This window comes from Salibacterium halotolerans (assembly GCF_900115625.1).
GTDB lineage: Bacteria > Bacillota > Bacilli > Bacillales > Marinococcaceae > Salibacterium > Salibacterium halotolerans.
The window spans coordinates 1-48,848 of sequence record NZ_FOXD01000023.1 but is presented as its reverse complement, the minus strand read 5'-3'; the positions used below and the strand labels follow the sequence as shown (position 1 = coordinate 48,848).

Sequence of the window (48,848 nt, the reverse complement as noted above, 5' to 3'; positions counted from 1 at the left end):
CAGCTGTATAAGCTGGCTTTAAAAATACGTAAAAAACCATGGTCACCATCTGAAGATGGCGTCCATGGCTTTTTAGTTAAGGGCTTTTGATACAGCCCCGTTTTTATAAATAGAATCTGATAAGTTAGAATGCTCCATACCAAGATATTTACATACATACCTCTCATGGTGCCTGTCACAATTAATAAAGGGACTCCAGATTGATAACTGAAGTCCCCCTATTTGTAAAGATTTTATTGTAGCAGCTGAAGAACCTGCTGCGGCTGTTGGTTGGCTTGGGCGAGCATGGACTGGGACGCCTGCGCAAGTGTGCTAGCGCGGGTCTGTTCCATCATTTCTTTCGCCATGTCAACGTCACGGATGCGGGATTCCGCAGATGACAGATTTTCAGATGATGTTTCCAAGTTATTAATGGTATGATCCAAACGGTTTTGGAATGAACCTAAGTTGGAACGCTGCGATGACACTTGTTCGATCGCACTGCTTATTGTTTCAATGGCCTTCGAAGCACTTTCTGATGAGGTTAGATCCAGAGCTGCTTCGACCGTGTTATTGTTCGTACCATTTGTCACATTGTTGGATTCACTGAAACCTTCTTCACCAGCTTCACCAGTTAATCCAAGAGCGTTGGCACGCATGTCATTCACTTCAATTGTCATGGACTGACCATTGTTAGCTCCTACTTGGAAAGTGGCCTGGAATGCTTCCTGTTTACCACCATCGGTAACAGAAATATTATTTCCGTCCACGCCGCCTTCTTTCGCTTCAATAGCTAACTCGCTAGCGCTGCCACCTTCTTTAACATTTACTCCTTCCAGTTCAGAGCCTAATTGAGAAGAAATATTGTCAACAAGGGATTCACTTCGGTTGCTAGCGCCTATAGCATTGGAAATATTCACACCAGTAGCGTCGCCGTTATATTCTCCTTCATTAGCATTGTAAAATTCAACCTGCTGGCCGTTTATTGTCATACCTGTGCCAGCTAAGTCTTTTACAGCAGAATCTGAAGTCACACCGCTGAAGTCAATAGATGTTGAAGCGCTTTGAGCAGCTGTCGTTGAACCTGTTTCATTTTGAGTTACTGTTTGAGCTAGTGAGGTTCCTGTTCCCTGTGTTACAGTTGAATCTGCTATGCTGCCATTACCTGCCTGGCCTTCAAAATCGCCACCTTTGACAGCAGAAACGGTAATATCAGATCCAGAACCACTAACTTCATAGTTACCTTTTAAAACTTCATTTGAATCAATAACTTTTTGAAGAGCATCTCTAGCTCCTGCAGCTGTGTTATCAGTACTAGGGGTACCAGATACATCAACGCTTGCACTATTGGATTGAACATTATAACCCGTACCAGCTTCTACATCTGAATTTGAATCATTGGCTTCAAAATTTACGGTTAAGTCTTGTCCACCCAAATTAATCGATATGGAAGCATTCTCACTTGCCGCGCCGGTAATTGTAGTAGTCTTTGAAGCTTCAGTTGTTTGCTTGGCAGCTCCATTTTGTAAAGTTACATCATCTACCAATCCAGTCTTGTCTAAGTTGGATTGTCCATCGCCTTTCAGCAGACTTTGCGTATTGAATTCTGTAGTGTTTCCAATACGGTTGATTTCTGATGTCAGCTGATTAACTTCTTTCTGAATTTCTCCACGGTCTGTTTCCGTGTTGGTGTCGTTGGATGCCTGCACAGCAAGCTCACGTGTACGCTGCAGGATGCTGTGCGTTTCGCTCAATGCACCTTCTGCTGTTTGAATCATCGAAATAGCATCCTGGGAGTTGCGGCTTGCCTGGTCCAAACCGCGGATCTGCCCGCGCATTTTTTCGGAAATGGCAAGACCGGCTGCGTCATCAGCAGCACTGTTGATACGCTGTCCGGAAGACAGCTTTTCCATGGAATCCTGCATGTCACTGCGGTTTTGGCTCATCTGATTGTAAGTATTCAGCGCCGGAATATTACTGTTAATAATCATAAAATAGTTCCTCCTTGAGTGTGTTTTTACGTTCTGCTGCCACGTCCGTGTGGCGGAAACGTCCGCTTGGGTGCTCGGAAGTCCTGTCGGCCGCCAGGGTCTTCTGCGCCCTTACATCCCTTATATCGGCATCTGTTCTCTGTATTTAAGTATATTTTTCATTTTTTGTGATGTTCTTTTTGAAAAGAAGTTTTCTTTTCTGTCTGTACGTCTTTACTATAATATTGCAAAATTGTTAGAAAACGATGGATTTTTCTGTAAGGGTGTGGTTATATAGGAGATACAGATTCGCACCATGATTTTGCACCCATTTTGAGGATAGGGGTTGTGCATGATGACACGTATGCTTGAGTTCAGGAATACGTATAGTGTAACGAGGAATACAGTAGGGCTGGTTGCGATGCGGGATGGGGACGTGAGGACAAGAATCTATGAGACGGGCGGTTCTGTATTCAGTGCGCAGCCGGTGACGTCCATTATAGAGGAAGCGTGCCTGGAGGGGGGATCATCACTGGCAGGACGGCTGACATATGTGAAGAATAAACTCGGATTTAAGTACCGGAGGCCGGTTCCGGTCAATGAGAAGTCTTCCATTTATGCGTTTCCTCTGCCGGGCGGCCGCGAAGGGGAAAACAGCTGGTTCTTCTATTCCCATGTTCTCCGTGTGGAAATGGACAAGTATGACCAGGGGACATATCTTGTATTCCGGAATGGAGAACGTGTGAAAGTGAACGCCTCCCTGTATCATGCGAAGCAGCAGATTCTGAAAACAGGCCGCTGCCAGACGATGGTGGAGACACGGGAGATGCAGGTTTAACATTTTAGGAAATACGGATCCAGTCTTTTTCTATCGCCCGCTTAATCGTGTGGGTGCGGTCGTTTGCACCCATCTTTCTCGTCAAATGGCTCACGTGGTTATTCACGGTGGCGACAGCGAGAAAGCTTTCTTCGGCGATACGCCGGTTGCTTTTACCTTCGATAATCTTTTCAAAAATGCGAAGTTCCGCATCCGATAAAATGGTGCGGATTTTTTCAATATTCAAATGAAGTTCGCGGATGGTTTCCTCCCGCTCTTCATGAAGCTCCCGGTATTTCTTCACGAGAAACGGTTGGAACCATGGATCGATATAGACAGGGAAATTATATGATTCCAAAAAGTGCCTGAACCACTGGGTTTCCTGCCGGTCGGACGCCAAGACTATCGATATATCATAAGGAAGCAGCTGCTTCACCAACTCTGTTTTTTCCGACGGTAGATTGATCCCGAGACGAAAGTAGGTTTCTGCCGCCTGCAGTTCATGGACCTTTTCATACAATGTCTTTTCATTGCAGGCCGTATGATAGATGGTGTTTCTTTTCAGTCCATCTGACAGCGCACTCATTAAAGATGACGCTTCTGCTTCGATCAATGGCTTGTCCAACTGTGCTGCAGCCTTTTTTACACGGCTGGAGCCATCAAGATCGAGAAAAAGCGTTGGAAGTTTCGCCGCTCCATAATCGTTCTTATGCACGGTTCTGACCATTCCTTCATTCCCCCTGATTATTATCCTGACTGGATGGGAGTGTTCATTTCTGCCTGCATGTCGAAAGATGGCAGTTATATCTCCTTGTAAGTAAATATTACCTTCTACAGGGGTTTGGCGCAAGGAACGACAGTACCTTTCTTCCTTTGTCAGAGCCTTTTTGGAACAAATATATCCTACCTTCGGCCTGCACAGAACAACATTCGATGATTTTCTACTTTTTCAGCTGCTGGGATAGAGCTTCCAGAATTGACAAATTATCGTCGCCGGCGGCTTCGTTGTTTTCTTCCTGAATGGAAAGGTATACTTCGCGGCGGTGAATGTCCACGTGGGATGGAGCGTTAATGCCGAGCTTGACCTGGTCGCCTTCCACAGCGATAACTTTGATCTCAATGTCTTCCCCGATCTGGATGGACTCATTTGGTTTCCGCGTTAATACGAGCATATCAGCGGGCCCCTTTCTCTTCCGCCTGGCTGTCCTGCGGGAAAATGAAATGCTTTCGTTCGTACGGGGATTCGCTCAAGATATGCTGCTTCCCTTTCTGCACCTTCATATTCAACAGAATCGGGGCCTGCAGGTTGGCGGTTGTTTCGGAAAAAGGCTCCTCCAGTGTCAGCATGACAAAGAGAGCTACGTCTTTCTCTTCTTCAATCTCCAGCTGTTCGATAACCGAATCCGGTACTTCCACCTGATAGTCATCAAAAAACTGAAAAGGATCGGTCATCACAAAGGCAAGCTGCGGGGTGTGGATGGACTGCAAAATAAAAAACACCTCATCGCTCGTGAAGGGGAGAAGCACAAAGGCTGTCTCGTCTTCAAATGCGGGGAGGCCCTGTTCAAAACGCAGGATACTGTTTTCTTCAATGCGGATCTCTCCGAAATATTTCGTCTGGATATTCAAGGCTGCCTCTCCTTTTAACAATTATGATTCCAGCGTTTTTCTTTTATGCTGCGGGTGTTACAGAAAATGCCGGAACGCTAAAGCAGATCATGCTGCTCTTTCCGAAACCGGCATATTCATCATTCGTTCAACTTTATGATGTTTTAGCGTAGAAAATCCAGCAGCGTCGGCTGAATAATTCGTGCACTCGCAGAAAGGGCGGCTTTATGCACACTCTCCTGCGTTGTCAAATTCATAATCACTTTTGCCATATCGGCATCTTCATTTTCCGACATAATTTCTTTCGCCGTTACTTCCTGCTGGCCAAGCCTGCTTTCAATCATTTCCACCCGGTTTTGGCGGGCTCCTACCTCGGCCCGTTCATTCACCATGTCATTGATATGGGAGTCAACGTCGTCTAGATATTCACCGATATCTTCCCCGGATTTTGAATCATCACGAAGATCTTCTTCCAAATTACTCAAGGTATTAAATAATCCATTTCCGAATGTATTCTTCGGATTGGAGTTAGCTTTGATCTTCACTCCATCCATCAGTTCCATTTCTACTTCGCCATCACCAAAGTTCGTATTTCCATTATCATCAACAGGAGCTGTCTGGGTGTTGGTACCGTTAAAGATGTACTTCCCGTTCATTTTTGTATTAGCCATATCGCCGATGTGATTACGTAGTTGAGCTACCTCTTCCGCAATATTCTCGCGCTGTCCCTCTTCGTATGTGTCGTTAGCCGCCTGTGTAGTTAATTCACGGACACGCTGCAGAGCTTCTGTCGACTTATCCAAAGCGGAATCCGTTGAATTCATCCAGTTTTTCATTTCCCCGACGTTACGCTGAAACTGCTGGATCTGATTCGTTTCTCCGCGGTACCGGATACCGCTCATTGCAATAACCGGATCCTGAGAGGCTTTCGTTATTTTCTTGCCTGTCGAAAGCTGCTCCTGCAGGATACCCAGCCGTTCATTACTCTGCTGCAGATTTTGAAGCGAATTCTGTGTCAGCATAGATTGTGTTACCCGCATGGCGTTCACCTTCCTTTACCACGGTATTAGATTCCAACGCGTCCCATGTTATTGATAATCCGGTCGAGCATTTCATCGACGGCCGTTATATTCCGTGCCGCGGCGTTGTAGGCCTGCTGAAACTGGATCATATTTGTCATTTCTTCGTCGAGCGACACACTGCTCACTTCCATACGGCGGCTGTCGACATTGTCGCGGAGCGTGGCGCTGTTATCCATCATCTGTTTCGCTTCAGAGGTCTCCACTCCGTATTCTCCGATCAGCGACTGATATTCTTCGTCAAAGTGGTCCGATTTGATATTCGAAAGCTCGGTCGCATTCGAACCATCGCCGGCGTTACCATCTAATGAGGCAGCTATTTTATCAGGATTCTCCTTAATGTCCTCAGCCACAGATATGGTAGCTGCCTCAGGTGTTCCTGAAACGGTAAAGAAATTTCCTCCATCATCTCCATTTAAGTCTGTTCCCTTTTCATGCTGAGTGTTAAAGTTTGAAGCAAAGTTATAAGCTAATTCATTTAACTTACTCATCAAATCCGGGTACGTGCCGCTCAGGTCTTCTCCTGCAGCGTTTTTACCATCATGCATCTCAAGCATCCCGGCAAGCGAGCCGGGGGATTTTTTGATATCAATATCGGCTGTTGAGCCGGACCCGGATTCCCAACTCAACTGCACATTCCCCATTCTGCCGTTGTCTTCACCGCTGGTATTTGTTTCTGTGTTATCACTTCCACTTTCAATGTCTATCGTGCGGTGATCCAGATTGTTTCCATCAATCAATTTAATATCATTACCGTCACCATCCGTCATCCGCTCTCCCTCACCATTAAGAAGGTAAACATTGACTTTACCTTCCGCAGCGGAATTGGCAAGGCCTTCAGGCTCGAGGTTCTCGACTTCAATATTCATCCGCTTGGACAAATCATCAAGCAGTCGGTCGCGCTCATCGTACAGATCGTTTGGAATCTGCCCGTTCGGTTCGACACTGCCGATTTGTTTGTTTACGCTGTTGATATTGCTGAGAATGGAATTAATTTCTTTTTCGTTTGTACCGATTTGATTGGCCAGATCCGCTTTATTGGATGAGAGCTTGTCTGACATGTAATTAAACGAATCCGCCAGCGCAATGCCCCGTTCTTTCACGACGGCACGGGCCCCGGAGTCTTCGGGGTTGGCTGATAAATCCTGAAGCGCGTCGTAAAACTGGTTCATTTTACTGGACAGCCCCTGGTCCGACGGCTCATTCAGCAGCCCTTCCATCCGCTCAAGAGAAGAGTGACGTGCTTCCCAGTACCCGGACTGGGCGTTTTCGCCGCGGAACTGCTGATCGAGATATCCTTCGCGGATACGCTGCACAAAGTCCGCCTGCACCCCGGTTCCGATCTGACCCGGGATTTCCGGCGCGTTCCTTGCGGCGGCGGGATACGGTTCCGTCTGTCCGAAGTTGACGCGCTGGCGGCTGTACCCTTCTGTATTGGCATTGGAAATATTGTGGCCGGTCGTATGCAGGGCTGCCTGCTGGGTTCTCATTCCGCGGAGTGCTGTCTCTAATCCATGAAAAGTCGACGTCATGCTCTCTCCTCCTGTTTTGGGTTAATGTTAGGCTTTGGAATCAAAAATGGAAAAACCGTCTCTCGTTTTCCGTTTCTGTTCATCCGGGTGGCTGTAGTGCACCGCTTCCGGATCCGGCTGGATCATATCAAGGGTCATCTGCACGAACTGGCGTGAATCCTCCACCATCTGCCGGTTCAGGGCTTCTTTGCTGCGCAGGGCTGCCATTTCCTGCAGAAGACCCTCCTGAAGCTGCAGGATGGCGTCATGGTGGTCTTCCGGCAGATAATGAAGAAGAACACTGACGGTTCCTTCCGTTTCACCGGCTTCCCGGCTTTCCAGATAGGAAGCTACTGCCTCCTGCCGCTCTTTTTCCGTCTGTTCTATCGCGCGGATCTGCCGGCTTTCCTCTTTCAGAAGCTCGGACAGTCCCTTCGTCTGATTCGTCTTAATCAGTTCCGTTTTCCGGGCGGAAATGGTATTCAATTCTTTGTGCTGCTGCACAAGACGGGCCATCGTCTCAAAAATGGCTTTCACGGACATAACCTACCCCGCTTTCTATCCAGAACAGACACCGATTATTTACCGGACCAGAAATCAAGAAATTTCTGTGCGGACTCCTGGGCATCGAACTTGTAATTTCCGGAGCGCACTTCGTTTTTCAGTTCCTCGATCCGATCACTGCGCGCCGTTTCAATATCGCCGCTTTGCTGCATCTGTTTGGCCTGGCTTGATATTTCCAGTTTGTCTTTTTCCTGCTGTTGTGTTTCCGGTCTCACCTGCGGCTTGGCATCGGTATTTTTCTGATAAGGGTTGTTGACCGATCCGAGTGGATTAATATTCAACACGCTCACCTCCCTGTATCGTTTCATCTATAATAAATAAGCGGAATTCTCTCCTGTATCATTTATTATATCGGATACATGGCGCCGGGTTTAACCGGTACAAATGTCTCAATTCATGCGGTTGTCCATGGAATAATAGGTTTGATGGCGTTTTCTTTCTTCTTCCGCTTTTTTTTCGCGTTCTCTTTCCTGTTCCTGTGCCTGCAGACCGCTGTCGATACTTTTTTTGCAGGAGGCGCATAGGCGCCCTTCCCGGATAGGACTTCCGCACGACTCGCACGCATACGCGAGATTCGGGAACCGGCTCAGGTGAAGACGTCCTTCTTTAATAAAACGAGTAATGTCTTCCTCCGGTACTCCGGTGCCTTCCACGACTTCATTCATTTTGGCCTGCCGGTTCTCGCGTTTGCGGATAAACGTATATACTTTCTGAAACATATCTTCGACTTCTTTGTGGCATTTATTACATACCGGGCGCAGGGATTTGACGAACAATTCCCCGCAGCGCGGACAGTTTTCCAGGCTCTGCATGTCACGTCCTCCTTTTCGCTATCCTCTTATTAATGTAATGGAACATACGTCGGCCGCGCCGTTTTCAATAAGAGGTAAGGCTGCTTTTCTAAGTGTCGATCCTGTAGTATAAATATCGTCATATAGGACGAAATGTTTACCTTCAACGTCTTTTTTATCCACCTTAAGTGTAAAAGGACGTGATGCAGAGGACATGCGCTCGGCTCTTGATTTTTTGCTTTGCTTTTCTTCGTGGGTGGTGCGGATCAGAATGTCGGCGGGTGCAGGGGTGCGCCGGAGGGAAAAGCCGGGGGCGGCCGTAAAGGAGGCGAGAATGGCTGCCTGGTTGAAACCGCGCTCCTGCAGGCGCTCCCGGCTGAGAGGAAGCGGAACCGGCACGGCTCCCGCGGCATGGGTAAGATAAAGCTGCCGGATCCGGCTGCGGAACGATTCGGCAAGCACCGCGTCGCCCCTGTATTTCCAAAGCGCTGTCCACTCCTTCATTACGTCATCGTATGGAAACAGGGATACGTTACGGCGCAAGGTTCCCTTCCAGTGCGGGTCAGTTTCCCAGCGCTCACAGTCCACGCACCGGCCGATATGTTCCAGCGGCCGTCCGCACATCTCACATACCGGTTCCTGAATCGGTGTGAAAAGCAATTGGCACGATTGGCACAATCCGGAGTCTTCAGGCCATAGTAATGTTTTCCAGCTTGCGGCAGAAACGTCGGCATTCCCACAGTACAGGCATTCTGTCATATCAATACTCCACCTCTTCTTTATTCATCGTTACAATGTGGCGCCTGGCAGCGGCCATTGCCTCTGTTTTTCCGGCATGAAAAAAGACGACATCCCCATCCGGGTGCCCCTCGCTTCTGCCGGCTCTTCCGGAAATCTGAACGAGGGCACTTTCGGTAAAAATGGCAGCTTCCGCCCCAAGGACGGCAACGTCGACGTTCTCGATTGTCACACCGCGCTCCATAATCGTGGTGGTCACAAGAATAGGGACAGATCCTTCGCGGAAGCGGCGGACGTTGTCATGGCGGTCTTCGTCAGTGCTGTGTACGCCTTCGATGGACGGTTCTATTTCTTTTAATATGGTTGTCACCTGCTCCAGTACGGTAATAGAGGGAACGAATAAAAAGGCAGGTTCGCGGTCATTCAGCCGCTTGCAGCACCATTTCTCCACGACTGCAGGAAGGCGGCCTTTCTGAAGCTGCCGTTTCCACGCGGCAGCCCACTGAAAACGGGGAACCGGCAGAGGCCAGCCCGTGATAACGGCGGGGAATGCGTACGCATGGGAGCTGTTTCTTTGTGACCTGACGTTTAAGAGAAGACGGCGGAGTTGCTGTCAGCCGGATCAAAGCGGCATCCGGACGCGCCGCCTTGGTGACGGCGTATACGAGCGATTCATCCGCCGAGTAGGGAAAAGCGTCTACCTCGTCAATGATAACCGTGTCAAACGCATCCGTGAATCTCATCGCCTGATGCGTGGTGGACAGGATGAGTTGAGCGGGTTTCTGCTTATCTTCGCTACTGCCGTACAGGGCGGCAGCAGCGACATTGGGGAACGCAGCCTGAAGCCTTGGGGCAAGCTCAAGAACGACATCGGTGCGTGGGGCTGCGATAAGGATTCTGCTGCCGAGATCAAGCGCCCGTGCGATGCCTTCAAAAAGCACCTCCGTTTTGCCTGCGCCGCATACTGCCCAGACGAGCAATTCAGATTTATTTTCCACGGCCTGCACGACTGCTCTGGAGGCTCTCTGCTGGCCGGGGGAAAGTGTTCCCTGCCACTGAAGTACCGGTTCTTCCGCTTTGGAATAGACAGGTGTCGCTGTCCAGGAATAAAGAATCGAGCAGGCACAGATTCTTCCCATCTGCACGCAGTGGCGGCAGTACGCGCAATCTCTGCCGCAGCGGGCGCACGACACTACACCGAACCGGTTCCGGCGGCTGTTTCCGCAGCGCCGGCAGCGGTATCCCGTCTTCCGGGGCAGGAGGCCGGGACGCGCTTGTATCCAGCCTGTAATGAGTAGTTCGTTCAGGGTACGTGAGTCGATATCCATTTCTTCCTGAAGCAGTTCTTTTCCACTTCCCTGTTCGTGTACATAGTGAAATGGTGCCGGGAGAGCTGTATCGGGCGGAGAGGAGGGGGACAGAAGAGGAAGACGGCTGATCACGTCCGGTCCGGCAGTAATCTTCATCGATTCGTCCACCAAGGATTCGGGCAGACAGACGGGTGCCGGACGGCCGGGAACAACCGCATGTACAACGTTCATCGGCATCTTCCTTTATGATTGGGATAAAAGACGGGATCCGGCAGGCAGTCTGCACCAGCCGATGCCGAGGCCGCCTTCTCCCAGATGGGTACCAATGACGGGACCGAACCAGCCGGTATCCACCTCGACATTTGGATAAGTATCAGCCAGCTGCCGGCGCAAGGTTTCCGCTTTTTCCGGACGGTTGGCATGAATGACCGTCGCACGAACCGGTTCTCCGAGCCTGGCATCTTCATCAAACAGCTGCAGGACACGGTTCCACGCTTTTTTCTCGGTCCGTACTTTTTCAAAAGGAACGATCAGCCGGTTGTCAAAATGGAGGATAGGCTTAATCTGAAGCAGACTGCCGACGAGAGCCTGTGCTCCGTTCAGGCGTCCTCCGCGGTGGAGGTGGTTCAGATCATCCACGATGAAATACGCGCGTGTCCGCTGTTTCATTTCATCGAGCCGTTCCAGAATGGTTTCCGGATGTTCCCCGCTGCAGGCCATCGCCGACGCTTCCAGCGCAAAGTAGCCCTGCGGCATGCAGCTGATTTCGGAATCAAACACATACACGTCCAGCCCTTCGACTTCCCCGCCAGCCGCGGCCGCGGTCTGATACGTACCGCTGATGCCGCTGGAAAGCGTGATGACGATAACCGCGTCGTATTGTCCGGCCAGTTTTTCAAACGTTTCGATGAACAGTCCGGGCGGGGGCTGTGAAGTCGTCGGCATGCTGGAAGCCGTTCTCAGTTTCTCATAAAAAGCGTCCGTGGAAATCTCTGCTTCTTCCTGAAAAGCCTGTCCATCGAAAATGACGTGGAGCGGAAGTACCGTTATGCCGGCTTTCTCTGCTTCTTCTTTCGGCAGGTATGCCGTGCTGTCTGTCACAATAGCCGTGGAAGTCATAGCCCAATCCTTTCTTTCTCTTGTCGAAAGCGGTGTTACCTTACTTTCACCCAGCCTTTTTTAATCGACTCCACAACAGCCTGGGTGCGGTCGTTGACGTTCATTTTCTGAAGAATGTTGCTGACGTGGTTTTTGACGGTTTTTTCGCTGATATAGAGGGTTTCCCCGATCATGCGGTTGCTGTAACCGTCCGTCATCAACTGTAGGACTTCACACTCACGGCGCGTAAGAATGTGGAGCGGCTTGCGGTATTCGACTTCTTTATAGCCGATTTCCGCCGCAGGGGCTTCCACATCAACATCGCCGTAGGCAAGGCGCCGGTATTCCTTAATCAGGTTATGGGTGACTTTCGGATGGATATAAGCACCGCCGCGACCGACCACTTTCACTGCTTCAATCAGGGCGTCGGCGTCCATTTCCTTCAGCAGGTACCCTGCCGCCCCTGTTTTCAGGACGTGGGTAACATAGGATTCATCATCATGAATGGAAAGAATCAGGACTTTCACATCCGGGTACTTTTCAATCAGATCACGTGTGGCTTCCACGCCGTTTGTCCCCGGCATATTCACATCCATAAGAACGACGTCTGGATCATTCTCTTCAACGATAGAAATAACTTCGTCACCGTCATCGCCTTCTGCGATCACTTCGAAGTTCTTTTCCATATCAAGAATCCGTTTCACCCCTTCTCTGAATAGCTGGTGGTCATCTATAAGTACTAATCGAATTGTCTGTTCTTCGTGTTCCTGCATGGATTGTTTCATCCTTTCCTGTTTTCGTCTCTTCTGTTTTTATTTCTGTTCCTTTTATGCGGAATCACTGCCCTGTCCGGTCGAACCGTCTAACGTCACATGGAGCATGATGACGGTTCCTTTACCGGGAGCGGAGTCAATCGTCAATTCCCCGCCAAGGGCGTTAATACGCTCCCTCATTCCCATCAATCCGAACGAGTTATCTTTCGCAGCGGATGGATCAAAGCCTTTCCCATCATCCTTTATGACGATAGAAACGGTTGAACGTTTCATCTCGATTTTTACCTGGACGTCGGACGGAGCTGCATGCTTGTAAGCGTTCTGAACAGCCTCCTGCACGATTCGGAACAACCCGACTTCCAGATTGGGGGAAAGCCGCACGTCATCCTTCCCGAGAGAAGTGAACCGCACATTCATGTTCGTACTTTCTTCCAGGTTACTTAAATACTTATTTAATGTGGGAACCAGGCCGAGATCATCGAGCGCCATCGGCCGCAGATCGTAAATGATCCGCCGGACTTCACCAAGGCTGGACTTGATCATCGTCCGCAGATCCTGAATTTCTTCCATTGCCTTGTCCACACCCTGCTCGCTTTTCACCCGTTCAACAAGTTCAGAACGCAGGAGGACATTGGCAATCATCTGGGCCGGCCCGTCATGAATTTCACGGGCTACACGTTTTCTTTCTTCTTCCTGTGCTTCTATAATCTTTAAGCCGAATTGCTGTTTTTCTTTAGCATCTTCGATCATTTCCCCTGCTTCTTTGAGGTCACCGGCCAGAAAATTGTACACAACCGTCACCTGGCTGACAAGCGTTTCCGCCCGCTCCAGCGTCCCTTCGAGCTGGACGAGACGGCGCTCGATCGTATCACGGCGTTCGCGCAGCTGCTTTTCTTCCTGCTCGAGCACCGCAAGATTCACCTGCAGTTCATTGGCGCGCTCATAGGCTTTTTTTACATCTTCATTCGTGTAATCTTGAAAATGGCGGCTGACTTCGGCGAGACGGTTCCTTGCAAAACGGGCCTGCATTTCTGTTCTCTCCGTCTTATCTATCACCGATGCCACGTTTTCACGTACTTCATTCAATTCTTTTTGAAGGGATTCATATTCTTTTCTCGACTTTTCGCTGATTTCAAAAATCTGTTCCTTGCTGTCACCAACGGTGCTGAGCATTTGGCCGATAATTTCATCCAGTGAAAGCTTTGTTGACAATAGTGTCACCACACTTCTACTGTTTAACAGAACGTCACCGTCCGTTATGATTATTTTAGCACACTCAGAAGGACCTATAACCTTTTTTCAGGAAAAAATCAAACGTCAGCATATTTTACGTTAATATGAGAAAGTTCTTTCTCTCTCTACAGGATATCATGTCTGAGGCTTTCATAGTTTTACAATATGATTATAGTATAATTACACCAAAAGGAGGAATCTTCAATCATGCTGGATACCTATTATACCGTAAAACAACGTGGAACAAATGAAATAACCATTAATAAGTCCCGTTTCATTGCCCACATCGCTCGTGTTACAACCGAAGAAGAGGCGCAGGGATTCATTGATGAAGTAAAAAAAGAACATGCCGGCGCCACCCATAACTGTTCGGCTTACCTTGCGGGAGAGAACGATGACATACAGAAAGCGCACGATGACGGTGAACCGTCCCGCACCGCCGGCGTTCCTATGCTGGAAGTATTGAAAAAAAGAGGGCTGAAAGATACCTGCGTCGTTGTGACAAGGTATTTCGGCGGAGTTAAACTTGGCGCAGGCGGGCTGATCAGAGCTTACGGACAGGCAGTAAGTGCCGGTCTTGAAGCTGTCGGTATTGTGAAACGAACGAGGATGAAAGTGATGGGGACTTCTGTGGACTATACTCTGCTCGGCAGACTCGAAAACGACATCCGTCAGTCCTCCTATCTATTAAGGGATATTTCTTATGAAGACATTGTCACCTTTTACGTGTATGTCCCTGCCGGGGAGGAAGAATCATTCACTTCATGGATAACAAACATAACAAATGGACAAGCCGGGATATATGAAATTGAGGAAACACACCTTGAAGAAGATGCAGCCGTATAAATGAATGCTTTTTTTCGACATAAACCGTCATTATTTCCCCGGAAATAATTTTTTATTCACAGCTTGTAACCTCACCGATGTTTCTGCCGTCTTATGACTAAAAGGCATACAATGCCCTTTTCTTTGGAAAAATATTATATTTACGAACGACGCGCAGTTATGTAAAATGATGGAGTCTGGACATCCGGGAATTTACGTGAGTGAAGGAGAATACTATGGCAGATAAAGACCAAAATACAAGAGTAGGGCGCCGTAAACGGAAGAAACGCCCTGTCTTAAAGACGTTTATGATTCTTGGGCTGATCTCCTTTGTGCTTGTCGGCGCAATGGTCGGCTATTTTGCCTGGAAGTTTACAACGGTGGCGGCCGATACCCAGGATGAATTGGAACGCGGAGGCAAATCAGAGAAACGCGAAGTTGCAGTGGATCCGAACCAGGACAATGTTTCCGTATTGTTTATGGGCGTTGATGACCGCGACGGTGAGCTCCAGGGACGCACCGACGCTATGATTCTTGCCACGTTCAACCGCGAACAAGGATCGGTGAAAATGACCAGTATCCCGCGTGATTCTCTCGTGGATATCCCGGGCCACGGCGAAGACAAAATTACGCACGCCAATGCATACGGCGGCACGGATCTTGCGGTTAAAACCGTGGAAAACATGTTGAATCTGCCGGTCGATTATTACGTGAAGCTGAACTTCCAGGCGTTCATTGAAATCATCAACGCGCTGAACGGTGTGAAAGTCGACGTGCCGTTTGCTTTCACGGAACAGGACAGCGAAGGCAATGATGGCGCTATTTCCCTTGATGAAGGTACGCAGATGCTGAACGGCGAAGAAGCTCTCGCCTTTGCCCGTATGAGGAAACAGGATCCGCGCGGCGACATCGGGCGGGGAGATCGTCAGGAACAGATTATTTCCGCCTTGATCAAACGGAGTGCTTCCATCGGTTCCATCCACAACTACGATGATGTGATGGAGAGCGTGAAGGATCACATGAAGATGAACTTTACCGTCAGCGATCTCGTTTCTTTCCATAAATACGCCGGTTCCGTCAATGACATTGAACGACTGCAGCTTAAAGGCTCTGACGTGAGATACGACGGCGTCTATTATTACCAGCTCCTTCCGGACGTCACGGAGCAGGTATCACAGGAACTGCGAAACCACCTTGAACTGGATGAACAATCGTCCGGAGAAAGTGAGCAGAATCAAAATGCCTCCTCCTCCGAGGCGCAGACCGAAGCTGAATCCCCGTAATTGGGGGTTCAGCTTTTTTTGTTTCGGGGCGGCGGCAGCATGTGGTGTGTCGTGCTGCATTTCTCTATCGATTCTCCGGATTTGTCTATCGATTCTGCTGTTTCCCGATCGATTCTCGGGGATTTTTGTATTTTCTCTATCGATTCCCGGCATTTCTGTATTGATTCTCTGGATTTCTGTATCGATTCTGCTCAAACACGGCTCAGATCATACATCCGCCCTTTGTTTTTGCGGTTATGCGGCACATTCAGGGATCGAAGCAGCCGTAGTGTCAACTGAATAAAGGAAAGATCGAGGAAATCGCGGCACTGTTCGGTGGTCAGGAAGGGGCTGATCAGTGCTCTGTAGTCCCGCAGTGCTTGCAGCGAAGCATCTTTCCCGCGGCAGCCACAGGAACGGCAGCACCAGAAACCGTTTTTCATTTTCCGCATCCATCCGTTCGGGCATTCGAGGCACTGCACTCCTTTTTGAATATCATCCGGAGTCAGCTCAAATTCCTGCAGAATGTCGACCATTTTCGGCCGGCACAGCTGAATCAACTTATCCGCTGTCGTCTGTATGCCGGCAAACGGCAGCGTCGGCTTTTCCTGTTCCTTTTTGTAGGTTGTGATTTCAAATGGAAGCTGGGCGGCGTGTATGACATTGGTGGATGAAGCTTGAATAATCGTCGAGGGAAAACTGATAACGACAAGAGGATAAATGGGTGGAAGCACGAGGGAGTGGTCGCTCAGCCACTCTTCCAGTTGCAGCTTGTGCCGGCGTACCTGGAGACGCGGGTCTAAAAACCCCTCCTCCTCTCCATGCAGCCGCCGGGTCATTTGATAACGATAGTCGTCAAAATGAAGCGTGCCAGCTATATTTTTCACTTCAATAATCAGGGAAAAATAAGGGGTAAGAAGAAGGGTGTCCATCTGGAAATGAGACGTGCGCCCAAGGAGGCGGAGGTCATGAAGAATGAGGTGCGGAGCTTCGATAAAAGACAGGTGGTAATCAATCGCTTTTTCCCCGCGGTATCCTGCGCGGCAGCGGAGTGCTCTCTGCTTGATCTGCTCTTTTCCCGGTTGCAGATCCGGCAGACGGCGCTGCAGTATATCAAGCTTCTCCAGCATCTCCGGTTTGGTGCGGTGTTTTTTAATCATGGCATCGTCTCCTTATGTACGTCCTTTCTATAATTCGACGGATTTTCTTCTTCCCCTTCTTTTTTCTTCGATCAATTCCATTTTTTCGCTGGCGATTCTCCGGGATTTTCGAATTTTCCCTATCGATTCGTGGGATTTCCGCTTCAATACCCGGCACCATCACATCGATGCCCACAAAAAAAGCCCCCTGCCGGATGCAGGGAGCAGATAATTAAGGCCGTTTCGGCAGATTGAATTTGTTCATGAGACGCATGACCGGCCGGTACTGGGTGTTGACGAGTCCGACGAACTCGGCCATCAGCTCGATTGCAATAAGAAGAAGCATCATGATCACAAGCGACACCCACAGCGTCGAGATGGTGAACATCACGGCGGACATGCCGAAAAACAAACTCATCGCGTAAATAATCATGACGGTCTGCCTGTGGGTGTAACCGAGCCGCAGCAGGCAGTGATGAAGGTGCGACTTATCCGGTGCCGACAGCGGCTGTTTGTTGACCACCCGGCGTATAATCGCAAAAAAGGTATCCGAGATCGGTACCGCAAGTATAATGACCGGCACAACGAGTGAGAATATGGTTACATTTTTAAAGCCTAACAGCGATATGACACCGATCATGAACCCGAGGAAAAGAGCTCCGCTGTCCCCCATGAAAATCTTGGCGGGATTAAAGTTGTGCACAAGAAATCCAAGTGTTCCGCCGAGCAGCGCAATCCCGAGAGCCACGATGAAGATGTCTCCCTGTATAATGGAGAGCACCGAAACGGTCGCCAGAACGATGGAAGAGACACCGGCAGCCAGCCCGTCGAGCCCGTCTATTAAATTTATCGCGTTCGTAATACCGATAATCCAGAGCAGTGTAAGCGGAATGCTGAACCAGCCCAGGTACAGCCGGCCGTCAAACGGAAGGTTGATAAAATCAATCTGAACTCCTCCCAGAATAACAATGACCGCTGCGGCAATCTGACCAAGCAGCTTCCATTTCGCGGACAACTCTGTAAGGTCATCGAGAAATCCTGTGATGAAAATGATGGTTCCCGCCGTCAGAATATACGGCATATATGCGTTCTCCGGCTGCAGAATGAGCAGTCCGGCAAGAAAGGCTGCATAAATCGACAGCCCGCCCAGACGAGCCATCGCTCCCTTGTGAACTTTGCGGTGATTCGGCTGATCCGTGGCTCCGATTTTAAAAGCCAGTTTCCTGACCACCGGAGTCAAAATGAGCGAAAGCAGAAAACAAGTGGTCAGCGCCAGTCCAGTTATCATTTTGAACCTCCTCCATTACCGTTACCTATTCTGCGATGTTTTATGTATGATGCATATGGCAGGGCGGAAATTAAAGATTCCCACCTTATTTTTTAATTCAAAAAACGCATTCCACCGAATTATATCATATTTTGCATAAAACAGTACCATTTCTTTTTAAAATTCTTTATTTTGTTCTCCAATATGTTAGACGTGGTTCCTGCGCTTCAGGTTGCATTATATTTTTAGTTCGGAAGAAATCTTTTTTCTTCCGCTTAATATTGGTATAATTTTCTCCAGCACATGTTTTCATATTTTACGACATTTTTCCTGTGTTATGGATTTTCGTATTTTCATAGATACATGGGAAAAGAAGGAGGCGATGATACAATGAAACGTTATTTTCTCGCAGGAGCGGCAAGCTCTATTCTGGCCGTCGGCGCGATTGTCACTACTCCGGCTCTTGCTGAATCCGAGCCTGTACTCGCAAGTGTAGACTGGGTGGTTTCACAGATTGAGCCGCTGGAAGAACGGATTAACGCCCTGGAAGAACGCATCGGGGAACTGGAAAACGATGTGGAAGAGCTGCAGCAGCAGGAAGAAAACTAGGTATTATCTCTTTTGAATCTGTACATAGAAGGAAGGATCTTTTAGATGTATAAAAAAATAACCGCAGCCCTTCTGTCGGTTCCGATCGCCGCGTTCGCTGCGTCGGCGGCCGACGCGGCGGAACCGCAGAATTTGTACAACGAACCGATGACGATCAAACTCGTCCCCTCTTCCAACTTTGACGTCGAGATTCACGGTTCCTACCAGCTCGTCAATCAGGCTACGGGTGAAACCGTGGAGATGGACAATGATATGCAGTTCCGGCACGGAGAAGACAATGTAACCGTGAAAGTTTCGGATGATGACAGTGTCATGCACACATCGCCGGAAGGTTTTATTCTGCAGGAAGACGGCGTGTCCGACAGTAATTATGTTGAAATCAGTTCCGTCAAACGCGCCGGGGCCTCTTTCCAGACCACGGCGTACCAGGGATCATTTGTTGTCGATCCTGAGGCTGAACGAAGTCCCGAAGACGCAGCGGACAAGGAGCAGAACCGCAGTGACAGTTCAAACCCTGACACGGTGGGGCGTCTCCAGTTGTTCAACGTGCTGGATATGGAAGATTACCTGAAAGGGGTCGTACCCAGTGAGGTGTCCGCATCATGGCCTATGGCAGTGTTGAAAGCACAGGCGGTAGCGGCCCGGAACTACGCGAAAGTGCAGATGAGCAGCAACGAGTTTCTGTACGACACGACCACTCATCAGGTATATAAAGGCCTCTCCGGAGACGCAAGCCGCACCAACCAGGCGATACGCGCAACAGAGGGCGTCTTTCTTGAGCATAACGGCACCCTGATCAATGCGTATTTCCACGCAAGTTCCGGCGGTCATACCGATGACAGTGAAAATGTCTGGGCCAACGAAGTGCCTTACATCCGCGGAGTGGATGACCCGTACGACACCCACAGTTCCAATCCTTATACAGAATGGACAAAGGAAATAAGTCAGAATGCCGTGAGCGAAGCTGTCTTTCCGGAAAGCGGCTGGGTATTGTCGGATCTTGAAATTACCGCTGAAAGTGAAGCCGGCCGCGTGCAGCAGATGCGTGCTGTCGGGGTGAATGAACAAACCGGCGAAACGCAGGAAAAAATGCTGCCGCAAGGTTCGGATTCCGCCGATTCCATCCGCTGGGATCTCGGCGCCACGCTGCGCAGTACGAAGTTTGATTTGTCCAAAGATACAAACAGTGTGACGGTAAAAACGGCAGACGGCTCGGAACAGTCCTATGACTCCGCCGCCGGCATGGATATCCGTCAGTCCGACGGTTCTGATCAGACGGTTGCGTATGACACGGTTGCCGTTCAGACCGGATCCGGAGTCGAATACCTGCAGGCCGCCGCCTCCTCCTATACGTTTACCGGCAGCGGCTACGGCCACGGCCTCGGCATGAGCCAGTGGGGCGCCTACAATATGGCCCAGCAGGGAATGAGCTACCGCGACATTCTCACCCACTATTACACCGATGTTAATATTGTACAAAGGTAAAACAGGACAAGCCCCGGTGCTTTTGGGAAAGCACCGGGACTTTTTTGCTCCAGGTTCGTTGTCTGATGAGGATTTTATCTACAGGTTTGTGCTGTTTCTCTATCGATTCTACTGATTTATCTATTGATTCTCGATTTTATCTATTAATTCTCACGCTAATCAAGATGTTCTTCACTCCATTCTCTCATTTTCCCTATCGATTCCCGTATTTTCCGCGTCGATTCTTTCGTTTAATGCATCACACCAGGGAGAGTGCATCCCCTCCCTGCTTTCGCTATCAATTCTGCTGATTTATCTATTGATTCTCGATTTTATCTATTAATTCTCACGCTAATCAAGATGTTCTTCACTCCATTCTCTCATTTTCCCTATCGATTCCCGTATTTTCCGCGTCGATTCTTTCGTTTAATGCATCACACCAGGGAGAGTGCATCCCCTCCCTGCTTTCGCTATCAATTCTGCCGATTTCTCTATCGATTCTCGATTTTATCTATTAATTCTCACGCTAATCAAGATGTTCATCATTCCATTCTCCCATTTTCCCTATCGATTCTCTGGTTTTCTGCATCGATTCTACAAAAAATCCCGGCGGGCACACACGGCCGCCGGGATTTTCTACTATCTACTGTTCTATGAAATAATCATTCATCGTGCGTGACATAAAGAGGGCAAACTGGGCGCGGGTGGTCGTTTCGTTCGGACGGAACGCATCTCCGGCTTCAGAGGTAATTTCCTGGTCGGCGATGATGTTAATTTCTTCATAGTTCGGATAATCTTCGCCGATATCGGTGAACGAATGCTGCCCCCCGGCATCCGGCAGATCATATGCTTCTACAAGCAGCGCCGCCATCTGGGAGCGTTTCAAGCCTTCCCCTGCCATCATCTCCCCGCCGCTTCCGGTCATGATGCCGTGGTATTCCAGTGCCGCGAGCGCATCGTAGGCATGGTGATCCGGACTCACATCTTCAGCCTTTATCTCATAATCGTCCGGTGCTTCGAGATTCAGCTCGGCTGTCAGCATTTTCGCGGTCTGAGCGCGGGTGATCGTCTCCCCGGGTTCAAAATTTCCGCTCGGATAGCCGCTGATGACGCCCTGATCAGATAAGTACTGAATTTCTTCAAAGGCGAAGTAATCAGAGCTGACATCCGGATAAATCGGTTCTTCCGGAATGGTTGGTTCCCCGGCGCCAAGACTTTGAATGTCGCTTTCAAGTTCTGCCATGCGCTGCTCTGTCTCCGCGATACTGTCTTCTGTTTCAGCCATTCGCTCTTCTGTCCATTCCACGCTCGCGGCATTTTCGGCTTGATCGGCCTGGGCCCCGTTTCCGGAACATCCCGCCAGAACCACCGCGCCGAGCAAGCTTCCGCCGAGCAAAGCGTACTTCCATTGCATTCCCATTTAGATATCCTCTCCTTCCAGTCGCTTATTTTCTTCCAATTCCGTGATAAATGATGCCTTCCGCTTTCAAAATGGCCGGATCGAGCGCATTTCGTCCGTCAATCACGACCGGCCGTTTCAACTGCTCCTTGAACTGGGCAGCGGTCAGTGCTTTGCATTCCGCCCATTCGGTCACAAGAAACGCGGCATCTGCATCTTTCAAGGCATCGAGCGCCGTGTCCGCATAGTGCACATCCGCCGTAATCATCTGTTTCGCATTGTCGGCGGCAACCGGATCAAAAGCCTGAATCCGAGCCCCTTTTGCATCCAGATCCTCAATGATCTTCAGCGCCGGCGCCTCCCTGATGTCATCAGTGTTCGGTTTAAAGGCGAGTCCCAGTACCGCGATGGTCAACCCTTCAATATCCCCATCGAAAATCCGCGTAAGATGTTCGATCATGCGGCGGTTCTGCTGTTCATTCACATCATTCACCGCCTGCAGCAGAGACGGGTGATAATCTTTTTCCTCCGCCAGGTATTTCAACGCCTTAACATCTTTTGGAAAACAGGAACCCCCGTAGCCGATGCCTGCTTTCAGGAATTTGGGCCCGATTCGGTGATCGAGTCCCATCCCCCGTGCCACAGCGTTCACATCCGCATCATAGATGTCACAGATGTTTGCCATTTCATTGATAAAAGAAATTTTGGTAGCCAAAAACGCATTGGAAGCGTACTTGATCATTTCCGAACTGCGCGGATCGGTTACGACAATCTGGCCGGTGAGCGGCTGATGAAGTTCTTCGAGCATGTCGGATGCCCGGGTGGAGGACGCGCCAATCACCACGCGGTCCGGATGAAATGTATCTTTCACGGCGGAACCTTCTCTCAAAAACTCCGGTACCGAGCAGACATCAATATCAGCCCCGGGCTGCTGCTTCTCAATAATCTGCTGCACCGCTTCAGATGTTCCGACCGGCACCGTTGATTTATTGACGATTACTTTATACGTATCGTCTACCGCTCCCCCGATTTCTTCGGCTACTTTATAGACAAATGACATGTCAGCAGCACCGGTTTCTGTTTCCGGCGTACCGACGGCAATCAGGATGATATCGGACTCACGGACGGCTTTCCCGATGTCGGTCGTAAAGGAAAGTCTGTCTTCGTTTTTGTTTTTGCGGACCAGTTCTTCCAGACCCGGCTCATAAATCGGTATTTGGCTCTCATTCAACCGGTCCACTTTTTCCTGGACATTATCGACACAAATCACCTGATTGCCAAGTTCCGCAAAACAGGTCCCTGAAACGAGTCCGACATATCCTGTTCCAATAACGGCTACATTCATTTTGTTTTCACAACCTTCTTTTTTGCGTAATCCAGCAGGTCATCAATTTCCCGGAACCGCAGCAGTTTCATGAACACAAACAACAGCACGGCTGCAGCTGCTCCTCCGAAAAATAAAGATATGTATGGATTCATGCCCCCTGAGAGCTGCTTCACTCCATACAGCCCTCCCGCCATCAATACGAGGAGTGCAGCGGGCTTTGCGATCGTTGTTTTCAAAGAATCCTGAGACACCTGATGTAATTTTAACACAGATCGGGTGCCGAACAGGAGAAGACAAAAGTTGCATATCGATGCGATGGATGTTCCCCAGGCTACACCCGCGGCACCAAGAGGATCCAAAAGCAGCAGAGCAATACCTGTGTTGATGCCAAGAACCGACAGGAGACTGACCACAACCGGATAAATGGAACGTTCATACGCGTAGAAAAACCGTGTCACATACACGTTCGCCGCGTGGAAGAACATTCCGACGACAAGAATCTGGAGCAGCGGCACTGTCATAGCTGTCGATTGATCGGTAAAACTGCCGTACTGAAACACAACACGGATGATATCTTCCGCGAAAAAGACGACAAATACCGCAACCGGAAGAATCGAGAGCGCCATCCAGCGCAGACCTCTGCCGTGAAGGGTGCTGATGCCCTCCTGTTCCCCGGCGGCAACCTTTCTTGACAGCATCGGATAAATAACCGTCGTCACCGCCATCATAAGAACGCTCTGCGGAAGCTGCACGATTTTTGCCATATAGTTCAGTGCGGAAATGCTGCCTTCTTCAAGAAACGAAGCAAATACCCGGTGCATCAGAAAGTAAAGCTGCAGCGTCGCCCCGCCCAGCAGGATGGGAACCGCCAGCTTAAACGTGCGCCACACTTCCGGACTCCGTTTGAAACGGAACCCAAAGTGAAAGAACCGCTCCCGCCGGATAAGATAAACAAGAAAAGCGCACATAAGCACTGCACTGATGACTGCTCCCCAGGCGTGGGCAAAGGCGCCGAACCAGGGAAAAAAGGCGACAGCAATGGCAAGAAACGATCCGTTCAACAGCAGCGTGGCGGCCGCCGACCAGGTAAACCGGTCATTGACATTCAACAGACCGGTCAGCCACATCGAGATCATTAAAAAGAAGGTAGCCGGTGCCATAATCCGGAACAGATCCGTCGTCAGCTGAAACTGGTCCGCGGAAAGACCGGAGAACAGAAGGCCGATAACCTGATCGGAAAAGACGACCAGACCGGCGCTGAACAGCACGAGTCCCAGACCGAGCCACGCAAACACTTTCTCCAGATAGTCCCGTCTGCCAAGCGGTCCTTCGATTTTTGTATACACAGAGATAAAAGCGGTCGTCACCGCTCCCCCGACAACGACATAAAAAAAGTTCGGAAGCGTATAGGCGGTGATGACACTGTCGGCCGCTTCATTTGTTCCAAACTGATAACCGATGACAATCTCCCTGAATATCCCTAGAAAGCGGGACAGAAGATTAATAAACGCAACTGCACCGATAACCTGGATGAGCCTTTTGCCTTTCATGAGTTACACTTTCCTTTCACAGCAGACGTCATACCCGGTTGATGAAATTCCGCAGAATGTCCAGGATATTGTCCCGTCCGCTCACAAACGGAGCCGGTTTAAACGTTTCCGCCTCCTGAAGCGCCCCCCCGAGACCGGCAGGGGAATCCAAAGCGATAATGTGGCCGGTCGACTGAAACTGCTCGACAATTTCGGTCTGATGGTCATCGTTGTGCTCCCCGTATGCAGAAAGGCGCGGTACAGCAATCACCGGCTTCTCTTTCTTCACACCGGTAATAATCGAGCCGGTGCCACCGTGGGAGACAATGACACGGGCTTCATCAAACGTTCGTTCCATTTCATCAAACTGCAGAAACGGAGTCAACCGCATGTCACTCGATGAATAGTCGGTATGACCAGACTGAACGACCACCTCTTCGGTGACAGTGCCGTCGTCGATAAGACGCTGCATTTCATCCAGCAGCCGGGAGAAAGGCAGTTCATGGGTTCCCAGTACGATAAAAATCAATAGATTGACCCTCCATGCACCGCTTTCGGGTAATGTTTGAGCATCGTTTCCCACTGCACGATGAACAAATCAGCAATCGGATAGACGAGTCGTCCAGACAACGTCGGCGATGACGTTTTCGCGAAGCTCTCAATAAAGACGACCTTCCGCCGGAAAAGTTTCGCGATCCAGCACATCGGCACCGCGGTATGGACACCGGTCGTCACGACAACATCCGGTCTCTTCTTCAGAAAGATGCCCAGTGATTTGAGGAAGTTGAACGAAAATTTGAACAGATAGCTCACCGGGTAGTTCCGTGCGCCGTAGACGAGGAAGGACATCGGGTGTTCTGATTTCATTCCTTTCGTGACGACCGTTTTTTCGGTGACGAGATAATAATCATATTCCTGAAAAAGCGGCTTCAGCTGCATCAGTTGGGTCAAATGGCCGCCGACAGATGAAATAAACAGTACGGATTTCTTTTTTTTACTCATGATTTTTCGGTCCTTTGCTGTGCCTTCCAGTAAATCTCAAGCACTTGATCGGTGACGGCTTCCGCGTCATTTGCGGCCGCCTTTTCATACCCTTTTTCAATCATTTCCGCGCGTTTGTACCTGTCTTCCAGAACATGAGCCATCTGTTCTGCCAGGGAAACGGGGTGTTTCGGTTCGGTTACCGCCCCGGCTCCGTCGGAAAGAACGCGCCCGAGGCCGCCGGTGTTTGTTCCGACAACCGGCGTCCCGCACGCCATGGCCTCCACTGCGACAAGACCGAATCCTTCCGTATGGGATGGAAGCACAAAAAGGTCGGAAGCTGCCATCCATTCCGCCACTTCCTGCTGGGATCTGGCTCCGTGGAATGTAACAGCTTCCTCCACCTCAAGCTCTGCCAGCCGGTCTTTCAGTTTCTGCAGGTAATCTTCCTGCCTTGCCGGTCCTATGACATGCAGCCGGGCATTGGGCAGCTCGTATTTCACTTTCGGAAAAGCTTCCAGAAGGTCTCCGATCCCTTTTTCTTCAATGACATTACCGACGTACAAAATATGTTTTTCATAAGGAGAGAGTTCCAGCATTTCCTGCACGTCCATCTGCGGCCGTGGGTGAAATACCCGGCGGTCGACTCCCATGCTCAACATCGACACCCTGTCTTCCGGGACATCAAAGTCATCCAGCATCTGCTGCAACAGATCCTCTCCTACCACGATGACATGCGCAGCATCCTGCAGAATGCGCTTCGTCTGTTTTCTAAAAAAACGACCTTTTTGGGCCATTTTATTCAAATCGCCTCCGTGGCAGGTGACGACGTACGGAATGCCGTACCGTTTAGCCATCATCCTCGCCGGCACGCCGGAGGGAAATGCATAATGAGCATGGATCACATCAACATTCCGTCCGGTGGCGCGAAGCCTCCGGAACGTGCTCCACATCCATTTGCTGTATTTTTTGAGGGCACTCTTTTTTCCTGCTTCCGGGTTCGTTACCGCTGCGACATCCACCTGATTTCCCTTATTCATTAAAGCCTCTACCTGGTTTTTGACAAAAATGCCGAATGAAGGCGCAGCGTCGGATGGGTACATGTTACTGATCACAAGAATCCGCATAGCTCATTCCTCCGTCTTGTCGTATTGGTACCAGTTCACTGCCACGGCGAGAAAAACCCAGAAGAGATGGGCAATCTGATGATTTTCCCAGGCTGTGGACAACGTACCCATCAACAGCCATGCCACGGTGAACGTAATGATGAACAGTCCGACCCACTTGTGTTTTAGATCCGCTGCATTTGTCATTTTGGCCATCGTTTTTAGAATCGCCACGAATATGAGCGCCAGCAGGATGACACCGACTACACCGTATTCCACCAGGACATAGAGAGCGTTATTGTCCACGGTTCCCATCGTTGTCGGCAGGTCTTCATGCATGAACTGATGCATTTTCGAGTTGAATACAAAAGCGGCGTTGCTGCCGAACATCCCCGGACCGACGCCGATGACCGGACTGAATGTAAAGACGGTCAATCCGCTTAACACAATCAGGTACCGGTAGTTGCTGGACAGATCGAACGTGTTCGCATTCCGCTGCGCAAACCCTTCGAACATGAACAGCGCTGCCACGTAAGCTGCGGCAAATACGATAAATAACCCGATAGCACCGTACAGCATGATCCGGAATGCCTTGTTTTTTCTGAAAATAAGACCGACCAGACCGAAACAGCCGATCATGGCCAGAAAAGCCTGCCGGGAAAAGGTGAGTCCTAATCCGGCGAGCAGGAAAACCCCGATCAAACTGTAAATAAGTATTTGTTTTTTCGTCAGCTGCTTCCGGTATACAAACAGGTAGATAACAAGCAGCAGAATGATTCCCATCAAGTAACCACCGAGTGTGTTACTGGAATCCATGAATCCGAAGGCGCGGACTTCTTCTCCGATGGACACGCTCCGCCGTTCTTCCACGTCCCGGAGCGGAAGCGGAATTTTGTAAAGAATTTCAAACATCCCCGCCGCCGACTGCAGGATACCGAGCCCGAGCAGAACATGGAACATCTGCCGCACGAACCGGCCCGGGATATCAATGGCAAGTAGAATGAAAAACAGAATCAGAAACTGAAAAATCGCGCGGACGCCGAATATCCCCTGCGCAAAGGGAACGTTATTGACAAACATACTGAACAGCGCAAAAACAAAAAATACGACCAGGCTCGTGTTGAGCGGGTTCCTCAAGCGCTGCAGCAGACGGCGGCGTCCGATGTCCGGATGCAGGATGACGACGGCCGTCATCAGCATCAGCAGCCCTTCGGTGACGTAACCGAGCAGAGTGGGAAGGATCGGCATCCAGTTTGACCATATTCTGGTGAAAAGCAGTTCAAACGATGTCCATATGACAATCAGCATTGTTGCCATAAGAAGCAGATAATTCGTTCGTTCAGCCGGCAGGTATTGATAAAATAGGGTATTCAGCCTCTTCATCCTAGTCTCGTCCTTTCAGGCGGAGCAGATTCATGCCTTCAGCCGCTTGTTCTTTCAGTGCTCCGGATACAGCCCGGACGTCCGCCTGCAGGCGGGCCCAGTCCTGTTCCGCTTTCTCAAAAGCCGGCAGAATCTGTGTTAAGTCTTCCACATCCGCTGTATAATCCTGTTGGTTGATTTCTTCCATAAAGTCTTTCACTTTCTGGTGGTAGGCGATGCCGATAACCGGTGTCTCTGCATTGACCGATAGAATCAGGGAGTGAAGCCGGGTTCCGATCACAAGATCCAGACCGGCTGCCTGGCGTGCAATGTCCTGCGGAGACAGGTTGGCATCCTGAATATGTACGTCGTTTTGGCGCTGCATCCGCCTGGCTATGTCTTTCGTTACTTCTACATCTTCGGGGTACTTGGTGGAAAAAAACGTAATCTCCACCCCTTTTTTATCGATGAGTTCATCCAGCGATGCCGCCATACCGTCCAGATAGGCTGCGTATCTGCCGGCATCCGCCTGCGGCCAGTACCGGGTACTGAAGTACGGGACAGCCGTAACTCCCACCCTCTGTACTGCGGATGACGTTTCATGAACCGTGTTCACCGGTACGGAGAAGGCTGGATCGTAAATAACTCGAATGCCTCCCGGCGCCCCTATCTGCTGCAGCAGCCGGCGTGACTTTTCATCCCGGACGGCAACAGAAGACGCCGCGCGGAGCAGCCGATTGATAAAAAAAGCACCTGTCTTTGTCCTGATCGGACCTGCTCCAACGCCGTGAATGGCCACCCGGCATCCTGCCCGCTTGGCTGTCAGTCCGAGAACGCTGTAAAGCGGAGCATCCCGCTTATACATATCCATTAAGAGACCGCCGCCTCCAATGATAACAAGGTCCAGATGTTTCATCACTTTCCGGCTTTCGCGTATCGTTTTCAGTCCGGACTTAAGCGTGCTTCCTTCTTTGTATAAAAGAGGATGGGAAACAGTGCCGTGCCGCTCTTTCGTATTGGCGGGATCATTACTGAACACGACAATATTTTCTTTTTTTATGCCTTCCTGTACCGTCAGTTGATGGAGGAGACCGGCAAGAATCGCTTCATCGCCGTTGTTATTATGCCCGTAATTGCCGATAATTCCAACCTTCATATGTATACGTACCTGACCTTTTCTTTTGTGTATGGCATGACAATGCTGCGCGCTTGTAAAGGCACGCAGCACATTCATTCACCTTTTTTTCCATTATACACCCGAAACCTGCTCAATCCTAGTTTTGATTTTTTTACAATAACAAAGGCAGATGTAAAAAAGCCAGACCCTCTGCCTGTATGTTCCGTTTTTTTACGACCTGTCCTGCTTGTTCTTAAGAAAATTTTCGACTTCATGCTGCATTGGCATCCCGCCCTGCGCCCCCATTTTCTGCACGGACAAAGCGGCAGCGGCATTGGCAAAGCGGCAGGCTTCTGGAAGCGGGACGTTCCGGGTCAGGGCAGCCGCCAGCGCCCCGTTGAACGTGTCTCCGGCACCGGTCGTATCCACCGGTTCCACCGGGTATCCGGGGATATGCCTTTCCTTGTTGTCTTCGGTAAATAACACACCGTCCGCCCCTTTTGTCATCACACACCTGGAATGATAGATCGAAGCATCCGGCTCATTCTGAAAAAGGGGCAGAAGTTCGTGTTCATTCGGGGTAAAGTAGTCCACGTTATCAAGCAACGCTTTCGGCAGGTCCTGCATCGGCGCGGGATTCAAGATCACAGTCGTGTCATGTGCAGCCGCGAGTTCCGCCGCTTTCACTGCACTTTCGAGCGGGATTTCGAGCTGCAGCAGCATAATATCACTTTCTGCAATGACGTCTTCGCGGGCTGCCACAACCTCCGGGGTAACCGTGTTATTCGCACCGGGCACAACGATAATGCGGTTATCCTGTTCGGCCAGAATAATGGACGCTGTTCCAGACGGCTCATCAGAAACCTGTTCCAGATCATCCGTCGACACGCCCTGTTCTTTCATATGCGTGATCAACCTTCCGCCAAACACATCACTGCCGACACGGCCGATGAAGTGGACATAGGCGCCCAGTTTCGCAGCTGCCACCGCCTGATTCGCTCCTTTTCCTCCGGGGATCACGGCAAAATTCTCTCCAAGGATGGTTTCGCCCTGCTCCGGCATGCGGTCCGTACTTGTTACAAGGTCCATATTAATGCTTCCGACGACTGTAATTTTCTCCGGCATGACAATCACCTCTGTTTTTTCTTCTTTTAAAAATAAAAAGGAGCCCCTCTGTGAGAAAGGTCTCCTCTTACCGGCAGATGCCGCATTGCTGCATTTATTTATTCCGGTGAGTAGAAATTCTGGGTATAATACGGCTGTTTTCGTACTTCGTCAAAAGCCACGCCGACACCAAGGCGTCCGTATTCTCCGAGCAGTGCTTCGCGGTGTCCCGAATCAGAGTTCATCCAGCTTTGATGCGCTTTAATCGGGCTCACCTGGCCGTAAGCTATATTCTCCGCCGCATTTCTGTACTGAATGCCGTTTTCGGACATGCGGTCAAACGGGTCTTGGCCGTCCTGGTTTTCATGAGAGAAAAAGTGATTCGAGGCCATGTCCACGCTGTGGGACCGTGCCGTGGAAGCCGCCTGTTCGTCCCATGTCAAAATGCCTCTGCTGAAGCGCTGACGCTGGGCATTGGCCAGATGAAAGGCCAGGCGTTCAAAACTCTCCTTCAGGCTCTGATCCGGCTCGGCATAATACTTCCGGAAATTTTCTTCTACTTCACTGTCCACAACGAGCACCGCTGTAATCCGGTAATCACGGTGTTTATCGTAGAAAAAGGTTTCATACTGCCCATCTTCTTTATATGTGCCCGCAGCCTTGGTATCTATACTGAACCGGGCCCCGCCTTTTTGAATATGGGAGAGCGGATCTCCGTAAGCATCAATCACATCCGGTTTCGTGTCGTCCATTTCGATATTTTCCGCACCCTGCCATGTGTCCTGGTTCGAATAGGCAGCCACTACTTCGTTATTCTGGATACCAAACTGCACGTACTCATCATATCTCGTGTGATAGATGTACCAGTCAAAACCATAGCGACTCTCCAGCACCGTCTTTTGTTCTCCCAGTGCCTCTTTCATCGATGCCTTGGAATCACCAAGCCCTACACCGCGGAAATGCCAGACTTTTTCCTCACTGCCTACTTCCGATGACGGCATGTGAACCTCTTCCACCCGGAAATCCTCGTTTATTGCCCGGGACAAAAAGACAGAAAACTGAGCTCTTGTCGTATCTTCCCCAGGACCGAAACTGCCATTTTCGCGGCCGCTTGTAATCCGCCGGGCTCCGAGATTTTCAATAGAAGAAGCGGCCCAGAAATCACTGGAAACATCAGAAAACATTTGTTCCATGCTGCCCTCCAGGCTGAACGCATTTGATAGAACAACAGCCATTTCAGCCCTTGTAAGAGAATCATTTGGTTCGAATGAATCCCCGCTTCCTGTCATAATTCCTGCCTCGGCGACTGCTGCGATATAAGGATACATCGCAGCTCCCTGCTCAACGTCCCCAAACTGCGGTCCGCCTTCCTCAACAGGCTCCAGATCAAGCGCTTCTGTCAGCATTTTGGCAGCCTGGGCACGGCTCACATCTTCCTGAGGGTGAAAGGTTCCGTCTTCATATCCATTTATAATTCCCTGGTCCGCGATATATTCGATTTCCTCCGCCGCCCAGTAAGAGTCATTTACGTCATCAAATGTACTCTCTGCAAGAACGGAAAAAGGGGACAAAGCCAGCAGACTAACAGCAATCAAAGATACATAGGTTTTTATTTTCATCTATATTTCCTCCGTTTCCCCACGTACACTCTATCTTCTTATCATCTTACCCGGTTATGTAACATTACCTTCATTTTACCATTAATAAACAGGAAATGAAGAATGATTTCCTGTATTTCTTTCATTTTTTATTTAAATGGGTTGAAATTTTGTTTAATTATTTTAAAATAGATTATACAAATTAAAATTTTTGATTGGATTACATATAAGAGAAAGGAGGATATCCATGCCTTCAGAATGGGACAAACTCGAAGAATCTCGCGATGTGATGGAGAGCGCCATTGCCCAGTCCATGGTTATATACGGCGTCACCCCTTCCGTCGGACGTATTTACGGCGTCTTGTATTTTGCCGGGGAGCCGATGTCGATTGACGAAATTAAAGTCCAGGTCGCCATGAGTAAAGCTTCTGTCAGCAATGGACTCCGCGAGCTGCAGGAAACAGAGATGGTAACAAAGGTATGGAAAAAAGGAGAACGAAAAGACCATTTCATCGCGGAAAAAGACTTCCTGCGGAACTTCATCAACTATTTTGTGAAAAAGATCCGGCAGGAGCGGAATCTGCTGATGAAAGCGGCAGAACAGACAAAACCCACTCTCCAGGAAATAACAGAAACTACCGATGATGAAACTGTCCGCGAAACAGCCCGGCGGGATCTGGAGTTGATTCAGGAAGCCCAGGACTATCTCGACTGGACGACCCGCTTTGCCAATTCTCTTGAATCCAGGGAAATGCTGGAATATATCCCGCCGGTAAAAAAGAAATAAAGGAGTACGTTATGAATAAACAAAAGTCCGCTCTCGTACTGATCGACCTACAGAAAGAAAGCAATTTCGGCTTGATCCAGATGGATGATGTTATCTCCAATGCCAAGCATTTGATTGATGCCTGCCGCCGTGAAGGCATTCCTGTCATTTACACACGGCAGATTAACCGTAGTGATCAGGCCGGGCTCTCCAGGAATGAACCGTTGAATGAAGACGGGACGCCGCACTATTACGCTTCGCATACCGAAAATATTGAAATTTTCGACGCGATTGCACCGGAAGAAGGCGATATCGTTATTGATAAATACCGCTGGAGTGCCTTTTATGAAACAAGTCTAGATCTCATGCTGAAAAGTCTTGGCGTGGAGAATCTTATTATAGGAGGTGTTGTAACCGATGGCTGTTTAATGACTTCCGTATTTGACGCTTACTTCAGGGATTATCATGTTCATCTCGTGAAAGACATCTGTACGTCTTCCAATGAAGGGTCCCACATGGCGGCTATGATGATCATGGCCAATTGGGTGTATAACCTGGAAGTCTATGAAACAACGGAGCTTATCAAACGGCTCCATAACGAAGCTTATCATCACTGGACCTGCGGGAGGCCGGATTCCCTGCCGTTCACACCGGAAACAATGAGAGAAACGTTTGAACAGCTGAAACCAGGAAAGGAAGTGCTATAAACATGAAACGTTTACTGCAATTATTTGTACTGGGAGCGCTGACTGCCCTGACAGCCTGCGGCGGTGGCGGAGACGAAGCCGCAGGCAGCGGCAGCACAGGTAATGAAGGACAGTCGGAAGAGGCACAACAGAACAGCGGTAACAATAAAGGGGAAACCATTACATTCGGAAAAACGTCCTGGACCAGTACGGCGGGTCCGACTCAGATCGCAAAACAGATGCTCGAAGAAGCAGGATATAATGTAGAAATTGAGCTACTGGATCAGCCGGTAATCTGGGAAGGGATGCAGTCCGAAGAAATTGACTTCTTCATGGACGCCTGGCTCCCGTACACGGAAGAACAACTTTGGAATGAATACCAGGACGACCTCCAGAAAGTAGCCACCAGTTATGAACAGGTACCTACCGGCTGGGTCGTTCCGGAATATGTAGAAGCAGAATCGATTTCGGATATTAAAGAAAACCCGGAGAAGTTTGGCGGAAAAATTTACACAATCGGTGCCGGTGCCGGTATCGTCAACACATCAAAAGAAGTGATGGCTGATTACAACCTCGAAGAAGCCGGTTTTGAACTGATGCCTTCAAGTGAAACAGCAATGATCAGTGAACTCAAGACAAAAATCAGCAATGAAGAACCGGTCATTATTACTGGTTGGCGCCCGCATTCCATGTTTGTAGATTATGATTTGAAGTTCCTTGAAGAACCAAAAGAAAACTTCAAGTACGATAATGTGTACGTCCTTTCTTACCAAGGCATCCAGGAAAAGTACCCGGAAGCGTATAACATTCTCTCCAACTGGAGTATCAGTGTGGACGACCTGGAAAAAATGATGTATGAACACGCCCAGAATGATACACCGTTTGAAGAACTTGCTGCCAACTGGATCGAAGAAAACCAGGATAAAGTAGATGCCATGATGGAAGGCCAAAACTAAAAAAACTGCTTTTCCATAGGATAATTACGGAATATGGAAAAAAGACACATGGCAACGTTTACTCCACCATCCAGCTTGAATTCTGTCAGAAAAAAATCCCCGTTCGGATGTTTAATCTTCCATCCGAACGGGGATTTCCTTATTAGTTACCAACTGTAATAGTCTTCGATTCCGTTGACAATAGCCTGCGCCGCTTTGCTATCATAGCCGTCCTGTTTCATCCGGTTGGCGTCCCGGGTATTTGTAAGGAAACCAAGTTCAACAAGCGTACTCGGCATCGTCGTGTTGCGGATAACATAAAATCCGGTATCCGCGACTCTGCGGTATCCCATGTCTGTTTCCTGGACGAGCCGGTCCAGAATGGCCTGTGACAATTCACGGCTTTCCCTCGCCTGATAGGTGCTGTCATAGAACGTTTCCGCACCGTTGGCCGAGGCTGATGCAGCGTTGGCGTGAATGCTGATAAAGGCATCCGCGTCTGAGCGTTCCGCGATATTCACTCTTCCGCTGAGGCTGACAAACGTGTCGTCATCTCTTGTCATCACGACGTTGACACCTTCATCGTCAAGTTTGGACTGTACCTGCAGGGCAACATCAAGGACAACGTTCTTTTCAATAAGTCCATTCCCCTGAGCGCCTGGATCGTGATCGCCGTGACCGGCGTCAATGACAATCGTCTTTCCTGCCGTATCACTCTGCCCGGGTTCCCTTTCATCCAGGTAGCCGCTGTGGGTATAAGCCCACTCTCCGTTATACTTGATGAGAACCCAACTGCCGTTGGTTTCTTCATAGATATTTACGGTCTCACCCTTACTCAGACTTCCCACCGATTCGTTCGATGCTCCCGGACCTTCCCGGACCATCAAGGTGGAGGCGGTCACTTTCCCTTCCAGAATAGGTTCCGCCGGGGCGTCCGTGTTATCCTGGTCCGAATCCACTTCGTCCACATGGGTGACATAGTTTCCGTGAACATAGCCTTCGCCGCCGGGACCGTCAATCTTCAACCAGCTGCCGGTGCGCTCGTACACATCAATGGTGCTTCCATCCTGCAGCGTGTACAGTACACCGTTTTCTGTGCCGGGGCCGCTCCGGACATTCAGGGGCGTACTGGCGTCCACCATACCTTCATAAAGAATTTCGCTTTCTGTCTCTTCTTCCGGGGATTCCTGATCGTTTTCATCAATGCTGCCACCTGGATTTTCTTCCATGGCGCGGGCAATATAGTACGAAAACTCGGCTCTTGTTGCCGGTTCGTTCGGTTCGAATTGGCCGGTATCTTCTACAACGCCCTCGTCAACAAGAGTTTTGATATACCCCTTTGCCCAGAAATCATCGTCAATATCCTCAAAGTTGACCGAACCTGATGTATTTTCGGTATTGTCACCGAAAAACGCACGTGCGGTTACCGCTGCGACCTGCGCTTTTTCAATATCTCCGCTTGGGTCGAAGCTTCCGTTTTTCCCCTGGAAGATATCCAACTGTGCCGCTCTTTCGATGCTGTCATAGGCCCAGTAGTCGGTGCTCACATCGGAAAATGACGGTGAGCCGGCATAAGGCGACTCCTCATTCAGCGCGTTGGTAATCATAATGGAAGCCTGCGCTCTTGTCAGAGACTCATCCGGCCGGAAATTTCCGCTGGCATCACCGGTTGCTACACCCTCTTCAGCCAGATACTCGATTTCATCGGCTGCCCAGTGGCCCGGACCGACATCGGAATAACGGTCTACCGCTTCCGCTGTGTTCCCGCCTGTTACCAAAAGAGCGGTCAGAACGACAGCAGCCGCCGGCACTGCAAATATGTTTGTTTTCAAAGACCTGTTCCTCCTCTCTGTTGTTTTCCCCATTAGCTTTGATTGGTTTATGTCGTGCAGGGAATGCCTTTGAATGTTGAAGTACTGGTTTTACAAGAAAAAAATCCAGACACAGGAAAAGTCCGGCATCAATCTCCAACCCGTTCCTTCTGTTCCATAGAATATCACGACTTCAATTAGGAGACTAGCTGATTTTACGAAAAGATAGAAAATGGTAAAATATTATCGACTCAGGTTACACATCTGTTACAAATGTGATTGTCCTGTAATGTATGTGGTAATTTCTGTTCTTTTTTTTCTCCCGATTTTCATATAGAATAAAGGCGTCATGTTTCTGAATAATGAACAAAAGCATCCGCTTCACGCGGACGCTCATACCCCAAAATAAGGTGATACGAATATGAAAAAGTCTATAATCGTCCTTTTCGGCACGTTACTCGTTTTGTCGGGATGTTCCACCTACGGCATGAACCAGCACCTTGAAGAAGAGCAGCGGATCAATACGGAAAAGTACGCCTATGATGACGAAAATTTTGTTTACGACCGCGAAACCCTTCAGACCCTGGCGGAACGCTTCCGGCTTGATAAGCTTTCAGAAAGCAATATCAACAGTATTATGGAAGAAGAAATTGAAAACGGGAACTTCAATGAAATCATCATTTATCTCCGGGAACTTCAGGCCGAAGAGGAAGAGCAGGCTGCTGCCTATTCCCAGCGCTATACCGAAGCCCTCCAGGCTCATATTGAGCAGAATGATGATCCTGCCACAGCTCTCGTGGAAGATGCAGCGTCTTTACTGCAGCAGCAATACCAGTTGAACCCTGAAAATGAAGAAAATCTGATTAATTATGCGAACGTGCTGATTGAATCCGGATATAATGTGGACAAAGGGACACAGCTTTTGTTTGATCTGGAACAACAGCTGCAGGAAAACAATGAACAACCAGGCCGGGATCTGCTGCTTGCTCTTGCGAAAGCTTACCGCGCAGACGGTCAATATGAAGAGAGCCTGCAGCGGTATGAAAGGTTAACCGCTCTCGATTCGGAGAATCCGACCCACTATTACCGGATGAGCCAGGTTTACGCGGAAATGGGAAATGAGCAGGGTGAACAGGAAGCTGTCACCCGGGCATTTGAACCTACATCCGAATTTCTCAATAACTACGGCGACGATTCCTACCAGATTTACAAAAACTATCTCGATTCCTCCATTGAAGGTGAAACGTAAAAAAGTTCCGTCAGCAGGATCTATTTCAAAGAGTCTGGAACAACACCATTAACAAATAATAAAAATCCGGACGATTTTTAAAAAAATCGTCCGGATTTTTATCTGAAGGCTGTGCTTTTGTCACATCACCGTTCTGTTTACTTTGTCATCGCCGCCTTCAAAAACAGCGCAAACTGAGACCGTTTCAGGTCTTCATTCGGCCGGAAGGCTTCCACCGTGGTGACCTCATTATGATACAGCGTATTGATAGCAGCATAGTTCCAGAAGTCTTCACTGATGTCCTCAAACGAATGGGAATCCGCCGGCGCTTTCAACGTATTTTCAAAGCCTGCAGTCAGGATGGAAGCTGTCTGGGCGCGTGTCATATTTTCATTCGGACGGATATTTCCATTGCTTCCGGTCATGATACCGTGGTACTCAAGAATCCGCAACGCGTCGTAACCCCGGTCCCCTGCTTCCATATCTGAAGCCTGCAGGTCGTATTCATCCGGCGCTTCCAGGTTCAGCGCATCCACCATCATCGAGGCGGCGTGACGCCGCAGAATCGACTCATTCGGCCGGAACTCCCCGCCTGGATAACCGCTTAGGATACCACGCACTTCCAGATATCCAACAGCCTCTGTTAACTCCTGTCGCCGGACGTCATAAAAGTTGGTAATACTGCCGCTGCGGGCATAGGCACTTGCCATATAGCCATCACGGATATCCGCGTAATGGACCGGATAGTACACAAAATGATTGGTCGGACTGTTGTCGTGAGCCGCCGTTCCTTCCACCTGCAGCGGTGTATATAGAGAAATATCCCCGACGATGCGCGACGTTGTCGAAGGACCAAGCCGGTAATTCACCTGCGTACCGGGATCTTCTCCATAAGTGTAAATATCGTCACCATTCTCAGCCATCTGGGTGGATGGTGTCTTTGTATCTGTTTTCACTTCCTGCTCTTCAAACCGGATGCGGTCTTCCCCGTTTTCATACACCGCGTTCCATTCCGGAACATCAATCGAACTGCTGCCAAGCAGGCTGTTATTTTCTATGACACTGTAAACATCTTCCTGGTACACTTCCTCTGCTTCAGCCGGATCGTTGCGGCGGTCGAGACCGTTGTAGGCAAGAATGGCAGGCAAAATACCAATTCTCGAGCACCTGTTTGTCTCCGCTGTTTACAGTCGGCAGGACAGAACCCGACCAACTCCATTTTTCGTTAAGAAGATCAACACCGATTTCAATGTTGTAGGCGGTATCGTTTTTCAGCCGCTGACGGTCGACATTACGGTTCTCCAGGTCATTTTCATCAAGTGTTACCTGCATGATGCCCACGCCCCCGTCTTCATTTTGATTCATAACGGAGTCCCCGCTTTCATTAAACTGCCTCATGCCGGTTTCTTCATAGGCGATCGCTTTGACGATTTCAGGCGGAATATTATGTTCGAGCGCAGCTTCTGTGAGAAGTTCTTTTTTCTCCTTGTAAGACAAAGACGTCGGATTCGAGCTGTTTTCTCCCTCTTCGGCAGCACCGGCTGTGCCAGCTGCCGTTATGCTTCCGGCGAGGACAAGGCCGATCATCCATTTTTTCATTGATGTGCCCCTTTCTATGTATCTATCTATCTCTAATTATAGCAGGAAATCCTGAATATTCCTATTTCTTTTTCGTTCACAACAATTAGTGAAAGATTCGGGGTATTAATGATATACTGAGAAAGTGACTTTTTAGAAGGCGGGCTGAAAAAAGAGAGCTTCCTTTCACGGAAGACAGTTGCTGCCAGATTCAACAAACCCGGATCAACCGGGATTCCGGCTGTCCGTAACCTCCTTTCCACGCGGCGAAAGCGGAAGTTTCACGGACGCTTATACAGGGATTAATAAGGAGAGAGCGCTGCATGTTAGCTTCTTTGAAAAAAATCATTGGAGACGAACAACAACGAAGACTAAAAAAATATAACAAAGTGGTAGAGCGGATCAACAAATTGGAACCGGAAATGGAACAGCTGAGTGATGAAGAGCTGCAGGCGAAAACAGACGAATTCCGGGACCGCCTCCATAAAGGGGAAAAGCTGTCTTCCATCACAGAAGAGGCCTTCGCCGTCGTCCGCGAAGCTTCACGCCGGATTATCGGTCTCCGTCATTTTGATGTCCAGCTTCTTGGCGGACTTACGTTAAACGACGGTGATATCGCGGAAATGGCAACCGGCGAAGGAAAAACCATTGTCGCTTCCCTCCCGAGTTACCTGCGGGGGCTTGAGGGAAAAGGCGTCCACGTAATCACCGTCAACGAATACCTGGCCCGGCGCGACCGCGATCTGATCGGCCAGGTTCATGAATTTCTCGGGCTTACCGTTGGCCTGAATGTTCCAAAACTCGCCAAAGACGAAAAGCGAAAAGCCTATGAAGCCGACATTACATATGGTGTCAGCAACGAATTCGGTTTTGATTACCTGAAAGACAACATGGTCCAAAGCACAATTGAAAAAGTACAGCGTCCGTATCATTTCGCTATCATTGATGAAATCGACAGTGTCCTTGTCGATGAGGCTAAAACACCGCTGATTATTGCCGGGAAAACAGAAGTCAATCCGGGACTCTATCAGATTTGCGCCAAAATGGCCCGCAGTTTCGACGCGGAGAAAGACTACCTGTTTGACCCGATTACGCGATCTGTCAGCTTGACCGATCCCGGCATCACAAAAGTCGAGCGCGCGTTCGGCGTCGATAATCTGTATGACCTGGAGCACCATACCCTGTACCACTTCGTACTGCAGGCGCTGCGTGCCCGTGTCATGTTTAAACGGGACGTTGATTATATCGTGAAAGAAGGCGAAATCAAGCTTGTCGACATGTACACCGGGCGGATCATGGAAGGTCGTACGTTCAGCGATGGCCTTCATCAGGCGCTGGAAGCTAAAGAAGGGCTTGAAATCACCGAAGAAAACAAAACCCAGGCCCAAATTACAATACAGAACTATTTCCGGATGTATCCGGCCCTGTCCGGCATGACCGGGACAGCCAAAACCGAAGAACAGGAATTTCGAAACCTGTACGGCATGGATGTTATCCAGATCCCAACCAATAAACCGAGAATCCGGGAAGACCGGGACGATCTCATCTTCGCGACAGCCGAAGACAAATACCGGGAAGTGGCCCGGGAAGTTGCCAAGCGTCACGAAAAAGGGCAGCCTGTGCTGATCGGCACCACCTCCATCATCCAATCCGAAACCATGGCGCGCTACCTGGATGACTGGAAAGTCTCCTATGAACTTCTTAACGCCAAGAGCGTGGAACGGGAAGTGCAATTGATTTCTCTCGCCGGACAGAAGGGCCAGGTCACCATTGCCACCAATATGGCCGGACGCGGCACCGACATCATGCTCGGTGAAGGCGCGGCAGAAGCAGGCGGTCTCTTTGTACTCGGCACGGAACGCCATGAAAACAGGCGGATCGACAATCAGCTGAAAGGGCGCGCCGGCCGTCAGGGAGATCCAGGCGAAACACAGATGTATGTCTCCCTCGATGATGAAATGCTGCTCCGCTTCGGCGAAGAGGATATTGAAGGGTTAAAGGAAAAGCTGAAGACCGACGAAAACGGTGTCGTGCAAAACGATGACGCCCACACCATTATCAACCGCGCACAGGAAATGTGCGAAAACGCAAACGCATCGGTGCGTGAATTCACACTGAAACTCGATGACATCGCCAACGAACAGCGCCGCGTCATTTATACCCTGCGCAATCAAGTGCTCGAAAGCGAAGATCCGTTGCAGTCCTGGATAAACATCGTAAAAGCAAGCACCAGAAAGCTTGTTGAATCGTACTGCGGAGATGAGTATGTACCGGAAGAATGGGACCTGCGCGAACTGGAAACAAGGCTCAACCGAATCCTTGTGATGCCGGGTATTCAACTGCCAAAAAAGGCGGAAAACCAAAAAGATATTATGGAGCTCGTCGAAGAAAAGACCGCCGCTTTCCTTGAAGAAGTGGAACCGCTCCGCGAACGAAAGGGTGTTCAGAATCAGGCCCGCAAAGTGCTGCTCACGAATATCGACCGGCACTGGCTCAGCCACCTCGAGGAAATGACACGCTTAAAAGAAGGTATCGGCCTGCGCAGTTACGGGCAGGAAGACCCGATGCGGGTGTATACCCGGGAAGCCTATCAACTGTTTTCCCGCATGTATGATTACATTGAACAGGATTCCTCCGTTCATTTATCCAAACTGATCCGACCGCTGATTTTACCGGAAGAGGTGAAAAAATAATGTTTCCTTTTTTTCGCAAAAAACGAGACGGAAAACCGAAAATGGAGGGACATGAATCTACTGTTTCCTCCGAAGAACTATTGAACGAGTCAAGTGATACAGAGAACCAGGACAAAAAGATTGATACGGAGTTGTCCTTTCATCCCGACTGGAATGTATCCAAAGAAGATCAGTATTCGTTCCAGTTTCTCAACATGGAATGCCCGTCTCTTGTGCCGAATCAGATCTCGCTTTCCGGGATCAGCCTGCAGCAGAGTGAAGAGCAGGCTTCGGTTCAGGTGTCAGCATTTATACGAAGCAGTCTGAATAAGACGATTAAGCTGCACGAAACGACTCTTGTGCTGCTGGATAGTTCGGAGCAGGTGCTCGGCCGCAAAACCATAGACCTGGAAGAAGCGGGCGACATTCCGCCGTGCAGCAGCCGGCCGTGGAACATCACATTCACCGACCAGGAGCTGTTCACAACTGACATTCCATCGGAAGGTTGGAAGCTTGCGTTTCAGCTGAAGCCGTCCTCGCGCAAACACAGCCTTGACCTGCAGAACAGCTGGGAACAGTCTCTTGCGGAAAAAGACAAGCATGAACTGCAGGAGATGGTGGAACGGCTCGATCCGCCGAAACCGGGGGAAGTCAATTTCATGGGGCTGAAAGCTGTGCAAAAAGACAACGGCGATCTTCATGTGACGCTGCTCATCCGTAACGGCAGTGAGAAAAACGTAACGCTGGAACAGATTCCGCTCCAGGTTGAAGACGCCGGCGGTACCACCGTGGCCAAAGGCGGCTTCACGATGAATGATTTCGGCGTCAAAGCCAACACAAGCAAACCATGGACATTTATTTTCCCGAGCAGCATGGTACAGGACGGCGACATCGACCTGAGCAGCTGGAAAGCTTATCCTATTCAGAAAAATGCAGCCCATTAAACGATAAAACCGGAGGACGCGGCCTGCCCTCCGGTTTTTTTATAGTGGTATGGTGTGTTTTTCTATCGATTCTCTGCATTTATTTATCGATTCTACATTTTCGCTGTCGATTCTGCGGGGGTGGCTGCATTTTCGCTGTCGATTCTCCGGATTCACCTATCGATTCTCTCCATTTACCTGTCACACGAGCCGGTTTATCCATCAACAAAGAAAAAAGGGGCTGTATCAAAAAACGTTAAGAAGGCATCCGCTGCAGGCGGACGCTTGCACTCCAGAGTACAAGGGCGACATCGATTCGCTGTTGCTCATCGTGTCTTCTTTGCACTCCGGAGTACAAGGGCGACATCGATTCGCTGTTGCTCATCGTGTCTTCTTTGCCGCGGGCAGCGCCTCAAGCTTGTTCCCTGAAGGAAGATCGGTTAAGTTCGGCACATCCTGTGCCAACACCGATCTGACTCCCGACGCGAGCGCCTCCGTTTGATGGGATCTTCAGCTGCTGCTTCGACGAACAGGATGTTCTAGTGCCGGCGTCGGTCACAGGACGTGACCGTTTTTAGCCGGCGATCAACAAAGCGTCGCCGCCTTCCGCTTCTGCCTGGGGTGAATTTTCTATATTACTGAAAAAGGAGCTGTACCTTTTGATACAGCTCCTTTTTTTGCATCTTCTATAAATCTTCCAGCGCGCGTTCCATGAAGACGGTGAATTGAGCTCTTGTCACGGCTTCGCCGGGGCGGTAATTTCCGTTACTTCCTCGGGCTACACCATGGGACGCGAGAGTTTCGATGGCACCACGTGCCCAGTAATCGTCAGGTACGTCCTGGAAGGAAGTGCCGTTACCCTGGTTTTTTAGATCAAACGCGCGGACGAGAATAACAGCCATCTGCGCACGGGTCAGCTCTCCGTTCGGACGGAATGTATCCCCGCTGCCGCGCATTAATTCTTCATCGGCCACGGCGGCAATATCCTCATAGGCGTGAAAATCACTCGTTATATCGGAGAATTCCGGTGACGGACGATCTCCACGGGACAGGTCAAAGGCGCGTACCATCATGCTCGCAGCCTGGGAGCGTTTCAGCTCACCGCCGGGCCGGAACGTGCCGTCATTGTATCCGTTAATGATACCCTGTCCGGCCAGATATTCAATGCTGCCCGCTGCCCAGTAATCGCGGGGTACATCCTCAAAGGAGGACGGCGCATTCACCTGAACCGGTATCTCAAATGAATTGCCGGCCAGTTCCACCGTAATGGATCCGGACGCGTTTTCCCCCGAAGCAGTGAAATGACCGCTGCTGTCAATCGTTCCGACATCTCCCTGCACACTCCAGTTAATCCGGCTTTTATCGAATAAAAGCTTGCGGCCGTCCGTGAGAGCCGGGTCTGCAGAAAGATTGACAGATTCACCGGTATCCACATTCAGCTCTGAGTGGGAAAGGTTCCACGTATCAAAACTGTCTGTGACGGTCACACCGGTGGATCCAACCTGATTGCCGTCGACACTGGCCTGAATCCGGCCTTCACCCGCCTGCTGTGCTGTAAACGTCGATCCATCCATGCTGCCGGCGCTGCTGCTGAAGTTCCAGTTAATATCAGCTGAGCTGGTATCAACAGGGTTGAAATACTGGTCCATGCCGTACACCGTGGATACATTCATCTGATATCCGGTAAGCAGAACGCCGTCTTCCCGTGATAAAATCAGTCTGGCAAGCGGTGACCTTGGTGCTGTGCTGACAGCCTGAAGTGTGGAGGAGACTCGGCGTTCCCCACCTGACAGACTATTCATAACACTTGCATACCCGTCACCGTGCTGCCGGGCCACCATGGTCGACGAACCGCCGCCGTCAAAATTCAGCGCCCGCTCCGCTCCTATATCACGCATGTACACTGCTAAGTCACGGATGCTGGCTCTGTCCATTGTTACCATGTACACATGATCGCCGCTTTCATCCACACCTACGGCTGTACGCTCCGTTTTGGATGTATACCGCCAGCTGTCCGAATTCATTGTAATGGCAAGTTCACCGTTACGTACGAGCTGCGGCCCGCTTCCGACAATAAAGGACGCATCTTTCCATTTATCATTGATAGAGGCACTTACCGTAATCTCGTCCCCTACACTTACATTTTTAAGCTGGTCGTACCGGTCTCCCCGGGCGGAAAGGACAAATCCATTCTCCGGAATCAGAGCATTCCCTGCTTCATTGTAAGCACGAATATCTGTCACCGATCCGCTGATTTCATCCCCGAACGAAAAACTTCCAGGATTACCGGAAGCCGTTTCTACCACAATTTCCATGCCGTACTGATTTGTACCGGTACGATTGTTGATATAGGAGGAAGTGAAAAGAATGGCTTCATTGTCCAGACGCTGCGTGTTGATGTTGTCCACCGTCACGGACGACCCGTTCACTTGGGCTGATACATTGGCATCATACTGGCCGATGGCCGCTTTCCCATTGCTTTTCTCCCCAAAAACAATCGGTTCGCTGCGGTAGTGTACTCTCGAATCAGAGACACGCCCGTAACTGATGATTTCATTATTTTGCGTTATGATACTGAAAGGCAGCTGCGTGGAACCCGATCCCATGTCAAAGAAAGAAGCATTCACCGCGCCTATAACTCTGTGACCTGCCCTTGTCGAATTCTTTGCCTGTTGGGACGTGGTGCGCAGCTGATCAAGCGGCTCCGGCACATTAATATCCAGCTTGCTGTATTCCTGCGTCAAATCTACCTGAAGAATGTCGGCACCGGTCGCGTCATCGCTTTCATATGATACTCCCGGGCCGACCTGGAAGGAAGAAGCCCCTGCTCCCTGGGCCGCAGAAAAAAACAGCATCCCTGAAACCATGGACACAATTCCGCGGGTCACATATTTCTTTATGCTCATTATGTACAATCCTCTCCTGTATTTTATTCTATGAAGCTATGAAAATCACGCTGATTGTAGATTATTCCAATTGATGGAGCGTGTCAATCCAACCCCCGAAAGTTAGGAAAAAAGGTCGAACCTGTAACGCGAAAAGACGAAGCAGGATCTAATCTTTATACTCCGTCTTTTCAACGATACTGGTTCTTCCAATTTTCTGCTTCGGGCGAACAGCGGATCAATGGTTAGTCGGTTTTACGCAGGATATCCTCCAGGTAGGAACGAACCGGTTCGTTCAGGTCGTCCCGTCCGAGGGCGAAATCGACGGTTGCTTTGACAAATCCGAATTTATCTCCGACATCATACCGGATACCGCCGAATTGATAAGCCAGAACATCCTGGGTCTGATTCAGTGTCTTGATGGCATCCGTCAGCTGTATTTCATTACCGGATCCCGGTTCAAGGTTGTGCAGAATATCAAAGATTTCGGGGCGCAGCACATACCGGCCCATAATCGCGTAATTCGACGGAGCTTCTTCAATCTCCGGTTTTTCCTTCAGATCCGCCAGCTGGAGAACGCCATGTTCATCTTCTTCTCCTTTCGGGGATACGATGCCGTATTTGGATACGTCCTCATCCGGCACCTGCTGTACTCCGACAACAGAAGATTCATGGGTTTCGTACGTTTGGATCAACTGCTGCAGACATGGCGTTTCCGATTTGACGATATCATCCCCGAGCAGTACCGCAAACGGCTCATCTCCGACAAACCGGCTCGCGCACGCAATAGCGTGGCCAAGTCCTTTCGGCTCTTTCTGGCGGATGTAGTGGATATTGGCCATGTTGGATATGTCCTGGACTTCTTCCAGCTGTGACCATTTTTTCTTCTGAGCAAGCGTTTCCTCCAGCTCGTACGATTTGTCAAAATGGTCTTCTATCGCCCGTTTGCCGCGGCCGCTGACGATAATGATGTCTTCAATGCCGGATTCCATCGCTTCTTCCACGATATATTGTATGGTCGGTTTGTCCACAATCGGAAGCATTTCTTTCGGCTGTGCTTTAGTTGCCGGCAGAAAACGGGTGCCAAGACCTGCTGCCGGGATTATTGCTTTTCTTACTTTCACACGCGTCACTCTCCGTTCCGTAAGCTGTTTTTACTGCTGTTCATCCCAAACCAGAAAGACATCACTCGGACGCGGGGTAATCTCCACCTGCCCTACCGTCTGTGTGCTGCCACTTTCGTCTGCTTCTATAATACCTTCCAGCATACGCCCGGCATCGGCCGGTGCGCCGAGTCTTTCTGCTGCCTGCGCCGCCAGTTCAAAATTGGCTCTGCTCGTTCTCGCCACAGCAAATTCCCTCATTTCACCCTGGTAGGCCTGAAACAGATGATAGAATTCCTGGTTGGCCGTACCGAAGCTGTTATCATTCCGGGCATACAGGGTGACATTAGCTTCCCTGTAAAGCGGCCGGACCATCTCTGTGTATTGGTTGGATCCTTCCGATGTCAGATCAAGCATCTTCCCGGCTCTCCACACAGAATAGCCGTGATTATCGATGCGCTTAAAAAATACTGCCGCCTGTGCCCTTGTCAGTTTGCCGTTTGCGTCAAACCGCTCTGTCTCGGTTTCACCGTCCTGACGTCCTGTCGTCAGACCTTCTTCAAACATCCAGGCCACTGCTTCCTGAAGCCCGGGTTCCTGCGCCTGGGATTGAGCGATAACCTTAGCAACCGTTCCCCTTGTCACAGCCCGGTTCTTCACAGCGTTATCACGCAGACCGGGCAGCCGCATGTAATGCCTGGATAAGGTCATATAGGAGGGCTGCGCCCAATGCTGCAAGTCAGACGGAGCGCTGGTTTCCATATCGAAATACCTTGTCAGCATGACAGAAAACTGCGCTTCTGTCATATTATCTCCCGGATGAAACGAGCCATCTTCATAGCCATGAATCAGCCCCTCCTGTTCGGCCCATTGAATCTCTTCAGCGGCCCAGTAACCGTTGTCCACATCCGTGAATTCAGCTGCGCCGGTGGGTGTTGTTATGTAAAGAAAAGCAGCCGCCCCTGTCGCAAGCGCAGCCATGAACATACGCAACAGTGCCGGTTTGTACGTTTGTTTGTCGTTTCCCATTGTTATCGGAATCTGATGTTTCAGACTCTCTCATCCACCTCCCGACTTTTGATTCTGCCCTATTATACCGTGCTTTCCTCCTTTATGGCTACCATCCAGGCGGTAAAATAGGAGAACCAGCACAGCAAAGGCGGATTATGTCGAAACATTGTTCTGGTTTTTTTCGAAAAATCTGGTATATTGATAGTAATCTACGTTGAAAGGAGGACCGTTGATTTAGTTCATTTATCACCCATTTCAGGAAGCCCCCCGTGTTTCACGCTTCCCTCCCCTGATTTTTCCATTTACTATCTGTATCCATTACTCGAACCATGACAAAAGAAGGGAAAATCCTTTCGTATCAGCAGCTGATATGTGTTCCTTGAAAAGAAGCGTCTACCCCGTCCTCTCTTTTCATAAGTACGATGCTGAAAAAAGGTGTTTCACTCCCCTCGCCATGGATGACATCCACTTGAAAGGAGGGAATTCATGTTTAACAATGTAACTCTGGTCGGCCGTTTTACCCGCGACCCTGAATTGACGTATACCAAAGACGGAACCGCGGTCTGCAATTTCACGCTGGCTGTGCAGCGTTCATTCCGGAACATGCACGGTGACATCGATGCCGACTTCATTCCTGTCACCGTCTGGCGGAAGCAGGCGGAAAATACGTCGCTTTACTGCCATAAGGGAGCTCTCGTCGGTGTCACCGGCAGAATCAATACGAGAATCTATGAAAACAAAGACCAGAAAAGAGTACAGATGGTGGAAGTGAACGCGGATCAGGTTCGTTTTCTGAAATTGAACGGTTCCTCTGATACCCGTCCATCCTCTTCAAATAGAGAAGAGAAACCGCTCACACCACTGCAGCCGTCGGAAGCCGCCGCCATCACAAAAACAACATAACCCCGGAGCCATCTCTGTTTTATTCAAAACAGATTCATACTATTCTTCTGTATTACTCCTCCATTCTCCCTCCTTCACACCGCTGAACACCCCCGGTTCGGCGGTGTTTTCTTGTTTTTCCGGATAAAAATCAACCGGTTTTTCATGATACTTTCATGTCGGAATTATAATGATTATTTGTTAAAATGGAAGGGAAAGGACACTTGTCCGGCACAAAGCCGCTCCTTTCAGCATGAAATACTATGGATACCGCCCGGAGCCTTGAGAACGATTCCTTTGCGGCCGTTTTCTTCATTTTCTGCATGGCTGGTTTGAACAAAAAACAGTCAGGATATATAATGGGAAGAATAGACGTACTTTTTTCCCTGCCGGCCGGCAAGGCTTACAGAGTCGGGCACACGGGTTAATTTATAAGGAGGTGGAACGCATGGCATTTGTAATCACTCAACCATGCCAGGACGAAAAGTCCGGAGATTGTGTAGACGTATGTCCGGTGGACTGTATTGAAGAAGGTGAAGACCAGTACTATATCGATCCGGACGTCTGCATCGACTGCGGAGCATGCATTGTCGTATGTCCGGTGGAAGCAATCGTGGAAGATACAGAACTCACACCTGAAACAGAACCTTTCCTCGAAAAGGCCAAACAGTTCTTCGGCACGACATAAAACAGGATAGAACCAGTAGAAGGGGCTGTATCAAAAGCCCTTAACTAAAAAGCCATGGACGCCATCTTCAGATGGTGACCATGGTTTTTTACGTATTTTTAAAGCCAGCTTATACAGCTG

General features: G+C 49.6%; 47 protein-coding genes. 14 read left to right on the top strand and 33 right to left on the bottom strand.

The genetic code is table 11. The features are described 5' to 3' along the window. Window positions 1-233: 233 nt before the first annotated feature. Window positions 234-1,970, bottom strand: coding sequence for a flagellin N-terminal helical domain-containing protein (locus tag BM124_RS19550; RefSeq protein ID WP_093338894.1), 1,737 nt, complete (start codon window positions 1,968-1,970; stop codon window positions 234-236). Window positions 1,971-2,301: 331 nt separating this feature from the next. Between BM124_RS19550 and BM124_RS15545 the strand changes: the two genes are divergently transcribed. After that, window positions 2,302-2,787: a competence protein ComK gene (locus BM124_RS15545; protein ID WP_093338891.1), complete on the top strand. Its 486-nt coding sequence runs from the start codon at window positions 2,302-2,304 to the stop codon at window positions 2,785-2,787. Window positions 2,788-2,791: 4 nt separating this feature from the next. On the opposite strand, the gene BM124_RS15540 is transcribed toward BM124_RS15545, so the two are convergent. From BM124_RS15540 to BM124_RS15480, 14 genes are all read right to left on the bottom strand, one after another. Then, a complete protein-coding gene (locus tag BM124_RS15540) occupies window positions 2,792-3,493 on the bottom strand; it encodes a response regulator transcription factor (RefSeq protein WP_093338890.1) in 702 nt (233 codons plus the stop codon). A gap of 214 nt (window positions 3,494-3,707) precedes the next feature. Next, window positions 3,708-3,938, bottom strand: coding sequence for a carbon storage regulator CsrA (gene csrA, locus BM124_RS15535; protein ID WP_093338888.1), 231 nt, complete (start codon window positions 3,936-3,938; stop codon window positions 3,708-3,710). A 1-nt stretch (window position 3,939) separates the two neighbouring features. After that, a complete protein-coding gene (gene fliW / locus BM124_RS15530) occupies window positions 3,940-4,395 on the bottom strand; it encodes a flagellar assembly protein FliW (protein WP_093338887.1) in 456 nt (151 codons plus the stop codon). Window positions 4,396-4,538: 143 nt separating this feature from the next. Beyond that, window positions 4,539-5,414 carry a flagellar hook-associated protein FlgL gene (gene flgL, locus BM124_RS15525; protein WP_093338886.1) on the bottom strand — a complete coding sequence of 292 codons (876 nt, stop codon included), beginning with the start codon at window positions 5,412-5,414 and terminating at the stop codon, window positions 4,539-4,541. A gap of 26 nt (window positions 5,415-5,440) precedes the next feature. Then, window positions 5,441-6,985, bottom strand: coding sequence for a flagellar hook-associated protein FlgK (gene flgK / locus BM124_RS15520; RefSeq protein WP_093338884.1), 1,545 nt, complete (start codon window positions 6,983-6,985; stop codon window positions 5,441-5,443). Window positions 6,986-7,012: 27 nt separating this feature from the next. After that, a complete protein-coding gene (locus BM124_RS15515; protein WP_212634972.1) occupies window positions 7,013-7,501 on the bottom strand; it encodes a flagellar protein FlgN in 489 nt (162 codons plus the stop codon). 41 nt (window positions 7,502-7,542) lie between these two features. Further along, on the bottom strand, window positions 7,543-7,836 hold the full coding sequence (gene flgM, locus BM124_RS15510; protein WP_093338881.1) for a flagellar biosynthesis anti-sigma factor FlgM: 294 nt from the start codon (window positions 7,834-7,836) through the stop codon (window positions 7,543-7,545). An 81-nt stretch (window positions 7,837-7,917) separates the two neighbouring features. Continuing rightward, entirely contained in the window at window positions 7,918-8,340 is a 423-nt protein-coding gene (locus BM124_RS15505; protein ID WP_093338879.1) for a TIGR03826 family flagellar region protein, read from the bottom strand. A gap of 18 nt (window positions 8,341-8,358) precedes the next feature. Continuing rightward, window positions 8,359-9,078 carry a ComFC family protein gene (locus BM124_RS15500; protein WP_093338878.1) on the bottom strand — a complete coding sequence of 240 codons (720 nt, stop codon included), beginning with the start codon at window positions 9,076-9,078 and terminating at the stop codon, window positions 8,359-8,361. 1 nt (window position 9,079) lies between these two features. After that, window positions 9,080-9,508, bottom strand: coding sequence for a helicase-related protein (locus BM124_RS19325; RefSeq protein WP_244504365.1), 429 nt, complete (start codon window positions 9,506-9,508; stop codon window positions 9,080-9,082). Continuing rightward, window positions 9,477-10,598 (bottom strand): DEAD/DEAH box helicase family protein, encoded by a 1,122-nt coding sequence (locus BM124_RS15495; protein ID WP_244504364.1) that lies wholly within the window; start codon window positions 10,596-10,598, stop codon window positions 9,477-9,479. The genes BM124_RS19325 and BM124_RS15495 overlap by 32 nt, the downstream gene beginning before the upstream one ends. Before the next feature lie 12 nt (window positions 10,599-10,610). Then, the gene (locus BM124_RS15490) at window positions 10,611-11,486 is read right to left on the bottom strand and encodes a DegV family protein (RefSeq protein ID WP_093338876.1); all 876 of its coding nucleotides are present in this window, start codon (window positions 11,484-11,486) and stop codon (window positions 10,611-10,613) included. A gap of 35 nt (window positions 11,487-11,521) precedes the next feature. After that, on the bottom strand, window positions 11,522-12,238 hold the full coding sequence (locus BM124_RS15485; protein ID WP_093338875.1) for a response regulator: 717 nt from the start codon (window positions 12,236-12,238) through the stop codon (window positions 11,522-11,524). A 54-nt stretch (window positions 12,239-12,292) separates the two neighbouring features. Further along, window positions 12,293-13,450: a sensor histidine kinase gene (locus tag BM124_RS15480; protein WP_093338874.1), complete on the bottom strand. Its 1,158-nt coding sequence runs from the start codon at window positions 13,448-13,450 to the stop codon at window positions 12,293-12,295. 228 nt (window positions 13,451-13,678) lie between these two features. On the opposite strand from BM124_RS15480, the gene BM124_RS15475 reads away from it, so the two are divergent. Then, window positions 13,679-14,317 (top strand): YigZ family protein, encoded by a 639-nt coding sequence (locus BM124_RS15475; RefSeq protein WP_093338872.1) that lies wholly within the window; start codon window positions 13,679-13,681, stop codon window positions 14,315-14,317. A gap of 215 nt (window positions 14,318-14,532) precedes the next feature. Next, on the top strand, window positions 14,533-15,579 hold the full coding sequence (locus BM124_RS15470; RefSeq protein WP_093338871.1) for an LCP family protein: 1,047 nt from the start codon (window positions 14,533-14,535) through the stop codon (window positions 15,577-15,579). 191 nt (window positions 15,580-15,770) lie between these two features. Here BM124_RS15470 and BM124_RS15465 read toward each other — a convergent pair whose 3' ends face one another. Together BM124_RS15465 and BM124_RS15455 are read right to left on the bottom strand one after the other, a co-directional pair. Continuing rightward, window positions 15,771-16,718, bottom strand: a complete 948-nt coding sequence (locus BM124_RS15465) for a nuclease-related domain-containing protein (RefSeq protein ID WP_093338869.1) — start codon at window positions 16,716-16,718, stop codon at window positions 15,771-15,773. A 211-nt stretch (window positions 16,719-16,929) separates the two neighbouring features. After that, a complete protein-coding gene (locus BM124_RS15455) occupies window positions 16,930-17,985 on the bottom strand; it encodes a glycosyltransferase family 4 protein (protein ID WP_093338866.1) in 1,056 nt (351 codons plus the stop codon). 342 nt (window positions 17,986-18,327) lie between these two features. Here BM124_RS15455 and BM124_RS15450 point away from each other — a divergent pair, with 342 nt between their 5' ends. After that, on the top strand, window positions 18,328-18,573 hold the full coding sequence (locus BM124_RS15450) for a hypothetical protein (protein WP_244504363.1): 246 nt from the start codon (window positions 18,328-18,330) through the stop codon (window positions 18,571-18,573). A 45-nt stretch (window positions 18,574-18,618) separates the two neighbouring features. Next, window positions 18,619-20,058: a SpoIID/LytB domain-containing protein gene (locus BM124_RS15445; protein ID WP_093338863.1), complete on the top strand. Its 1,440-nt coding sequence runs from the start codon at window positions 18,619-18,621 to the stop codon at window positions 20,056-20,058. Window positions 20,059-20,680: 622 nt separating this feature from the next. Here BM124_RS15445 and BM124_RS15440 read toward each other — a convergent pair. From BM124_RS15440 to BM124_RS15395, 10 genes are all read right to left on the bottom strand, one after another. Continuing rightward, window positions 20,681-21,457: an S-layer homology domain-containing protein gene (locus BM124_RS15440; protein WP_093338861.1), complete on the bottom strand. Its 777-nt coding sequence runs from the start codon at window positions 21,455-21,457 to the stop codon at window positions 20,681-20,683. A 25-nt stretch (window positions 21,458-21,482) separates the two neighbouring features. Further along, window positions 21,483-22,781, bottom strand: coding sequence for a UDP-glucose dehydrogenase family protein (locus BM124_RS15435; RefSeq protein ID WP_093338860.1), 1,299 nt, complete (start codon window positions 22,779-22,781; stop codon window positions 21,483-21,485). Continuing rightward, window positions 22,778-24,313, bottom strand: a complete 1,536-nt coding sequence (gene murJ, locus BM124_RS15430; RefSeq protein ID WP_093338858.1) for a murein biosynthesis integral membrane protein MurJ — start codon at window positions 24,311-24,313, stop codon at window positions 22,778-22,780. Before murJ ends, BM124_RS15435 begins: the two co-directional genes overlap by 4 nt. Before the next feature lie 28 nt (window positions 24,314-24,341). Further along, the gene (gene pssE / locus BM124_RS15425; RefSeq protein WP_093338857.1) at window positions 24,342-24,821 is read right to left on the bottom strand and encodes a PssE/Cps14G family polysaccharide biosynthesis glycosyltransferase; all 480 of its coding nucleotides are present in this window, start codon (window positions 24,819-24,821) and stop codon (window positions 24,342-24,344) included. Then, window positions 24,818-25,294 carry a PssD/Cps14F family polysaccharide biosynthesis glycosyltransferase gene (gene pssD / locus BM124_RS15420; RefSeq protein ID WP_093338855.1) on the bottom strand — a complete coding sequence of 159 codons (477 nt, stop codon included), beginning with the start codon at window positions 25,292-25,294 and terminating at the stop codon, window positions 24,818-24,820. Before pssD ends, pssE begins: the two co-directional genes overlap by 4 nt. After that, entirely contained in the window at window positions 25,291-26,400 is a 1,110-nt protein-coding gene (locus tag BM124_RS15415; RefSeq protein WP_093338854.1) for a glycosyltransferase, read from the bottom strand. The genes pssD and BM124_RS15415 overlap by 4 nt, the downstream gene beginning before the upstream one ends. Before the next feature lie 3 nt (window positions 26,401-26,403). Next, on the bottom strand, window positions 26,404-27,762 hold the full coding sequence (locus tag BM124_RS15410) for an O-antigen ligase family protein (protein WP_093338852.1): 1,359 nt from the start codon (window positions 27,760-27,762) through the stop codon (window positions 26,404-26,406). A 1-nt stretch (window position 27,763) separates the two neighbouring features. Further along, window positions 27,764-28,897 (bottom strand): polysaccharide pyruvyl transferase family protein, encoded by a 1,134-nt coding sequence (locus BM124_RS15405; protein ID WP_093338896.1) that lies wholly within the window; start codon window positions 28,895-28,897, stop codon window positions 27,764-27,766. Window positions 28,898-29,089: 192 nt separating this feature from the next. Then, a complete protein-coding gene (gene rbsK / locus BM124_RS15400) occupies window positions 29,090-29,983 on the bottom strand; it encodes a ribokinase (protein WP_093338851.1) in 894 nt (297 codons plus the stop codon). 98 nt (window positions 29,984-30,081) lie between these two features. Next, window positions 30,082-31,581 (bottom strand): S-layer homology domain-containing protein, encoded by a 1,500-nt coding sequence (locus tag BM124_RS15395; RefSeq protein ID WP_093338849.1) that lies wholly within the window; start codon window positions 31,579-31,581, stop codon window positions 30,082-30,084. Between the two features lie 226 nt (window positions 31,582-31,807). Here BM124_RS15395 and BM124_RS15390 point away from each other — a divergent pair, with 226 nt between their 5' ends. The 3 genes from BM124_RS15390 to BM124_RS15380 are packed head-to-tail and all read left to right on the top strand — an operon-like array spanning window position 31,808 to window position 33,968. Further along, a complete protein-coding gene (locus BM124_RS15390; protein ID WP_093338848.1) occupies window positions 31,808-32,347 on the top strand; it encodes a GbsR/MarR family transcriptional regulator in 540 nt (179 codons plus the stop codon). Window positions 32,348-32,358: 11 nt separating this feature from the next. Beyond that, window positions 32,359-33,033, top strand: a complete 675-nt coding sequence (locus BM124_RS15385) for a cysteine hydrolase family protein (RefSeq protein WP_093338846.1) — start codon at window positions 32,359-32,361, stop codon at window positions 33,031-33,033. Between the two features lie 2 nt (window positions 33,034-33,035). Next, a complete protein-coding gene (locus tag BM124_RS15380; protein WP_093338845.1) occupies window positions 33,036-33,968 on the top strand; it encodes a glycine betaine ABC transporter substrate-binding protein in 933 nt (310 codons plus the stop codon). A 146-nt stretch (window positions 33,969-34,114) separates the two neighbouring features. Here the strand turns inward: BM124_RS15380 and BM124_RS15375 are convergent, their stop codons facing one another. Beyond that, window positions 34,115-35,779: an N-acetylmuramoyl-L-alanine amidase gene (locus BM124_RS15375; protein ID WP_170841169.1), complete on the bottom strand. Its 1,665-nt coding sequence runs from the start codon at window positions 35,777-35,779 to the stop codon at window positions 34,115-34,117. A gap of 400 nt (window positions 35,780-36,179) precedes the next feature. Between BM124_RS15375 and BM124_RS15370 the strand changes: the two genes are divergently transcribed. Continuing rightward, the gene (locus BM124_RS15370) at window positions 36,180-37,007 is read left to right on the top strand and encodes a tetratricopeptide repeat protein (RefSeq protein ID WP_093338842.1); all 828 of its coding nucleotides are present in this window, start codon (window positions 36,180-36,182) and stop codon (window positions 37,005-37,007) included. Between the two features lie 137 nt (window positions 37,008-37,144). Here the strand turns inward: BM124_RS15370 and BM124_RS15365 are convergent, their stop codons facing one another. Continuing rightward, window positions 37,145-38,134: an S-layer homology domain-containing protein gene (locus BM124_RS15365; protein WP_093338840.1), complete on the bottom strand. Its 990-nt coding sequence runs from the start codon at window positions 38,132-38,134 to the stop codon at window positions 37,145-37,147. Further along, complete coding sequence (locus tag BM124_RS15360) at window positions 38,082-38,585, bottom strand: transglycosylase SLT domain-containing protein (protein ID WP_093338839.1); 504 nt, start codon at window positions 38,583-38,585, stop codon at window positions 38,082-38,084. The genes BM124_RS15365 and BM124_RS15360 overlap by 53 nt, the downstream gene beginning before the upstream one ends. 302 nt (window positions 38,586-38,887) lie before the next feature. Here BM124_RS15360 and secA2 point away from each other — a divergent pair, with 302 nt between their 5' ends. From secA2 to BM124_RS19025, 3 genes are read left to right on the top strand one after another with little or no spacing between them, the layout of a single operon-like run. Next, window positions 38,888-41,257 (top strand): accessory Sec system translocase SecA2, encoded by a 2,370-nt coding sequence (gene secA2, locus BM124_RS15355; RefSeq protein ID WP_093338837.1) that lies wholly within the window; start codon window positions 38,888-38,890, stop codon window positions 41,255-41,257. 41 nt (window positions 41,258-41,298) lie between these two features. Next, entirely contained in the window at window positions 41,299-42,180 is an 882-nt protein-coding gene (locus BM124_RS15350) for an accessory Sec system S-layer assembly protein (RefSeq protein ID WP_342028643.1), read from the top strand. Between the two features lie 49 nt (window positions 42,181-42,229). Further along, a complete protein-coding gene (locus tag BM124_RS19025; RefSeq protein WP_170841168.1) occupies window positions 42,230-42,661 on the top strand; it encodes a hypothetical protein in 432 nt (143 codons plus the stop codon). A gap of 184 nt (window positions 42,662-42,845) precedes the next feature. On the opposite strand, the gene BM124_RS15345 is transcribed toward BM124_RS19025, so the two are convergent. The 3 genes from BM124_RS15345 to BM124_RS15335 all read right to left on the bottom strand — a co-directional run bounded on the left by BM124_RS15345 (window position 42,846) and on the right by BM124_RS15335 (window position 47,176). Then, window positions 42,846-45,065: an S-layer homology domain-containing protein gene (locus tag BM124_RS15345; RefSeq protein ID WP_093338834.1), complete on the bottom strand. Its 2,220-nt coding sequence runs from the start codon at window positions 45,063-45,065 to the stop codon at window positions 42,846-42,848. 224 nt (window positions 45,066-45,289) lie between these two features. Next, window positions 45,290-46,168 carry a UTP--glucose-1-phosphate uridylyltransferase GalU gene (galU, locus tag BM124_RS15340; protein ID WP_093338832.1) on the bottom strand — a complete coding sequence of 293 codons (879 nt, stop codon included), beginning with the start codon at window positions 46,166-46,168 and terminating at the stop codon, window positions 45,290-45,292. A 30-nt stretch (window positions 46,169-46,198) separates the two neighbouring features. After that, a complete protein-coding gene (locus BM124_RS15335; protein ID WP_093338831.1) occupies window positions 46,199-47,176 on the bottom strand; it encodes an S-layer homology domain-containing protein in 978 nt (325 codons plus the stop codon). Window positions 47,177-47,644: 468 nt separating this feature from the next. On the opposite strand from BM124_RS15335, the gene BM124_RS15330 reads away from it, so the two are divergent. Both BM124_RS15330 and BM124_RS15325 read left to right on the top strand, forming a co-directional pair. After that, window positions 47,645-48,061 (top strand): single-stranded DNA-binding protein, encoded by a 417-nt coding sequence (locus BM124_RS15330; RefSeq protein WP_093338830.1) that lies wholly within the window; start codon window positions 47,645-47,647, stop codon window positions 48,059-48,061. A gap of 427 nt (window positions 48,062-48,488) precedes the next feature. Beyond that, the gene (locus tag BM124_RS15325; RefSeq protein ID WP_093338828.1) at window positions 48,489-48,728 is read left to right on the top strand and encodes a DUF362 domain-containing protein; all 240 of its coding nucleotides are present in this window, start codon (window positions 48,489-48,491) and stop codon (window positions 48,726-48,728) included. Window positions 48,729-48,848 lie beyond the last annotated feature (120 nt).

Coding starts and splice junctions, on each gene's coding strand:
- BM124_RS15490 (WP_093338876.1), bottom strand. CDS start 11,486: ATGACTTCCACGGCTATTGTGACAGACAGCACGGCATACCTGCCGAAA.
- BM124_RS15410 (WP_093338852.1), bottom strand. CDS start 27,762: ATGAAGAGGCTGAATACCCTATTTTATCAATACCTGCCGGCTGAACGA.
- BM124_RS15360 (WP_093338839.1), bottom strand. CDS start 38,585: ATGAAAAAATGGATGATCGGCCTTGTCCTCGCCGGAAGCATAACGGCA.
- BM124_RS15345 (WP_093338834.1), bottom strand. CDS start 45,065: ATGAGCATAAAGAAATATGTGACCCGCGGAATTGTGTCCATGGTTTCA.
- BM124_RS15380 (WP_093338845.1), top strand. CDS start 33,036: ATGAAACGTTTACTGCAATTATTTGTACTGGGAGCGCTGACTGCCCTG.
- BM124_RS15485 (WP_093338875.1), bottom strand. CDS start 12,238: ATGCAGGAACACGAAGAACAGACAATTCGATTAGTACTTATAGATGAC.
- flgM (WP_093338881.1), bottom strand. CDS start 7,836: ATGAAACGATACAGGGAGGTGAGCGTGTTGAATATTAATCCACTCGGA.
- BM124_RS15450 (WP_244504363.1), top strand. CDS start 18,328: ATGGGAAAAGAAGGAGGCGATGATACAATGAAACGTTATTTTCTCGCA.
- BM124_RS15475 (WP_093338872.1), top strand. CDS start 13,679: ATGCTGGATACCTATTATACCGTAAAACAACGTGGAACAAATGAAATA.
- BM124_RS15385 (WP_093338846.1), top strand. CDS start 32,359: ATGAATAAACAAAAGTCCGCTCTCGTACTGATCGACCTACAGAAAGAA.
- murJ (WP_093338858.1), bottom strand. CDS start 24,313: ATGAAAGGCAAAAGGCTCATCCAGGTTATCGGTGCAGTTGCGTTTATT.
- BM124_RS15440 (WP_093338861.1), bottom strand. CDS start 21,457: ATGGGAATGCAATGGAAGTACGCTTTGCTCGGCGGAAGCTTGCTCGGC.
- BM124_RS15390 (WP_093338848.1), top strand. CDS start 31,808: ATGCCTTCAGAATGGGACAAACTCGAAGAATCTCGCGATGTGATGGAG.
- BM124_RS15455 (WP_093338866.1), bottom strand. CDS start 17,985: ATGATAACTGGACTGGCGCTGACCACTTGTTTTCTGCTTTCGCTCATT.
- BM124_RS15470 (WP_093338871.1), top strand. CDS start 14,533: ATGGCAGATAAAGACCAAAATACAAGAGTAGGGCGCCGTAAACGGAAG.
- csrA (WP_093338888.1), bottom strand. CDS start 3,938: ATGCTCGTATTAACGCGGAAACCAAATGAGTCCATCCAGATCGGGGAA.
- BM124_RS15325 (WP_093338828.1), top strand. CDS start 48,489: ATGGCATTTGTAATCACTCAACCATGCCAGGACGAAAAGTCCGGAGAT.
- BM124_RS15350 (WP_342028643.1), top strand. CDS start 41,299: ATGGAGGGACATGAATCTACTGTTTCCTCCGAAGAACTATTGAACGAG.
- BM124_RS15405 (WP_093338896.1), bottom strand. CDS start 28,897: ATGAAGGTTGGAATTATCGGCAATTACGGGCATAATAACAACGGCGAT.
- BM124_RS15500 (WP_093338878.1), bottom strand. CDS start 9,078: ATGACAGAATGCCTGTACTGTGGGAATGCCGACGTTTCTGCCGCAAGC.
- BM124_RS19550 (WP_093338894.1), bottom strand. CDS start 1,970: ATGATTATTAACAGTAATATTCCGGCGCTGAATACTTACAATCAGATG.
- BM124_RS19025 (WP_170841168.1), top strand. CDS start 42,230: ATGGTGTGTTTTTCTATCGATTCTCTGCATTTATTTATCGATTCTACA.
- BM124_RS15505 (WP_093338879.1), bottom strand. CDS start 8,340: ATGCAGAGCCTGGAAAACTGTCCGCGCTGCGGGGAATTGTTCGTCAAA.
- BM124_RS15370 (WP_093338842.1), top strand. CDS start 36,180: ATGAAAAAGTCTATAATCGTCCTTTTCGGCACGTTACTCGTTTTGTCG.
- BM124_RS15435 (WP_093338860.1), bottom strand. CDS start 22,781: ATGAATGTAGCCGTTATTGGAACAGGATATGTCGGACTCGTTTCAGGG.
- BM124_RS15495 (WP_244504364.1), bottom strand. CDS start 10,598: ATGAACGTTGTACATGCGGTTGTTCCCGGCCGTCCGGCACCCGTCTGT.
- rbsK (WP_093338851.1), bottom strand. CDS start 29,983: ATGCCGGAGAAAATTACAGTCGTCGGAAGCATTAATATGGACCTTGTA.
- BM124_RS15335 (WP_093338831.1), bottom strand. CDS start 47,176: ATGGGAAACGACAAACAAACGTACAAACCGGCACTGTTGCGTATGTTC.
- BM124_RS15545 (WP_093338891.1), top strand. CDS start 2,302: ATGATGACACGTATGCTTGAGTTCAGGAATACGTATAGTGTAACGAGG.
- flgL (WP_093338886.1), bottom strand. CDS start 5,414: ATGCGGGTAACACAATCTATGCTGACACAGAATTCGCTTCAAAATCTG.
- BM124_RS15540 (WP_093338890.1), bottom strand. CDS start 3,493: ATGGTCAGAACCGTGCATAAGAACGATTATGGAGCGGCGAAACTTCCA.
- secA2 (WP_093338837.1), top strand. CDS start 38,888: ATGTTAGCTTCTTTGAAAAAAATCATTGGAGACGAACAACAACGAAGA.
- pssD (WP_093338855.1), bottom strand. CDS start 25,294: ATGAGTAAAAAAAAGAAATCCGTACTGTTTATTTCATCTGTCGGCGGC.
- BM124_RS15445 (WP_093338863.1), top strand. CDS start 18,619: ATGTATAAAAAAATAACCGCAGCCCTTCTGTCGGTTCCGATCGCCGCG.
- BM124_RS15330 (WP_093338830.1), top strand. CDS start 47,645: ATGTTTAACAATGTAACTCTGGTCGGCCGTTTTACCCGCGACCCTGAA.
- BM124_RS15415 (WP_093338854.1), bottom strand. CDS start 26,400: ATGCGGATTCTTGTGATCAGTAACATGTACCCATCCGACGCTGCGCCT.
- flgK (WP_093338884.1), bottom strand. CDS start 6,985: ATGACGTCGACTTTTCATGGATTAGAGACAGCACTCCGCGGAATGAGA.
- BM124_RS15465 (WP_093338869.1), bottom strand. CDS start 16,718: ATGATTAAAAAACACCGCACCAAACCGGAGATGCTGGAGAAGCTTGAT.
- BM124_RS15395 (WP_093338849.1), bottom strand. CDS start 31,581: ATGAAAATAAAAACCTATGTATCTTTGATTGCTGTTAGTCTGCTGGCT.